The organism is Enterobacter cloacae complex sp. P2B, assembly GCF_014895985.1.
Taxonomy (GTDB): Bacteria; Pseudomonadota; Gammaproteobacteria; order Enterobacterales; family Enterobacteriaceae; genus Enterobacter; species Enterobacter bugandensis.
Map to the genome: position 1 here is coordinate 2,319 of NZ_JADBQQ010000012.1, position 51,866 is coordinate 54,184.

The following is a 51,866-nucleotide window of genomic DNA, read 5'->3' on the forward strand; positions in this document are numbered from 1 at the left end:
CTCCAATGTCATAATTCTTGATAATTTTAGAAGTATATGTCCGATTAAGTTCAGATCGAAAAGGTCCCAGGTAACTTAAATTAAAGTTATAATTTTTTATTTTATCAAGGAGTTCAAATGTGTTTAGATGTTTCACTGGTAGGTTATGACCAGAAGGGATTAGCCCATCAAAATCTAATAACGTAAATTCGTCTTCAACAAAATATCTAAGGTTATTATTTGATTCCAGTTCCTCCAAGTCCATTTCAGCATTAAAACAAACCTCATCATAAGAGCATGAAAATTTTGATACCACTAACTGACTTAATTCCGTTGAATATCTTAATTCGGTTATGAAATTTATAATTATCCCTTCACAATCAAATGTCGCACCAAGTTCAAGTTTAGTATATTCTTTATGTCCGTGAACTAAATCTTGATATGTTGCAGCGATATCTATGTCTAAAGGAGAAAAATCTAATACATTGCCATTAGTTAAATTCAATGATTTCAAAATCATTGGAATTAAGCGCGTAAGAGCACTTTTGCCAGCACTATTTTTTCCGATAAAGATATTCATTTTGCTGATATCTAAATCTATTTTTTTATAAGCCTTATAATTTTTTGCATGTATAGCTATTGGTCTAATCATAATTTTATTCATTTCCCTCTAAATTTATATTAGCCATCTTCTAACCGTCTGAAACTTTACTCAGTTTATCTTAACTTATTAAAAAATAATAATAAATCTCTACTTATTAAAATGTACCTTTGAAAAGTAGACACTCTGCGGTACGCTTTTCGGTATCACTTACCTCGGTATTTCACGCAGCGCGCCGGAGGACTTCCGCCCCGGACGGGGCCCTGAATGCCCCTGATATCTGATGCTCCGGAGCTTAACCTGTCGCCAGCTGTCATTCTGCCCAATGAGAATTTCATGCCGATGCTGCCCGGAGGTAAAGGCCCGGTTAATCCTGCTCGGGCCTACCTGCTTTCCCTCAACTCCGCCCGTAGTTGGCAGACCATGGCCTCGTTCCTTAGCATTCTCGCCGACATGCTAGGGGCCGCTTCCCTGGAGTCCAACCGCAGGGGTAGCCTGCGGCGCCATTACGTAATGGCCGTCACGGAACTCCTGCGCGAGATCGGCCGTGCCACTGCCGCCATCTGCGGCAGCCTAGGGCATTCCGCAATCTCAGTAAGCCGGGCAAGCGCAGAAGTTGTTGACATCGGAAAGGTATAATTAATTAAATATTTGAGGGCGTAGGTTGCATGCTCTCACTCTGTCAAAGCAAAAAAGGCCGCATCCTGCAGCCTTTTCACCCTTTCGGGAACACCCAAACATGCTTCTCCGGCAGCGAAAGATGGCAGTGCTGCGGATCCCGAACCTCATGCCCATATGCGCGAATGACAAAATCATCTCCCGGCGTGCGGAACAGGTACTCCCAGCGGTCGCCAAGATACATGCTGGTGAGCAGCGGCAGCTCAAGCTGATTTTCCCCTGGCCCCTCAACCACCGCCACGCGCTCGACCCGGATCACCGCCGTAGCGTCATTACCGCTCTGTACCCCTTCGCCCGCCAGGCCCCACAGCACCCAGCCTTTCCCTTCGATACGCGCTCTGCCGTCGCGCACTTCGGTGACCTTGCCGTGCAGGCGGTTGTTGCTGCCCATAAACTCTGCGGTAAACAGCGTTTTCGGCGAGCCGTACATCTCCTGCGGCGTGCCCTGTTGCTCAATTTTGCCGTTGTTAAGCAGCAGGATGCGGTCGGATATGGACATCGCTTCGTTCTGGTCGTGCGTCACCATCAGCGCGGATAGCCCGAGTTTGATAATCAGCTCGCGCAGGAACACGCGGGCCTCTTCGCGCAGCTTGGCGTCGAGGTTGGAAAGTGGCTCGTCCAGCAAAATCACCGGTGGGTTGTACACCAGCGCCCGGCCAATCGCCACGCGCTGCTGTTGCCCGCCGGAGAGCTGGTGCGGGTGACGTTTGCCAAGATGGCCCAGACCCAGCTGGTCCAGTACGTCCTGTACGCGCTGCTGGATCTCTTTGGCCGGAACTTTACGCAGCTTGAGCGGATAGGCCACGTTCTCAAACACGGTTTTGTGCGGCCACAGGGCATAGGACTGGAACACCAGCCCCAGGTTACGCTCTTCTGCCGGGATCTCACTGCGCGGCGTGCCGTCGTAAACTTTATTGTTGCCAATGACAATCGACCCCTGCGTCGGTTTTTCCAGACCCGCGACGGCACGCAGCAGGGTGGTTTTACCACTGCCGGAGGGGCCTAACAAGGAGACCACTTCGCCGCGCTTCAGGTTCATGGAGACACCTTTTAAAACAGGATTGTCGCCGTAGGTTAAGTGCAGATCGTCAACCGCTAATTCAATCATGTATTTTCACTCCGAAACGAAGGGCAATGCCCAGACCTACCACGACCAGCAGGATGTTAATGAAAGAGAGCGCCGCCACGATATCAATGGCACCCGCGGCCCAGAGGGAAACCAGCATTGAACCGATGGTCTCCGTGCCGGGGGAAAGCAGATACACACCCGTTGAGTATTCGCGCTCAAAGATCAGAAACATCAGCAGCCACGAACCAATAAGACCGTAGCGGGAGAGGGGAATGGTCACATGGCGGGTGATCTGCCCGCGCGTCGCCCCGGTGCTGCGCGCGGCTTCTTCAAGCTCTGGCCCCACCTGCAGCAGCGTGGAAGAGATAAGCCTCAGCCCGTAAGCCATCCACACCACGGTATAGGCCAGCCAGACGCTGAAAATGGTGCTGCGCAGCGAACGCAGCCAGACGATGACGTTCTCGCGCATCCAGTCGGTCCAGGCGAACCCGGAAAGCCAGCCGGATTTCAGCGAGTTGTCCAGCCACATCGGCAGGAACAGGAACACCCACAGGAACGCCAGACCGGCAAGCAGGCCAGGCACGGCGCGCGGCACCAGCACGCTGTAGTCCAGGAAGCGCGTGGTGTTATCCGGTTTACGGTGCATCGCAATCCCGACGAACAGGTAGCACGCCACGGCCAGCGCGCCGCCAATCACCCCAATTGCCATGGAGTTGACGATGGCGCGCAGCAGGTTGGGCTGTGCCCAGATGGTGCGGAAAGTGCTCAGCGAAAGCTCATCCCACAGCGAAACGCCCACACCCCAGTTGGAGATAAACGCGCGCAGCACCACGCCGAGCAGCGGCACGCCGATGGTGACGGTGAGCCAGAAGGCAACCACCGCCCCGGCAACCCAGCGCCATTTGCCCAGCGGTAACGCGCGAGCCTGGGAGGCTTTCCCTTTCATAGTGACGAAGCGGTTGGCGGTGCGCATCAGACGACGCTGGAGCATCACCAGCGGGATGGTGATGCAGATCAGCACTACGGCAACCGCCGCCATCAGGTGATATGACGGTGTGCCGAGCTTGTTCGTCAGCTGGTACAGGTAGGTTGCCAGCACCATATTGCCTTCCGGATCGCCGAGCACCAGCATCAGGCCAAATACTTCCAGCCCGAGGAAGAACAGCAGCACGATGGCGTACAGGATCGACGGGCGCACCATCGGCAGGCTGACGGAGGTCATCACCTGCAGCGGAGAGGCACCCGCAATGCGCGCGGCTTCTTCCACATCAGAGCCGACGCTGCGCAGCGCGGATGAAATATAGAGATAGGCATGCGGCACGTGCGTCAGGCCAGCAATGACCACGATGCTCGACATATCGTAGATGTTCCACGGCACAAAGCCGATCAGCGCCTGCGCCCACAGGGACAGAAAGCCCACGGGACCGGCAGCCACCACATAGCCAAAGCCGAGCACCATCGGCGATACGAAAATGGGGACCAGGATCAGCGGTTCAATCAGGCGGCGGCCGGGCAGGTCGGTGCGAACCATCAGAAACGCCAGCACGCCACCCAGCGGAATGGCGATGATGACCAGCCCGAAGGCGAGAATAAAGCCGCTTCTCAGGGCCTTATAGAAATCAGGGTCGGTGAAGATAAAGCCAAATGATTCAAGGCTCCACTCTTTTGCCGGAGAAAAGAACGGAGCGGACAGGAAGCTCTGTATCACGATAAATGACAGCGGCGTGTAGATAACCAGAGCGGTTATCAGCACGACGATGCCGCGCGGCAGGCTTTGCCACTTTCTGCGTAATGTATTCATGGGGTATCCCTGGTGTTGCAGCCCAATAAAACGAACTCAGTCGACAGGGAGCGCGACGGCGTGCGCCGCGCCCGAACGCTTATTTGGCGGCGGCTGCACGCCACTCTTTGATGTACTCCAGGCGTTTTTTCGGCTGCAGGTACTCCAGCAGCGTTTCATCAACCGGGATCGGCTTCAGCGCGTTACCGAGGATTTTGGTCAGGCCGTCAATATCATTTTTGCCTTCGATATCGTTACGGATGGAGGGAATATCCGCCTGACTGGCCAGAATGCTTTGCCCTTTTTCAGACAGCACATAGTCAAGCCACAGTTTTGCCGCATTGCTGTTTTGCGCCTGCTGGCTGATGAACGACACGCGCGAGAGCACCAGCGTGTAATCTTTCGGGTACGAAATGCCGAGAGAAGGATCGTTCTTCGCACGGGCTTCAGCATAGGATCCGAGGATGTTAAAGCCGATCAGGTTTTCACCGGAGGAAACCCTCTCCATCATGGTGCCCGTTGATGACTGCACTGCTAAGCCGCCTTTGGCGACGTCGGCCAGGGTTTTAAAGTAGTTTGGATCGGCCTTGTGATCCTGCACGGAAAGCATAAAGCCAAGACCCGATTTTTCGATGTCGTAGGTGGTGACTTTGCTCTTGAATTTGTCCGTCTGGCTGGCAATCAGCTTCGCCAGCGCAGCGTGAGAATCCGGCACGTCGCCAGCCGGGATCAGGCGCTTGTTGTAGATAAAGACCACTGGCTCATAGGTGGTGCCGTATGCCTTATCTTTCCAGACTGCCCATTTCGGCAGCTGACTTTGCTCCGGCGATTTGTACTCCATGGCGTAGTCGGTGGCGAGTTTCAGCCCGGTGTCCATTGAGGAGCTCCAGACCACGTCGCCGCTACCGCCACCGGAGGCCTGTTCGCTGATAAAACGGTTGTACAGCTCGGTGCTGTTCATGTCGTTGTATTCAACTTTGATGCCCGGGTAGGTTTTTTCGAAGCCCGCAATCAGCGGCCCGGCGGCTTTGGTGTCGGTGGTGGAGTAAATCACCACCTTGCCCTCTTTGGTGGCGGCATCGACAACTTTTTGATACTCAGCAGGATAGCCCTGCGGCAGGGCAGAGAGTGCAGAAGCAGAGAACAGTACGGTAGCGGTAAGCAGAGAAATTCGGAACGTGTTCGACATTATAGTTAACCTTTTAGTTACATTTGAGGAACTAATTGTCAACATAGCGTAAAGCGCGCCTCCGACAATAGGGAGGCGCGGGCAATGATTCCGAAGTGTGACTGTCACCATCGTTTCAGCAATTAACACCATAAAATCCGCGAACGTTTGCCTGCGAACGGTTTCGGATTACGGTTTATCGTCGGCTTTGCGGTATAGCCGCCGTGGATGACCAATATTGCCATACAGCATTTCGACGATGATTAACCCGCTCTCCACGCAGTATTCCAGGTAGCGACGCCCCGTGGTTTTGCTGATCCCCACGTTTTCCACCACCTCTTCAACCGACATCGCGCTGTCGGGATGTTCGGCGAACAGGCGTTTAATCCTTTCCAGCGTTTGGGGTTCAATGCCCTTCGTCGACGGCGTAATGGAGGCTTCCGCGGCAGGCAGATTAAACAGACGATCCAGCGCGTGCTGGTCGACCACTTTCACCTGCTGCACGGTGTGGACGAAGCGCATAAACCGCTCCAGCGAGGCGTGCAGGCGCTGGAAAAAGACGGGCTTGATCAGGTAGTCAAACGCGCCGCTGCGCATGGCATGGCTGCAGGTCTGCATATCGCTGGCGGCGGTGATGAAGATCACCGAGCATTCATAGCTTTTCAGCAGCGGGTTATCGATGAGCTCCACGCCTTTACCGTCCGGGAGGTAGTTGTCCAGCAGGATAAGCCGCGGCTGATGCTGACGAATCAGGCTGCATGCCTGCTCAATCGACGCGGCGATGCCCACCACGCGCAAGTGAAAATTCTGCTCGATATACTCGCGATGCAGTTCCGCCAGGTGCGGTTCATCTTCAACGATCACAACGTCAAGTGGTTGGGTCATGCTGTTGTCCATTGGGAATAAACACAGAAAAAATGGTGCCCTGCGGCGTGTTGTCGGCGATTTCTATGCTGCCGCCCGCTTTCCTGATATAGCCTGCCACCAGAAACAGGCCAATACCGTGCTCGGTACCCACAATGTCGTTTTCACTTTCCGGTTTGCTGCTGAACCCCTGGCGGAAAATGTGTGGCTTCACCGCCTCATCCACACCGCAGCCTTTGTCTGCCACCTCTATCAACAACTCCTGGTTGCGGTCAGAAATGTAGAGTTCCACCGGCGCGGGGACCGGTGCCTTAAGGGTCGCGTCCACCGCGTTATCCAGCAGGTTACCAATAATGGACATCAGCTCCGTTTCGTTGAGCGTGCCGGGCATGCGGGTGAGCTGGCAGGCCGGGTCAAACTGCAGTTCAACGCCTTTTTCGCGTGCGCTGACGTATTTTCCTAACAGCAGCCCGCACAGGGCCGGAGAGGAAAAATGGGCCGAAACGAAGTCCAGCACGCGCTGCGCGCCTTCTGACTGCATCTGGATGTAACGGATCGCCTCGTCATAGTGTTTCATCTGCAGCAGCCCCACCAGCGTCGCGGTCCAGTTCAGCTGCTCGTGGCGCATAATGCGCAGGTTGTCCGCATAGCGCTTGATCTGGCTCAGTTGGCTGCTGAGGGTGTTAATGTCGTTTTTGTCGCGAAAGCTGTATACCCAGCCGCTTTCAACGCCGGGGTCGACCTCAATCGCCACGCGGTTAACGATCACCTCTCGCTGGTTAAGGACTGCGATCTGGTCGTGGCGACCAGCGCTTACCGAGGCGTAGCGCTGGGATAAAAAGCCCGGCGACATCTGCAGAACGACTTCCAGCGGTTTGCCGATAAGTTCTTTCTCACTTTGATGAATATCCAGCATCTCCCTGGCTGCCCGGTTTATTAGAATCAGCTGCTTCTCTTCATTGATGGCAAATACCCCCTCGTACATCGCTTCTAATAGCGCACGTTGCTGCAAAACCAGCTGGGCGATATCTTTCGGCTCAAGGCGGAACATCTGCTTTTTAAGATTGCGGGTAAACAGCCAGGAGAAAATAAACAGCAACAGCAGAAGGGCAATACCGTACAGTCCAGCCTGCCAGAGAATGCGGGCGTTAATATTGGCGATATACGAGGTCAGATAGCCGACCGAGACGATGCCAATTACCTGATGCTGCGCATTAAAGATTGGCGCTTTGCTGCGCAGCGACACCCCAATCCCGCCCTGACGCACGGAAATAATGGTTTTGCCTTTTAACACCTCCGCATTATCCCCTCCAATCATCGGTAAATTAATGCGCTCCGGTGATTCCGAATGATAAAGGTGCTGTTCCCGGGTATCGCCAATCACAATATAGCTGGCATCGCTTTCGGCACGCAGCGGCTGTATTAAGCGGGCGATACCGGGGATATCTCTGGCTGCCACCATTTCCGCCAGACCCGGTATCAGGGCGATTTCACTGGCCTGAACCCGGGCGCGCTGGCCCAAATCGTGGTGTAGCTGTCGGTCAATAAAATGAAACAGGATCGTTCCCAGCAGAACTAACAGCAGGCAGGAGAAGCACACCAGCGCTAAAAACAGCTTTACCTGAAAAGAGAGTCTGCGTTTCATTCAACCTGTGCTAGCCCTATGAAAGTGAGAGATTTGCGGAGCCTGACATGTGCCAATAGCGGACGCAATCTGGCGAGAAAAGAGTTGTGACCTGGCTTTTCGTTTTCGGCGTTATAGCCATCAGGATCCCGTAAGGCTATGCTTCATTCAGCACGATAATAATTACAGAGGCAATGTCATGGATAAAGAACTACTGGATGAGGGGTACCGGGCCTATACCGGCGAGAAAATTGACGTTTACTTTAATACCGGGATCTGCAAACACTCAGGTAACTGCGTGCGTGGGAGCGCAAAGCTGTTTAATCTGAAACGTAAGCCGTGGATCATTCCCGATGAAGTGGACGTTGAAACGGTTGTACGCGTGATTGATACCTGCCCGAGCGGTGCGCTGAAGTATCGCCAAAAATAAGCGAGGAACCATGGATATTCTGGAAGGCCATAACAAGTTTTACGTGAATGATGAGAACGGCAACCAGGTCGCAGAGATTGTCTTCGTGCCGACCGGCGAGCACCTGAGCATTATCGAGCATACTGATGTGGATGAGAGCCTGAAAGGGCAGGGCGTCGGTAAACAGCTGGTGGCGAAAGTGGTGGAGAAGATGCGCGGTGAGAACCGCAAAATTATTCCGCTGTGCCCGTTTGCGAAGCATGAGTTTGATAAGACGCGGGAATATGACGATATTCGGGCCTAAATAACGCGCCCGGCAGCACGCCGGGCACGAGTACGTCTAGCCAACAAACATCACCGACACGCACAGCACGCCGACGACCAGCGTCAGCAGGCTGCCAATTGAGCGGTACGGTTTCAGGGAAGGGATCAGATACGTCGACAGCGTCGGCATGATAAACAGGATCATGGCGATAAGCGGGCCGCTGATAGCGTAAATCATCGAGATGGCGTTCGGGTTAATGCAGCAGACCGCAAAGGTGATTAACGACACTCCCATAATGGAAATCGCGCGGTTAAAGGCGCGGCTCTTTTTAATCCCCACTTGATTTAGCGACGACTTCACGATCTCCGTCGCCCCTTCAATCACCCCAAAATAGGTGCCGAGGAACGATTTCGACATCGCTACGATCGCCACGATAATCCCGGAAATGCCGAGCCAGGCTGGGGAAGACGGCATCATCGACAGCGCTGACAGAATCGTCACCCCCTGCTCTTTGGCGGCCATAATATAGGACGGTGGGATAGAGAGCAGGCAACTGAAGACAAAGAACAGCACGCTCAGGCAGATAATCAGGTACGCCACCTTCATGATCTTCTTGCATTTATCCATGGCACCGTCGGCAAACTTCTCGCGACGGTCAACGGCAAACGTTGAGATAATCGGGGTATGGCTAAAGGCAAACACCATCACCGGAATTGAAATCCATACCTGATGCAGCGTTTGGCGATCGAAGGCCATCTGGCTGGTGAGCAACGAGGGCTGCCAGCCTCCGGTGAGATAGATCGAGACAAACAGGAAATAGGCAATCAGCGGAAACACAAGGAAACCCATCACTTTTATCGTGATATGCCGTCCCATCAGGAAAATCAGATTCAATACCAGCACCACCCCCAGGCTGACCAGCACGCGAACGGTGGTGTCCACCGTCAGGTGTTTTGCCAGCTGCTCGGTTAACGAGTTGGTAATGGCCACCGCATAAATCTGCACCACCACAAAAAAGGCGATGAAATAGAGCGTGGTGATCAGATTGCCAATCTTCTTACCATAGTAGTGGGAGACGGCGCCGGTGATCCCTTCATTACCTTTTGTGTTTGACGAGAGAATAAATTGCGCCAGCGCCCGGTGCGGCCAGTAGGTTAACGGATAGGCCACGAGGGCGGTGATAAACAGGACAATAGCGCCTGCGGAGCCCAGCTGAATGGGCAAGAACAGCGTTCCTGCGCCCACGGCCGTGCCATAGAGAGCGAAACTCCAGAGAGTCTCATCTTTTGACCAAATTTTCGACATTAGAGCAACGTTTCAACTAACAAACCATCAGAATGGCGTGCAATTTACCATAGTTATGCCTGAAGAGCGCAGTTGCTTCGACGGAGTTTGGCCGGAACAGGCGTCCGGCCAGCGGGGGTTTAGCCTGCCAGAGCGCGTCGTTGCTGGCGACGCTTAAGGAATTTCTCACGCAGGTTATCGTATGCCCAGTTATAGAACATGGTGTATGGCAGGAAGAACAGGAAGAAACCAATTTCTAACGTGAATGCCTCAAGCAGGGTCACGCCCAGCACGGCGGCGACAATCGACACGCCGATTACAATAAACCCGCATTCGAACCCCAGGGCGTGCAGCGCGCGCACTTTTGCCGTACGTTTTACGCGCTGGACAGGCCAGAAACGGTCGAAACCGAAGTTATAGATAATGTTCCAGAGCATGGCGGTGGTAGCCAGGATAATGGTTAACCCACCCATCTCCACCACCGAGCGCTGCATCAGCCATGCCGCCGTGGGGGCGAGAATTGCCGTGGCAATCCCTTCGAAACAGACAGCATGAAAGATCCGCTCCGGCAGCTTACGTTGGAGTGCATCCTGATGTTGCATAGTGTAGACCTCATTTATTCACCGGTATGGGCGTTGATGTAGCCTATTTTTATCGCTAAAGCTGATATATTAAAGATGGTATCCATCGATAAAGTAGATAGTTTATGCGCTATTCACCTGAAGCTCTTACCGCGTTTGTTGAGACCGTTGCGGCAGGCTCTTTCTCTGCTGCCGCGCGCAGGCTGCGTAAAAGCCAGTCGACGATCAGCACCTCCATTGCCAATCTTGAAGCCGATCTGGGTTTCGAACTGTTTGACCGCTCGGCGCGCCAGCCGGTGTTAACGGTCCAGGGGGAACAGGTGCTGGGCTATGTGCAGGCCATCCTCGCCGCCAGCACGCGGCTGGATGAACTGGCGGTGTCGTTAACGGCACAAACGGAGGCGCGTCTGACGTTTGTCCTCTCCGATACCCTCAACCCCGACGTGCTTGAAGATCTGATGAAGCAGTTTGACGCTCGCTTTCCCCACACGGAGTTCGAATGCCTGATTGGCGAGGAAGAGGACGTGATCGATCTGCTGCAAAAGGAGCGCGCGCAGGTGGGGCTGACGGAAGCGCGAGACGGTTATCCTACGGATATTGGCGCTACCAGGCTGCCGATGCAGACCCGAATGGCGATATATGCCGCGACCACGCATCCGCTCGCCGGACAACACGAGGTGCAGAGCGACGAGCTGCACGGCTGGCGGGAACTGAGGCTCAGCACCTTCCTTGAGCGCGAGGCTGAGATCGCGCGCGGGCCCGTCTGGTCAGCGCCGAACTACCTGTTACTGCTGAGTATGGCCGTCCAGGGGTTCGGCTGGTGCGTGCTGCCGTGCGCGCTGGTGGCTGAATTCGCCGCCGCGAAGTCGCTGGTACAGCTCAATGTTCCCGGCTGGCCACGGGCGATCGGCATCGATCTGCTGTGGAATAAACGATCCCCTCCCGGCGTGGCCGGAAGCTGGCTGCGGCAGTATCTGCAGGATGCACGCTAATCCTTGTGATTAAACTCACTATTTTTAAACAATTAAGATAATTGCCAGTAACAATCCTCTACTATCGTCATGTCATTTAACACAGAGGTCGTGATGAAAGATGTCGTAATAGTGGGTGCGTTGCGTACGGCTATCGGCTGTTTTCAGGGAGCGCTTGCGCGTCACTCGGCGGTTGATCTGGGCAGCGTGGTCGTTAAAGCGCTGGTGGAACGTAGCGGGATCGCAGCCCATGAAGTTGATGAGGTGATCCTGGGGCAGGTTCTCACGGCCGGTGCCGGGCAAAACCCTGCGCGTCAGGCGGCGCTGAAGGGTGGGCTGCCCAACACCGTCTCCGCCATTACCATCAACGACGTCTGTGGTTCAGGGTTAAAAGCGCTGCATCTCGCCACCCAGGCCATTCAGTGCGGTGAAGCGGATGTGGTTATAGCTGGCGGACAAGAGAACATGAGCCGCGCGCCGCACGTTCTCACCGATAGCCGAACCGGCGCGCAGCTGGGTAACAGCCAGCTGCTCGACAGCCTTGTGCATGACGGGCTGTGGGATGCGTTCAACGACTATCATATGGGCGTGACGGCAGAAAACCTGGCGCGCGAGTACGGCATTAGCCGCGAATTGCAGGACGCCTATGCGCTCAGTTCGCAGCAAAAAGCGCGTGCCGCGATTGATTCCGGTCGCTTTCGCGACGAGATTGTCCCGGTCAGCACGCAGCGTCAGAACGGCGAGGCGATCGTCGTCGATACCGATGAACAGCCGCGCACGGATGCCAGCGCGGAAGGCCTGGCGAGACTGAATCCCGCGTTTGAAACGCAGGGCTCGGTCACCGCAGGCAATGCCTCGTCCATTAACGACGGTGCCGCCGCCGTGATGATGATGAGCGAAAGTAAAGCCCTTGAGCTCGATCTCCCCGTGCTGGCCCGCATTAAGGCGTTTGCCAGCGTGGGCGTGGATCCTGCGTTGATGGGGATTGCGCCGGTCTACGCTACCCGTCGCTGCCTGGAGCGCGCAGGGTGGCAGCTTTCGGATGTCGATCTGATTGAAGTGAACGAAGCCTTTGCCGCGCAGGCGATCTCGGTCGGCAAAATGCTGGAGTGGGATCCGCTGCGGGTCAACGTGAACGGCGGTGCAATTGCGCTGGGTCATCCCATCGGCGCGTCCGGCTGCCGAATCCTGGTTTCGCTGGTCCACGAAATGAAAAAGCGAAACGCGCGCAAAGGGATCGCTACCCTCTGTATAGGCGGCGGACAGGGTGTGGCGCTCGCCATCGAACGCTAATTTCTCCTCCCTTAAAAAACCTCCTTCGGGAGGTTTTTTTTATCGTGTTCTTCTCTTCATGGGAAGTAATCGTGATCCGCGCGTCATTTCTGTTATAAACAAAAACAAAAAATGAAACGTTGTTTTAATTACAATTGAAAACCCTATTTTATGCCGCTAGTATGTGCTCATCATAAAACGAAACGTCGTTTCGTTTAATTTCTGCCTTCGGGCATGACCACATCTGGAGGTTACCGTGGACGTCAGACAAAGCATCCACAGCGCGCACGCCAAAACGCTGGATACTCAGGGACTGCGCAGCGAGTTTTTAATTGAGCAGGTGTTCGAAGCCGATAAATACACCATGGTCTATAGCCACATCGACCGCATTATCGTGGGTGGCATTATGCCGGTGGCTAAAACCGTCTCCGTGGGCGGTGAAGTAGGCAAGCAGCTGGGCGTAAGCTACTTCCTGGAGCGTCGTGAACTGGGCGTGATTAATATTGGCGGGCCGGGCACGATTACCGTGGACGGCCAGTGCTACGAGATTGGCCACCGCGACGGGCTGTACGTCGGCAAAGGGGCGAAAGAGGTGGTCTTTGCCAGCATCGACGGCGGTAAACCCGCAAAGTTTTACTACAACTGCGCCCCGGCGCACACCGCTTATCCAACCCAAAAAGTAACGCCCGCGGACGTTGCGCCCGTGACGCTGGGCGACAACCTCACCAGCAACCGCCGCACCATCAATAAATACTTCGTGCCGGATGTGCTGGAAACCTGCCAGCTCAGCATGGGTCTGACCGAACTGGCCCCGGGCAACCTGTGGAACACCATGCCGTGCCATACCCACGAACGCCGCATGGAAGTCTACTTCTACTTCAACATGGATGAAGACGCCTGCGTGTTCCACATGATGGGACAGCCTCAGGAAACTCGCCATATCGTCATGCATAACGAGCAGGCGGTGATTTCACCCAGCTGGTCTATTCACTCCGGCGTGGGGACGAAAGCCTATACCTTCATCTGGGGGATGGTTGGAGAAAACCAGGTCTTCGATGACATGGACCACGTCGCGGTTAAGGATCTGCGCTAGTCGCGGGCAGTTAAGCATACATCTGCCTGTTGATGACAGGCGCTGAAAGAGTAAGGAACAAACATGATTCTGGATGCATTTTCTCTGCAGGGTAAAGTGGCCGTGGTTTCCGGGTGTGACACCGGACTGGGCCAGGGGATGGCGTTAGGCCTGGCGGAAGCGGGCTGTGATATCGTCGGGATTAACATCGTTGAGCCCACGGAAACCATCGAACGCGTAACCTCTCTGGGCCGCCGTTTTCTCAGCCTGACCGCCGACCTGCGTAAAATCGACGCTATTCCGGAGCTGCTGGATCGCGCGGTGGCGGAATTTGGCCATATCGACATTCTGGTCAACAACGCGGGGCTGATCCGCCGTGAAGACGCGATTAACTTCAGCGAGACCGACTGGGACGATGTCATGAACCTGAACATCAAGAGCGTATTCTTTATGTCCCAGGCGGCGGCGAAGCACTTCATCGCGCAGGGCAAGGGCGGCAAGATCATTAACATCGCGTCGATGCTCTCCTTCCAGGGCGGCATCCGCGTGCCGTCTTACACCGCGTCGAAAAGCGCGGTGATGGGCGTGACCCGCCTGCTGGCGAACGAATGGGCGCAGCACAACATCAACGTCAACGCGATTGCGCCGGGCTACATGGCCACCAACAACACCCAGCAGCTTCGCGCGGACGAAGAACGCAGTGCGGCGATCCTGGAGCGTATTCCGGCGGGCCGCTGGGGGCTGCCGAGCGATCTGATGGGGCCGGTAGTGTTCCTGGCTTCCCCGGCATCGGACTATATCAATGGTTATACCGTCGCGGTTGATGGCGGCTGGCTGGCGCGATAACCTAACTTATGACAAATACCTCTGCTCTTCGGCGGAGGTTTTTTTGCTTAAAATTTGTCAAAGTCCATATTGATAAACACGAAAAATCCATACTTAAAAATCATAGATGACTGCCATCACACTTTTATTATTTAAAAATTAAGGAGTTAGTAATATCAGGTGATTATCCAGCATTAGTTGAAATTGTAATGTCCATCACATATCGCTATGCCATAGCGAAATAATCCATATCTTCACGAATTCCGCCCTGACACTTTTTCCCGCTATCTCGTAATTTCATTTAACGAATTTTGCTGTTGAGGCAGGAAAAATATGACATCTATAAATGACTCTACCCTGATGCCCGCCGCGCTGCGCGATACCCGCCGCATGAACCAGTTTGTCTCCATTGCGGCAGCCGTGGCCGGTTTGTTGTTCGGCCTGGATATCGGCGTGATCGCCGGGGCGCTGCCGTTTATTACCGATCACTTTACGCTGAGTAACCGCCTGCAGGAGTGGGTGGTGAGCAGCATGATGCTCGGCGCGGCCATCGGTGCGCTGTTTAACGGCTGGCTTTCGTTCCGCCTTGGGCGTAAATACAGCCTGATGGTCGGGGCGGTCCTGTTTGTTGCCGGGTCCATTGGTTCGGCGTTTGCCACTAACGTTGAAGTGCTGCTGCTCTCCCGCGTGCTGCTGGGCGTGGCGGTGGGGATTGCCTCCTACACCGCGCCGCTGTATCTCTCCGAAATGGCGAGCGAGAACGTGCGCGGCAAGATGATTAGCATGTACCAGCTGATGGTGACGCTGGGCATCGTGCTGGCGTTCCTGTCCGATACGTACTTCAGCTACAGCGGTAACTGGCGGGCGATGCTCGGCGTGCTGGCGCTGCCTGCGGTAGTGCTGATTGTTTTAGTGATCTTCCTGCCCAATAGTCCGCGCTGGCTGGCGCAAAAAGGGCGTCACGTGGAAGCGGAAGAGGTGCTGCGCATGCTGCGCGACACGTCTGAGAAAGCGCGTGAAGAGCTGAACGAGATCCGCGAAAGCCTGAAGCTGAAGCAGGGCGGCTGGTCGCTGTTTAAGGCTAACCGCAACGTGCGCCGCGCGGTGTTCCTCGGGATGTTGCTGCAGGCGATGCAGCAGTTCACGGGGATGAACATCATCATGTATTACGCCCCGCGCATCTTCAAAATGGCCGGTTTTACCACCACGGAACAGCAGATGATCGCCACGCTGGTGGTGGGGCTGACCTTTATGTTCGCCACCTTTATTGCGGTGTTCACCGTCGATAAGGCCGGTCGTAAGCCTGCGCTGAAAATTGGCTTTAGCGTGATGGCGCTCGGCACCCTGATCCTCGGCTACTGCCTGATGCAGTTTGATAACGGCACGGCGTCCAGCGGCCTCTCCTGGCTCTCCGTGGGCATGACCATGATGTGTATTGCTGGCTACGCGATGAGCGCCGCGCCGGTGGTGTGGATCCTGTGCTCTGAAATTCAGCCGCTGAAATGTCGCGATTTTGGTATCACCTGTTCCACCACCACCAACTGGGTGTCGAACATGATCATCGGTGCGACCTTCCTGACGCTGCTGGATGCGATTGGCGCGGCGGGAACCTTCTGGCTCTATACGGTGCTGAACGTGGCGTTTATTGGCGTGACATTCTGGCTAATTCCAGAAACCAAAGGCGTGACGCTGGAACATATTGAACGCAAGCTGATGAGCGGGGAGAAACTGCGAAATATCGGCGTGTAAGGGTTAATGCCGGGTAAGCGCAGCGCCACCCGGCGTTTTGTTAGCGTGATGCTGAATAACTACCAACTTTGATAGCAATTCCTCAGATAGTCCATTCTCGCGTTCAGATTATTCTTATTTTCTTGTATTATCGGGCAACTGAACTCACCCGGCAGGAATTTACTGCACCCGAAACAGAAGAACGGCTATGTCAGCAATGGATTTCAAAAAAAATACGGACCTCGATTTTTCCTCATATGCTCCTCCAGCAGTCAGTTCAAAAGAGATCGATCTTCTGGGCCTGTTAGATATTCTGATTACCGCGAAAAAACGCATTGCCACCATTATCTTTGTTTTCGCGCTGGCAGGTCTGGCAATTGCGCTTCTACTGCCGCAAAAATGGACCAGTAAAGCGGTGATCACTCCGGCGGAACAGACACAGTGGAACCCGCTGAGCCAGATGATGGTTGCGCTGCAGGTTCTTGATGTGAAGGTGCCGGTTACCCGTCAGGAAGTCTTTGACCTGTTTATTAAAAAATTCCAGTCGCAGTCATTGCTTGAAGAGTATATGACCTCTTCCCCTTACGTGATGGCGCAGCTCAAGAATGCGCAAGTGGACCCGCTTGAACTGCACCGTGCGGTTGTCAATATTGCAGACAAAATGAAAGCGGTGAATGATGTTCAGGGAAAAGATGCGGATAAAGCGCCTTTCGTCTCCTGGACATTGAGCTTCACCGCGCCGACCGCAGCCGATGCCCAATCCGTTCTGGAGGGGTATATCAACTATATCTCGGCAATTGTTGAGAAAGAAACGGTGCAGAATATCCGCAACCAAATCGCCCTCAAAACGAACGAGGTAGAGCAGCAGCTGACGCTCGACCGCGTTCGTCTGACCAATGTGCATAACACCAACCTGCAGCGGCTGAACTATTCGCTGGAAGTGGCGAATGCGGCGGGCATTAAGAAGCCTGTTTATAGCAACGGACAAGGGATAAAAGACGATCCGGATTACTCCGTTGCGCTCGGGGCTGACGGTATCGCGGAAAAGCTAAGGATTGAAAAAAATCTGAAGGATGTGACGGAGCTGAACGCGGACTTCCAGAACCGGGAATATTACCTGGCGCAGCTGAAAAAACTCTCCTTCGCAGACGTTAAGCTTGAGCCATTCAGGTATCAGCTTTCGCCATCGATGCCGGTGAAAAAAGACGGCCCGGGCAAAGGCATGATTGTCATTCTGGCGGCGATCCTTGGCGCTCTGTTTGCCTGCGGCAGCGTATTACTCCGTGAGGCCATGCTCAGCCGAAACCCATTGCCAGAGCCGGTAACGGAATAAATTCTGCACACATGAAGGCGCTGCTACAGCGCCTTTTTTATTTCAGGAAATCCTCGCGCACAGGCGTAAAGGTGTCCAGCAGCGTGCCGGCCCTGAGGCAGACGCAGCCGTGCATCACATGTGGTTGTTTGTAGAGGGTATCTCCCGCCGTTACGACATGCTTCTCTTCACCAATGGTAAACTCAAATTCACCAGAGAGAACATAGGTTAACTGTTCGTGCGGGTGGTTATGCAGTGGGCCAATCGCGCCCTGCTCAAACTGTACTTCAACCGCCATCATCCTGCCGCCGTGGGCCAGCACGCGACGCGTAACGCCGTTCCCCAGATCTTCAGACGCGGTCTCTTTGTGGAACATAAACATGGCTTTGCCCTTCATAATAAAACAGTGTTTTATTTAATTTACATTGGCCAGCTTAAAAAGAAAACGACGTAATAAAGAACTGGAAACAGGATCACAAGTTTGCTTCACTGGCTTAAACAGATAAGGAGCGATGATGAAAACGATTGGCCTGATAGGTGGGATGAGCTGGGAATCGACAATCCCTTATTACCGCCTGATTAACGAAGGCGTAAAGCAGCGTCTGGGCGGCCTGCACTCCGCGAGCCTGCTGCTGCACAGCGTTGATTTTCATGAAATCGAAGCCTGCCAGTCGAGCGGCGAATGGGATAAAGCCGGAGAAATCCTGGCTGATGCCGCGCTGGGGCTGGAGCGTGCGGGGGCGCAGGGCATTCTGCTGTGTACCAACACGATGCACAAAGTGGCCTCGCACATTGAAGCGCGCTGTTCGCTGCCGTTCCTGCACATCGCGGACGCCACCGGACGCGCCATTCGCGCTTCGGGAATGTCGCGCGTGGCCTTGCTGGGCACACGTTACACCATGGAGCAGGATTTCTATCGCGGGCGCTTGCACAGCGAGTTTGGGATTGAAAGCCTGATCCCGGATGAGGGGAACCGGGCGCGCATCAATCAGATTATCTTCGACGAGCTCTGCCTCGGAACCTTCAGCGAAACCTCCCGCGCATATTACGTCAGCGTAATAGATAAACTGGCGCAGCAGGGGGCTGAAGGGGTGATTTTCGGCTGCACGGAGATCGGTTTGCTGGTGCCGGCCGAACGAAGCCCCATCCCGGTGTTTGATACCGCGGCCATTCACGCGGCAGATGCCGTGGAATTTATGCTGTCATAACGGGTTTTGCAGGTCAGGTAAGCGAAGCGCCACCTGACGCGCATGCTCAACTAAGTGTTCGGTGAATGCGTCCACCAGCGCGGAAGCCGGACGGTGCAGCGGGCGGATAAGGCTTACGGTGAACGGGACGGAAACGCTAAAACGGCGGATGACGATCCCGCTTCCTGCATAGTCCAGCGCCGTAAGCGGATTGACGACCGCAACGCCAACGCCCGCGCGCACCATCGCGCATATTGACGCCGCGCTGTGGGTTTCAACGACCATCCGCCGCTTCACCTGATGCTCAGAAAAAAGCGTATCCAGCAGCTGCCGGTAGCTGTCCGTTTGCGACAGGCTAATGTAGTTTTCACCATGAAAATCCGCGGGTGTCAGCACTGCTTTGTGGGCAAGCCGATGCCCGGCGGGCAGAACGCACACTTCATCCAGCGCGAGCAGTTCCGTGCGCGCCGTTCCTGCGGGTGTCGAAAGGGTTTCGGTTAACCCGAGATCGTGCCGCTGTGCCGACAGCCACTCTTCAAGCAGAGGCGACTCCTGCGGGACGATGGTGAGATTGACCTCAGGATAGCGGGCCAGAAAAGGCTGGAGCAGCGTCGGTAAGAAGGACTGAGAGAAGACGGGCAGGCAGACAATCGACAGCTCGCCCTGACGAAACTCGCGCAGGCTTTCCGCCGCGCTGACGATTCTGTCCAGCCCGTACCATGAGCGCTGCACTTCCTCAAACAGGCGCAACCCCTGCACCGTCGGGTGAAGCCTGCCCCGGGCGCGTTCGAACAGCTTCAGCCCCAGCACTTTCTCGAAGCGCGCCAGCTCGCGGCTGACCGTCGGCTGCGAGGTATGCAGCATCTGCGCGGCTTCGGTGAGATTGCCGGTGGTCATCACGGCGTGAAAAATCTCGATGTGGCGTAAATTGACGGCGGGCATAGGGCACCTGAAGGCAAGGAACTGTCCATATCATTTTTGCATAGACTCGCGATAAAACGATATTTTTTATTCTGCTTCCGCTGTGGCGTAATCATTAAAAATGAATTGAACCGGAGAAGACCATGCCACGCCCGCTCAACCAGACGGATACCGATTTGAACGCTGAAAACCTGCTGCGCCTGCCCGCCGAGTTTGGCTGCCCGGTATGGGTCTACGACGCGCATATCGTTCGCGAGAAGATCGCCGCCCTGCATCAGTTTGACGTGGTGCGTTTTGCCCAGAAGGCCTGCTCCAATATTCATATTCTGAGCCTGATGCGCGAGCAGGGCGTGAAGGTTGACTCCGTGTCGCTGGGTGAAATCGAGCGTGCGCTGACGGCAGGCTTTGATCCGAAAACCGATCCTGACGCGATCGTCTTTACCGCGGATGTGATCGACGACGCCACGCTTGCGCGCGTGCATGAACTGCAGGTGCCGGTGAACGCCGGTTCTGTGGATATGCTGGAGCAGCTTGGGCAGGTTTCGCCCGGCCATCGCGTCTGGCTGCGCGTCAACCCGGGCTTTGGACATGGCCATAGCCAAAAAACCAACACCGGGGGCGAAAACAGCAAGCACGGGATCTGGTATGCCGATATGCCTGCCGCGCTTGAGGTACTGCAGCGCTACAGCCTGAAGCTGGTCGGTATTCATATGCACATTGGCTCCGGCGTCGATTACGGGCACCTGGAGCAGGTGTGCGGGGCGATGGTGCGCCAGGTTGTCGACTTCGGTCAGGATCTGGAGGCGATCTCCGCCGGTGGCGGTCTTTCCATTCCTTATCGTGAAGGGGAAGAAGCGATCGACACCGATCACTATTACGGCCTGTGGAGCGCCGCGCGCGATCAAATTGCCGCGCATCTGGGCCATGCCGTGAAGCTGGAAATTGAGCCGGGTCGTTTCCTGGTAGCCGAAGCCGGCGTGCTGGTGGCGCAGGTACGCAGCGTCAAAGAGATGGGCTCCCGCCACTTCGTGCTGATTGATGCGGGCTTTAACGACCTGATGCGTCCGTCCATGTACGGCAGCTACCATCACATTACCGCCCTGGCTGCCGATGGCCGCGATTTAACGCACGCGCCGCGCCGCGAGACGGTTGTCGCAGGCCCGCTGTGTGAATCCGGTGATGTGTTTACCCAGCAGGAAGGTGGCAAAGTTGAAACCCGTGCGCTGCCCGAGGTGAAGCCGGGCGATTACCTGGTGCTGCACGACACCGGGGCGTACGGGGCGTCTATGTCCTCGAACTACAACAGCCGTCCGCTGCTGCCGGAAGTGCTGTTTGATAACGGCAAGGCGCGGTTGATCCGTCGTCGCCAGACCATTCAGGAACTGCTGGCGCTGGAACTCGTTTGATTAAAGTACGGCCCCGTTGTGACCGAATCGCGTAATACCAGCGTGCCGGTAAACGGCGGGATCGCATCGACCGGCTGGTTCTTCGCCAGCCGGATCGCCTGATCGATAGCCGTGACGATCATGTTATCTATCGGCAGATAAACCGATGACAGCGCAGGCTCCAGCCACTTTGCGCTTGGGGCATCGTCAAAGCCGAACAGGGAGATATCCTGCGGGATCTTAAGCCCTGCCTGATGCAGCGCTTTGGACGCGCCCAGCGCCATATCATCGTTACAGGCAAACAGCGCGCTGAACGAGACCCCTTCAGCAATCAGCTCCTTACACAGCTCATAGCCCCGCGTCATTCCCGCATCACCGTACTTTATTCGACGCTCGTCCAGACGAATGCCGTGCTTTTCCAGCGCCTTACGGTAGCCCATCAGCCGCGCTTTACCCGTGGGGGTGTGAATCGGAACGGTAATGCAGGCGATCTCCCGGTGGCCCTGATTGATCAGGTAATCCACCGCCTTAAACGCGGCATCCTGTTGTTCGAAGAACACGCAGCGCTCCGGTGCCTGGCTGACTTCACGGTTGATGACCACCAGCGGCGTTTGCACGGTATTAATCAGCTTGATGATCGCTTTTTCGCTCATATAGCGCGTGTAAAGCACGATGGCATCGCACTGGCGGTCGGCCAGCATTTGCACCGCCTGCTCTTCCTGCTCTGGCGCGTCGTGACCGTCGGTGACGATCAGCTGTTTCCCGTGGGTTTCGGTCTGCCGCGACGCCTGCTGCAAAAGACGACCAAAGTAAAAGCCGTCGAAGGTAGAGACGACCAGACCAATGCTGTTGCTGGTCTGGTTAGCCAGCGAACGCGCGAGAAAGTTTGGGCGGTAGCCCAGCTCTTCCATCGCAGCAAAGACCTGCTGACGCGTGCTCTCTTTAACCTGACCTGTGCCGTTCAGCACGCGCGAGACGGTAGCCTTCGACACGCCCGCGCGCAGTGAGACATCCAGCATTGTTGCCATTCTACATTCCTGCTTCCACGTAATGGTTTGCAGTTTAACACAGACCTGACAGCGTATAAGCGATGCGGGAAGCGCAAAACTTCTGCCACGATCACGCTTTTTGGTCACGATTCGCCTGGCCTGCCGGAAGTAAAACTAAATAGTCTGACTCTGGTAAAATAATCGCCAAACCGGGCTGGAGGCGTCAGGCCAGCATATTCATTAAAAACGCAGGTGAAACGTGAAAAAGACCGTCATTCTCCCGCTTTACGAGGCACCGCGCTATGCGGAGCAGGTCACCGACTGGCTCTGGCAGGCCTTTGGCGAGGGGCTTGCGCGGGATTTTTTCCATAGCATCGTGGAGCACAGCCAGACGCCGGGTGCCCTGCCGCTGACCTTTATCGCCGTAGAGGATGAACGGCTTCTCGGGACGGTGGGACTCTGGCGCTGTGATTTGATTACCCGTCAGGATCTCTTTCCGTGGCTGGCGGCGCTCTACGTTGACGACGCGGCGCGCGGCAAGGGGCTGGCAGGAAAGTTACAGCAGCATGTTATTCGCTTCGCCGCACGGGCCGGGTACGAGGAACTTCATCTCTGGTCTGCCTGCCGCGACTTCTATGAACGTTACGGCTGGCAGTATATTGGCGATGGGCTGGAGTATCCGGATAAAACGGTACACCTGTATCGCTATTCGCTCTGTGCGTCAGCGGGCGCAGCAACGGAGTGACGGCGCACTAACGTTGGGCTGAAGAGATGGGTAATCTCCGGCGGCTGGCGTTGTTCGGCCAGCGCCAGCGCCAGCTCTGCGGCCTGGGTGGCCATCGTGATGATGGGGTAGCGTACGGTGGTCAGGCGCGGGCGGACGTACCGGGAGACCAAAACATCGTCGAAGCCAATTAGCGAGATTTCCGCCGGCACCTCGATCCCGTTGTCATTCATGACGCCCATTGCCCCGGCGGCCATCGAATCGTTATAGCTGGCGACCGCGGTGAAATTCCGTCCGCGACCCAGCAGCTCCGTCATGGCCTGTTCGCCGCCGCTCTCATCTGGTTCACCGTAGGCCACCAGACGGTCATTGCACGGCAGACCGTTTTCGCGCAGGGCGTCGTAGTAGCCCTGCAGGCGGTCTTCCGCATCAGAAATGGGGTGATTGGAGCAGAGATAGCCAATCCGGGTATGACCCTGTTGAATCAGATGACGGGTCGCAAGCCAGGCGCCGTAGCGGTCGTCGAGGGCTACACAGCGTTTTTCAAAGCCGGGGATAATACGGTTGATAATCACCATGCCGGGCATTTGCTTCATCAGGTGAATTAGCTCGGCATCCGGGAGCATTTTGGCGTGTACCACCAGTGCAGCGCAGCGGTGGCGGATGAGCTGCTCGATGGCCTGGCGTTCTTTTTGTTCATTATGATAGCCATTGCCGATCAGCAAAAAATTACCCGTCTGATAAGAGACCTGTTCAACCGCTTTTACCATGGCACCGAAAAAGGGGTCGGAAACGTCTCCCACCACCAGCCCAATAGTCTCTGTTGACTGCTGGGCGAGCGCGCGGGCGTTGGCATTCGGATGGTAGTTCAGGGTTTCCATGGCGCTTTGTACCGCCTGGCGTGATGCGTCACTGGCTTTGGGTGAATCATTAATCACGCGGGAGACGGTGGCTACCGACACACCTGCCAGACGAGCCACATCCTTTATTGTCGCCATTTATAACCTTCTTATTTGGGGTAAGCGTTTACACACTGAATAGTGTTGCGGAAAAGTGACGTCCATTCAAGGGAAGCCGGTTTCCGCGCGCCACAAACGTGACGCAGACCAACCCTGGTAGTGTAATCGTTACACGCCTGGTCATGTCAGAAGAATGTCATTCTGAACCTTTAGTTACACTTTGCCTCAGGCTGTTGCGATTGTCCGGTGGCGATGACGTTAAAGAGGTTGGTAGAGTCGAGATCCCAGAGGTATTGATAGGTGGAATCAACTCCGGTTGATTAACACGACTTACACCAGCCTGCGTTCTTACGCAGGTTTTTTTTTGCCTGATAGTTCAACCTGTAACAGCAAAAGAGAATATTCACACCTGGTTGCATTTCGGCTCATTCCCTTGCGTTTTCCTGCTGGCGAAGCGCAGGGTCAACAGCCACAATCAAGATCCCAGAGGTATTGATTGGTGAGAATTCTTAGTACGGTTTCGTACTCATCTCTTGCACCAACCTGCGCGGATGCGCAGGTTTTTTTTCGCCTCCACTTTTGCTGTCGCTCCCGTATCACTTCTCGTGTAATCTGCCACCATTTACTGTCAACCCACCACACTGTCTGGCAAAGGGAGTTGAGATGCTATTTGGGTTTTTCCGTACACTGTTCCGTATTCTTTTTCGCATCCGCGTCACTGGCGACGCCCAGGCGCTTCGTGGCGAGCGCGTTCTCATCACACCCAATCATGTTTCCTTTATAGACGGCATCCTGCTTGCGCTGTTTCTGCCCGTGCGTCCGGTGTTTGCGGTCTATACCTCCATCAGCCAGCAGTGGTATATGCGCTGGCTCACCCCACTTATCGATTTCGTACCGCTTGACCCGACAAAGCCGATGATGATTAAACACCTGGTACGTCTGGTAGAGCAGGGGCGTCCGGTGGTCATTTTCCCGGAAGGGCGCATTTCAGTGACCGGTTCGCTGATGAAAATCTACGACGGCGCGGGGTTTGTCGCGGCGAAATCAAACGCGACCGTAGTGCCGCTGCGCATTGAAGGCGCAGAGTTGACCCATTTCAGCCGCCTTAAGGGGCTGGTAAAGCAGCGTCTGTTCCCCAAAATCACGCTGCATATCCTGCCGCCAACGTCGTTACCGATGCCGGAAGCGCCGCGTGCCCGCGATCGCCGTAAAATCGCCGGGGAAATGCTGCACCAGATTATGATGGAAGCGCGCATGGCCGTTCGTCCGCGCGAAACGCTGTATGAATCCCTGCTTTCGGCGCAGTACCGCTACGGCGCGAAGAAAAACTGCATTGAAGACATCAACTTTACCCCTGATACCTATCGTAAACTGCTGACCAAGACGCTGTTCGTGGGCCGCATTCTTGAGAAGTACAGCAAAAAGGGCGAAAAGATCGGCCTGATGCTGCCAAACGCGGGCATCAGCGCGGCGGTGATTTTTGGTGCGGTTTCCCGTGGCCGTATACCGGCGATGATGAACTACACGGCGGGCGTGAAAGGGCTGACCAGCGCCATTACCGCCGCCCAAATCAATACCATCTTTACCTCCCGACAGTTTCTGGACAAAGGCAAGCTGTGGCATCTGCCGGAACAGCTGACCCAGGTACGCTGGGTCTTCCTGGAAGATCTAAAAGCGGACGTGACCACCGGCGACAAGCTGTGGATTTTTGCGCATCTGCTGGTGCCGCATCTGGCTCAGGTCAAACAGCAGCCGGAAGATGACGCGATTATCCTTTTCACGTCGGGTTCGGAGGGTAACCCGAAAGGCGTCGTCCACAGCCACAAGAGTATTCTGGCGAACGTTGAGCAGATCAAAAGCATTGCCGACTTTACCGCGAATGACCGTTTTATGTCGGCGCTGCCTCTGTTCCACTCCTTTGGCCTGACGGTGGGGCTGTTCACGCCGCTGCTGACCGGTGCCGAGGTGTTCCTCTATCCCAGCCCGCTGCACTACCGCATTGTGCCGGAGCTGGTGTATGACCGTAACTGCACCGTCCTGTTCGGGACCTCAACCTTCCTGGGTAACTATGCCCGTTTCGCCAATCCGTATGATTTCTTCCGCGTTCGGTACGTGGTGGCCGGTGCGGAAAAGCTGCAGGAGAGCACGCGTCAGATCTGGCAGGACAAGTTTGGCCTGCGCATCCTCGAAGGCTATGGCGTTACCGAGTGTGCGCCCGTGGTCTCGATCAACGTACCGATGGCGGCGAAACCGGGAACGGTGGGCCGAATTCTGCCGGGGATGGATGCGCGCTTGCTGGCGGTGCCGGGCATTGAGGACGGTGGCCGCCTGCAGCTGAAAGGGCCGAACGTGATGAACGGTTACCTGCGCGTGGAAAACCCAGGCGTGCTGGAAGCGCCAACGGCGGAAAACGTCAACGGCGAGATTGAAACCGGCTGGTACGACACCGGTGACATCGTTCGTTTCGATGAGCAAGGCTTTGTACAGATTCAGGGGCGCGCAAAACGCTTCGCCAAAATCGCCGGTGAGATGGTCTCTCTGGAAATGGTTGAACAACTGGCGACGGCCGTGTCCGCCGAGAAGATGCACGCCACGGTCGTGAAGAGCGATGCCAGCAAAGGCGAGGCGCTGGTGCTGTTTACCACTGATGCTGAGCTTAAGCGCGACAGGTTACTGAGCTATGCGCGTGAACACGGTATTCCTGAACTGGCCGTGCCGCGCGATCTTCGCTACCTGAAGCAGCTTCCGGTGCTGGGTAGCGGCAAGCCCGATTTCGTGACCCTGAAAGGTATGGTTGAAGAGGCGGAACAGCAAAATGCGTGAGTCAGTACACACTAACACCTCCCTCAGGTCGAAAGGTATGATGGCCGTCATCGCCGCGCAGTTTCTCTCTGCGTTCGGTGATAACGCGCTGCTTTTTGCCACGCTGGCGCTGCTGAAAGCCGAGTTTTACCCTGACTGGAGTCAGCCGATCCTGCAGATGGTGTTTGTGGGCGCTTACATTATCTTTGCCCCGTTTGTGGGGCAGGTGGCGGACAGCTTCCCGAAAGGCCGGGTGATGATGTTTGCCAACGGTCTCAAGCTGCTGGGCGCTGCCAGTATCTGCTTCGGCTTCAATCCGTTTATTGGCTATACACTGGTGGGCATCGGCGCTGCCGCCTACTCCCCAGCGAAGTATGGCATTCTCGGAGAACTGACTACGGGCGATAAGCTGGTGAAAGCCAACGGCCTGATGGAGTCTTCAACGATTGCCGCTATCCTCCTCGGCTCCGTCGCGGGTGGCGTGCTGGCCGACTGGCATGTTCTGGCGGCCCTGGGCGTGTGTGCAGTGGTGTATGGGGGGGCGGTCGTGGCTAACCTGTTTATTCCCAAACTACCGGTGGCTCGTCCAGGGCAATCCTGGCGCTTTAAACCAATGACCGGCAGTTTCTTTAACGCGTGCCGCGTGCTGTGGCGTAACGGGGAAACGCGTTTCTCCCTGATGGGAACCAGTATGTTCTGGGGGGCGGGCGTCACGCTGCGCTTCCTGCTGGTTCTGTGGGTACCGGTGGCGCTGGGGATTACGGACAATGCGACGCCGACCTATCTTAATGCGATGGTGGCGATCGGCATTGTGGCTGGCGCGGGCGCGGCGGCGAAGCTGGTGACGCTTGAAACGGTCGCACGCTGCATGCCAGCGGGGATCCTGATTGGCCTCGTGGTGCTTATCTTCTCGCTACAACATGCGTTATTGCCCGCTTATGCTCTGCTGATCCTGATTGGTATTCTGGGGGGCTTCTTTGTGGTACCGCTGAATGCGTTACTCCAGGAGCGTGGCAAGCAGACCGTCGGGGCGGGGAATGCCATTGCGGTTCAAAATCTCGGTGAAAACCTGGCCATGCTGTTAATGCTGGGGCTCTACTCGCTGGCGGTAAAAGTGGGTGTCCCGGTGGTGGCGATTGGCGTTGGATTTGGTGGGCTGTTCGCGGCGGCAATTGCGGGATTGTGGATCTGGCAGCGTCGCCGTTAATAAGTAGCCGGGTGGCGGCTTCGCCTTACCCGGCAAAAGCATCAGCTACGGCGCAGGATAAGTATAAACCTGATGCACCGCTTCAATCTCCGCTAACACCTCTTCACTCAGGTTCAGATGGAAACTCTCAATGTTAGTTTTCAGCTGTTCCATGGTCGTCGCGCCAAGCAGGGTACTGGCAACAAACGGCTGACGGCGCACGAAGGCCAGCGCCATCTGCGCCGGATCCAGGCCGTGGCGCTTCGCGATATCCACATAGGCTGCAACGGCTTTCTGCGTCTGCTCGCCGCTGTAGCGGGTAAAGCGGCTAAAGAGGGTATTACGCGCCCCGGCTGGTTTCGCACCGTTCAGGTATTTCCCCGTCAGGGTGCCGAAACCGAGGCATGAATAGGCGAGCAGTTCCACTTCCTCATATTGCGTCACTTCGGCCAGCCCCACCTCGTAGCTGCGGTTAAGCAGGCTGTACGGGTTCTGGATGGTGACGATGCGCGGCAGATCGTGTTTATCCGCCAGGTGCAGATAGCGCATTACGCCAAAGGCCGTTTCGTTGGACACTCCAATGTAGCGGATTTTTCCCGCGCGCTGGCATTCGGTCAGCGCCTCCAGCGTTTCCAGCAGCGTAACGGCGGGGGCGCTCTCATTCCAGCTGTAGCCGAGCTTGCCAAAACAGTTGGTTGGACGCTGCGGCCAGTGGACCTGGTAAAGGTCGAGATAGTCGGTTTGCAGGCGCTTCAGGCTCGCGTCCAGCGCGGCGCGGATATTTTTGCGATCGAGGATTTGGTTTGGGCGGATCCCGGCATCGTTGTTTCGCGCGGGGCCACTCACTTTCGAGGCGATAACCAGCTTTTCTCGGTTACCGCGTTTTGCCAGCCAGTTACCGACATAGGTTTCGGTAAGTCCCTGCGTTTCAGGGCGTGGAGGCACAGGGTACATCTCTGCAACATCAATCAGGTTAATCCCCTGGCTGACGGCATAATCGAGTTGTGCATGGGCATCGGCTTCGCTGTTTTGTTCACCAAATGTCATCGTGCCCAACCCCAGTTGACTTATCTCCAGAGCGCTGTGGGGGATACGGTGATAATGCATAGCCGGCTTCCTTCAATAGACATGTAGACCGCGTCAGGAACCTCCCGACAAAGGAATATAAACATGGCAGAGGGGAAGCAAAAGGGGAAGAAAAAAATCAAAAAGGCCAGTAGGCTACTGACCTCCGACTGTTATCGCTCAATAATTTGCGAGACTTCGTCGCGATTGATCTGCATTTTATTGCCTGCCTGGTCGTGGTAGCTGACCAGACCGGTATCATCATCGACTTCAGGTTTACCGTCAGTCAGGATCATCCGGCCGTCTTTTGTCGCCATGACGTAATCGCTGCTGCAGCCCGAAACGGCAAACGCCAACCCGACTGCTGAAATTAACACCGCCCATTTTTTCATCGTTATCGTCCTCATCTGGCTCGTATCAAATCATAGTGTAGTATTAACCCGTTATAGCAACAGGGTGAAGCGGTAAAATCTTAAAAACCAGGCGATTATGTTTGTGAGCTCGCAAAATAAGTAAAAAACTATGTTTTAAGTAAGAAATGACGAGCAAGCAGCGCGCCGGTGAAATTTTTTTTGAGATAAAAACCGCGCGGCAGCGTCAGTATGGGTTCGCCCATCGCGCCGATCGCCTCGGTAAGCGCTTTGCTGTTTGCCGCTTTCGGGCGCAGCTGTAACACTTCTCCGTGCCGGGCGGTAATTCGCTCGACCTGACCGAGCACAATCATGTCCATCAGTTCTTCCCAGTCCAGGCGCAACTGATGCTCCTCTTCTTCATCCGGGCTCCAGAGCAGCGGCGCGCCAACGCGGCGTTCAGCTAACGGGATCTGCCGATCGCCTTCAACCGGAACCCAAAGCACGCGATTCAGCTTATGGCGCACGTGGCTGGTTTCCCACGTTACGCCGGTATTGCCGGTTAAGGGCGCAACGCAGACAAAGGTAGTCTCCAGGGGCCGACCCTGGCGGTCGATAGGAATAGTTTTTAACTCTACGCCAAGGGCAGCGAAATCTTGCTCTGGCTTGCTCCCGGCGCTTGCACCCAGCCACAGCTCCAGAAGCATGCCGATCCAGCCCTTATCTCGTTTCAGATCCTTCGGGATCTGTAGCCCTGCCATCGCCGCCAGTTCGCCCAGCGAGAAGCCTGCAAGGCGCTGAGCCTGCTGTAGCAACTGGCTTTCGCTCGAAGGCGGTGAGAGCAAGGGTGAAAGCGGATGCATGACGATAACCTTTTGATTAAAAAATAAACGAAGAAATAGTCCCCTGTGGATAGAGTTTAACTTTTTCTGTACCAATATTCCATGTGCATGATTTATAGGTTTTTTTATGAATTTTTCACGGTTTTATCAGAGACGCAAAACGGGTTGTTCAAATCTGGTCACTGACAATAAACAGGATCTTACACCATGTTATCCACAGAAAAATGGGATAACTGGGCATAACCCTGACTACTGTTTCAATTTACAGCCTTGACGTGCGACGAAAATCCAAATTTCAGACAAATTGTGCCTAACTTATTGGCACAATCTGTGGATAAAACCGACGCTGTTCGATCTTTCATCAGCACGACGATCCCTGCTGTGACGATCGTCACGCTATTCTGCATTTTGTTTGTCGATATGAATATAACATAATGAAAAATATGGCTTTATGTTGAAGGCGAGAAACGGGAGGGCAGAGGCCATTTCAGGTTGTTCATCGGTAATCAGACACTTCTTCACAACTATATCCACAGAAAAGGTGAATAAAATTGCCCTTGAGACCGCACATCTGTTTATAACTCTGCGCTTATTTGTGAGTTATTCAAATGTTATTAGGTTGCAGGCCTGTAAGAGAGTGGTTTACCGCCTCACTGTAGTGTGAAACAATCATTCATATATAAGGTTTAGTTTGGGGTAGTCCGGTGATTGATGACGATGGCTACCGCCCGAACGTAGGAATAGTAATTTGTAATCGTCAGGGCCAGGTCATGTGGGCCCGTCGATATGGTCAGCACTCCTGGCAGTTCCCGCAAGGCGGGATCAATCCGGGAGAGTCCCCAGAACAAGCGATGTACCGGGAGCTTTTTGAAGAGGTCGGTTTAAGCCGAAAAGATGTTCGCATCCTTGCCTCGACCCGCAACTGGTTGCGTTACAAGTTACCGAAACGTTTGGTGCGTTGGGACACAAAGCCGGTTTGTATCGGCCAGAAACAGAAGTGGTTTCTTCTGCAGTTGGTGGGCAACGATTCGGACATCAATATGCAAACCAGCAGTACGCCGGAGTTCGATGGCTGGCGCTGGGTGAGCTATTGGTATCCTGTTCGTCAGGTCGTGTCATTTAAGCGCGATGTTTACCGTAGGGTGATGAAAGAGTTTGCAAGTGTGGTGATGCAGCTTCAGGAGATCCCGCCTAAGCCGCAGAGCGCACCTGCCTGGCGACGTAAAAGAGGTTAAGCTACGCAAATCATGCTCACCCGCTTGCGAGAAATAGTCGAGAAGGTGGCCAGCGCTCCGCGCCTCAACGAGGCGCTGAATATTCTGGTCACTGACATCTGTCTTGCGATGGAGACCGAGGTCTGTTCGGTGTATCTGGCCGACCACGATCGGCGCTGCTATTACCTGATGGCGACCCGCGGTTTGAAAAAGCCGCGGGGGCGCACCGTAACGCTCGCATTTGATGAAGGTATCGTCGGGCTGGTTGGGCGGCTGGCTGAACCTATCAACCTTGCCGACGCGCAAAAACACCCCAGCTTTAAATACATCCCTTCCGTAAAAGAAGAACGCTTCCGCGCGTTTCTGGGTGTGCCGATTATTCAGCGCCGTCAGCTACTCGGTGTGCTGGTCGTCCAGCAGCGCGAGCTGCGTCAGTATGATGAAAGCGAAGAGTCCTTCCTCGTCACGCTGGCGACACAGATGGCGGCGATCCTCTCCCAGTCTCAGCTTGCCGCGCTCTTTGGTCAGTATCGCCATACGCGCATTCGCGCCCTTCCGGCATCGCCAGGGGTGGCGATTGCGGAAGGCTGGATGGACGCCACGCTGCCGTTGATGGAGCAGGTCTACGAAGCCTCTACGCTTGATGAAGCGCTGGAGCGCGAGCGTCTTACCGCCGCGCTGGAAGAGGCGGCCAATGAGTTCCGTCGCTACAGCAAGCGCTTTGCCGCGGGTGCGCAAAAAGAGACGGCGGCCATCTTCGACCTCTACTCGCACCTGCTTTCCGACGCGCGTCTGCGCCGTGAGCTTTTTGCTGAGGTTGATAAAGGCGCAGTCGCGGAGTGGGCGGTTAAAAAGGTCATCGAAAAATTTGCCGAGCAGTTCGCTGCACTGACCGACGGTTATCTGAAAGAGCGGGCGGGAGATCTCCGCGCGCTGGGACAGCGCCTGCTGTTCCACCTCGATGATACCATTCAGGGGCCGAATGCCTGGCCAAAACGGTTTGTGCTGGTGGCCGATGAACTTTCGGCAACAACGCTGGCCGAGCTGCCGCAGGACAGACTCGCCGGGGTTGTCGTACGTGATGGTGCAGCGAACTCCCATGCCGCCATTATGGTGCGCGCGCTCGGTATCCCCACCGTCATGGGGGCGGATATTCAGCCCTCGGTGCTGCACCGCCGCACGCTGGTGGTTGATGGTTACCGCGGTGAACTGCTGGTCGATCCTGAGCCGGTTCTGCTCCAGGAATATCAGCGTCTCATCAGCGAAGAGAATGAATTAAGCAAGCTGGCGGAAGATGACGTTAACCTGCCCGCGCAGCTGAAAAGCGGAGAGCGGATCAAAGTCATGCTCAACGCCGGCTTAAGCCCCGAGCACGAAGAGAAGCTTGGCAGCCGCATCGACGGGATCGGTTTATACCGCACTGAAATCCCCTTCATGCTGCAGAGCGGTTTCCCCTCCGAAGAGGAGCAGGTGGCGCAGTATCAGGGGATGTTGCAGATGTTCAACGACAAGCCTGTCACCCTGCGAACCCTGGATGTCGGGGCGGATAAACAGCTGCCGTATATGCCCATCAGCGAAGAGAACCCGTGTCTGGGCTGGCGCGGGATCCGTATTACGCTCGATCAGCCGGAGATCTTCCTGATCCAGGTGCGCGCAATGCTGCGCGCCAACGCCGCGACGGGCAATCTCAGTATCCTGCTGCCGATGGTCACCAGCATAGATGAAATCGACGAAGCGCGGCGCCTGATCGAACGTGCTGGTCGTGAAGTGGAAGAGATGATTGGCTATGCGATCCCGAAACCACGGATCGGCGTCATGCTCGAAGTGCCATCTATGGTCTTTATGCTGCCGCAGCTGGCAAATCGCGTTGATTTTATCTCTGTCGGTACCAACGACCTGACGCAATATATTCTGGCCGTCGACCGGAACAACACCCGCGTCGCCAGTATCTACGATAGCCTGCACCCGGCGATCATTCGCGCGCTGGCGATGATTGCCCGTGAGGCTGAACAGTACGGTATTGATCTCCGCCTGTGCGGTGAAATGGCCGGAGACTCGATGTGCGTCGCGATCCTGATTGGTCTGGGGTATCGCCATCTGTCAATGAACGGCCGCGCAGTAGCGCGCGTGAAGTATTTGTTGCGGCATATCGACATCAATGATGCCCGCGAGCTGGCTGAGCGCAGCCTTGAGGCGCAGCTGGCCGCAGAGGTTCGTCACCAGGTGGCGGCATTTATGGAACGGCGCGGTATGGGCGGCCTGATCCGCGGTGGTCGCTAATCGTCTTTCGTCCTCTCCTTGTGGAGAGGGCGCCAGTGCGCACAAAACCCTATACACATCTTTTACATCTCTGGCGCATCCTCCGCGCCCACCTTATGCTATGATTCGCAACTTTGGAGCCTCTGCTTAAGGCAGAATCGCATGTCTACCGCTGTCCACTTTCAGCGGAATAACAACATCTTGTGGTGACAGATGAACAGTGGTTATCTGCATTTTCCGGAGTTTGATCCGGTCATTTTCTCAGTAGGACCTGTTTCGCTTCACTGGTACGGTCTGATGTACCTGGTGGGCTTTATTTTTGCCATGTGGCTCGCGGGCCGTCGCGCCAGCCGTCCTGGCAGCGGCTGGACCAAAAACGAAGTTGAAAACCTGCTGTACGCGGGCTTCCTCGGCGTGTTCCTCGGTGGCCGTATTGGGTATGTACTGTTCTATAACTTCCCGGTGTTCCTGAACGATCCCCTCTACCTGTTCCGCGTCTGGGACGGCGGCATGTCCTTCCACGGCGGCCTGATTGGGGTGATCCTGGTGATGGTGATTTTTGCCAAACGCACCAAACGTAACTTCTTCCAGGTGTCTGATTTTATCGCACCGCTGATCCCGTTTGGTCTGGGGGCGGGTCGTCTGGGCAACTTTATTAACGGTGAGCTGTGGGGCCGCGTTGACCCAAGCGTACCGTACACGATGCTCTTCCCGGGCTCCCGTGCGGAAGATATCGCGCTGCTGCCGTCGCACCCGGAGTGGCAGTCCATTTTCGATACCTACGGCGTGCTGCCGCGTCATATGTCCCAGCTGTATGAGCTGGCGCTGGAAGGCGTGGTGCTGTTTATCATCCTCAACCTGTTTATTCGCAAGCCGCGCCCGATGGGAGCTGTTTCCGGACTGTTCCTGATTGGCTATGGCGCGTTCCGCATCATCGTTGAATTCTTCCGCCAGCCGGATGCGCAGTTTACCGGCGAATGGGTACAGTACATCAGCATGGGGCAGATCCTCTCCATTCCGATGATTGTCGCGGGTGCCATTATGATGATTTGGGCGTATCGTCGTCGTCCACAGCAACAACTTTCCTGAGGAACCATGAAACAGTATCTTGAATTGATGAAAAAAGTGCTCGATGAGGGCACGCCGAAAAACGACCGTACCGGTACCGGTACGCTCTCCATTTTTGGCCACCAGATGCGCTTCAATCTGCAAGAAGGCTTCCCTCTGGTGACGACGAAGCGCTGCCACCTGCGCTCGATCATTCATGAACTGCTCTGGTTCCTGCAAGGTGACACCAACGTTGCGTATCTGCACGAAAATAACGTCTCCATCTGGGACGAATGGGCAGATGAAAACGGCAACCTGGGCCCGGTTTACGGCAAGCAGTGGCGCGCATGGCCAACGCCTGATGGCCGCCATATTGACCAGATCACCACCGTGATGAACCAGCTGAAAAACGATCCGGACTCGCGCCGAATCATCGTTTCCGCCTGGAACGTGGGCGAGCTGGATAAAATGGCGCTGGCTCCGTGCCACGCGTTCTTCCAGTTCTATGTCGCAGACGGCAAGCTCTCCTGCCAGCTCTACCAGCGCTCCTGTGACGTGTTCCTCGGCCTGCCGTTTAACATTGCCAGCTATGCGCTGTTAGTCCACATGATGGCGCAGCAGTGCGACCTGGAAGTGGGTGATTTCGTCTGGACAGGTGGAGACACCCATCTTTACAGCAATCATATGGAACAGACGCATCTTCAGCTCACTCGTGAACCGCGCGCGCTGCCGAAGCTGATTATCAAACGCAAACCGGAATCGATCTTTGATTACCGCTTTGATGATTTTGAGATTGAGGGCTACGACCCGTACCCTGGCATCAAAGCGCCTGTCGCTATCTGATGCGGTAAAGCGTGACATAACCGGTGCTGTTTAGCGCCGGTTTTTTTTCATCTATTTCCCCTTTTCCGAGGCGTTATCCAGAAAACGTGCAACGCGCTGCAACTCTCCTGATACTTCGGATAACGCCTCGTAAAACCATTATTCACCGCTCGCCACGCCCACGGCGAATCGCCACACTTCCCGCATGAAAAAAGAGAACGGTTTTACGCTTATCGAAACGCTGGTGGCAGTCTCGCTGGTTGTCATACTCAGCGCCTCAGGTCTGTACGGCTGGGACAGCTGGCAGCGGCAGCAGCGGCTGTGGCAAACCGCCAGCCAGGTGCGCGACTATCTGGTATTTCTGCGAAATGATGCCAACAGGTACAACCGCGATCATCACATAACCCAGCTGCGGGTTGGGGGACAGGAGTGTCTCGTGAGCGCTGCCGTACAAGGCTGTGAGAAGGGCAGCCCCTTTGTTCTGATTCCACTCTGGCCAGAGGTCGCGGTGAGCGAGGTCACACCGTCATTAGGGTTCTATGGGTTAAGGGATACGGCATGGGCAGGGCGGATACGCCTGCAAAGCCGTGCCGGAGAATGGCTTATCCTGGTCTCAGACGGAGGGCGCATCAGAATGTGTAAGGTCTCACAAGGAGGTTCATGTCGATGAGACAACGCGGTTTCTCGCTGACAGAAGTTCTGATTGCTACGGCCATCAGTAGCCTGTTGTTGATTGGCGCATCGCGCTTTCTACCCGGATTGCAGCAGGCGGTATTACTGCAATCCGGCCAGAGAGAGCTGGAAGAAGAGGTCTGGCAGCGCCTGTTTGCTCTCGGCAAACAGCTTCAGCGTGCGGGTTACTGTGCGGGGAACTGCCAGGGGCAAGGGCTGGCGATCGCAAGGCAGGGCAGTTGCGTCATTGTTCGGTGGGATGCCAACAGTAATGGTCGCTGGGATCGCAGTGCATCAGAAAACGACAGCACCGGTTTTCGTCTGGAATCGGGCGCGCTGGAAACGCTTCGTGGGGCAACCTCGTGTGAAGGTCAGGGATGGGAAAAGCTCACGGACCCGGACAGGCTCGCCATCGCGCATTTTGTGGTGAGGAAAGTAACACACACCGGGTTTGCGCCGGAGCTGAATATCGAACTGTCCGCCCTGCGCAACGGCGATCAAGGAGAGCCTTATCAGGCTTTGTATACGGTCACGGGGTACAACCTGTGAACCGTCAACGCGGTATGTCTTCGCTGGCGCTGGTTCTACTTTTACTGGTGCTTGGTACGCTGATCCTCACCGGCCTTAACCAGCAACTGACAACATTCAGCGCGCTCGTTGGCGGTGAGAGCCGTTCGCTGCAGCAGCAGGCTTCTGTACAGTCAGCGCTTGAGTGGGGACGCGTTCAGAGCTGGTCACCCGATCCTGAAGTCCAGTGCAAAAAGGCACCCGCCTGGCAAGTGTGTTTGCGGCGGCTGAGTGAGACCACTGTATTACTGATTGCCGGAGTCAACGACCTGCTGCTCTGGCGTTCAGGAGAGATTATTGACGGTAATATTCGCTTTTCGCCTCACGGCTGGAGTGATTTTTGCCCGCTAAAGGAACGTTCGCTATGCCAGCTGCCGTAAGCAAAGAAAAAGGATTTAGCATGGTTGAGGTTCTGCTGGCGATGATGCTGCTGGTCATCATCGTCACGGCACTGGCCGGCTATCATCGGGCGCTGGCGGCGCGGTTTACGCTGTTTAACCAGTATCGTCAGCTCTGGCACCACGCCTGGAATCAGGCTCAGCTCTCAACAAATGTTCTGCCCGCAGGCTGGCAGGCCAGTCGGGTGCAGACAACGCACGCAGGATGTGTCAGCATCACGGTTACACTTATTTCTCCTCTGGGGCGACGCGGTGAAATCACGCGTCTGCATTGCCCGGTTAGCCAGTAGTCGGGAGCGTCTATGTTAAGGGTCTACCACTCAAATCGTCTGGATGTGCTGGAAGCACTGATGGAATTTATCGTTGAGCGCGAGCGGCTCGACGATTCTTTTGAGCCTGAAATGGTGCTGGTGCAGAGCACCGGTATGGCACAGTGGCTGCAAATGTCGCTTTCCCGTAAGTTTGGCATTGCCGCGAATATTGATTTCCCGCTGCCCGCGAGCTTTATCTGGGAGATGTTTGTTCGCGTGTTACCGGACATCCCCGAGCAGAGCGCCTTCAACAAGCAGGGCATGAGCTGGAAGCTGATGGCGCTGCTGCCGGAAATGCTCCAGCACGATGAATTCGCCATGCTGCGCCACTACCTTAATGACGATACCGATAAGCGCAAGCTGTTCCAGCTGGCGTCGCGCACCGCCGATCTCTACGACCAATACCTTGTTTACCGTTCTGACTGGTTAATTCGCTGGGAAGCGGGCGAACTGGTTGAAGGGTTACCGGAGGCGCAAATATGGCAGGCACCGCTTTGGAAAGCGCTGGTCGAGCATACGGAGAAACTTGGGCAACCTAAGTGGCACCGTGCCAACCTGTACGATCGGTTTATCTCAATACTCGAGAATGCGTCGGCGCGTCCAGCCCGACTGCCGTCACGCGTTTTTATCTGTGGGATATCCGCATTACCGCCTGTTTATCTGAAAGCGTTGAATGCGCTGGGTAAACATATCGATATTCATATTTTGTTCACCAACCCTTGCCGACAGTATTGGGGGGATATCCTCGACGAACGTTGGCTTGCGCGGCTGGTGACTCGCCAGCGAAAGCGCCTTTTTGAAGAACGATCCGTCCCGCTGTTTAAAGACGGCTCGACTGCCGGGCAGCTTTTTGATGAAGACGGCATCCAGAACCTGCCAAATCCACTGCTTGCCTCATGGGGGAAGCTGGGGCGTGATTACATTCACATGCTCTCCGATATTACGTCATCAGGCGAAGGTGACGTTGACGCCTTTGTCGAGATCGCCCCGGATAGTCTGCTGCATAATATTCAGTTAGATATTCTGGATCTGGAGAACCGCGCCGTCATGGGCGTGACGGCGAAAGAGTTTGAGCGCAGCGACAGCAAGCGGAAGCTGGACGCTGAGGATCGCAGTATCACGATCCATGTTTGTCATAGCCCGCAGCGTGAGGTCGAAGTGCTTCACGATCGGCTGCTGGCGATGCTGCAGGACGACCCTGAACTGACGCCGCGCGATATCGTGGTGATGGTGGCGGACATCGACAGCTACAGTCCCTTTATTCAGGCCGTCTTCGGCAGTGCGACGGGTGAGCGATATCTGCCTTACGCCATCTCTGACCGTCGTGCCCGTCAGTCGCACCCGGCATTGCAGGCATTTATCACCCTGCTTTCACTGCCGGATAGCCGGTTTATCTCCGAAGATGTTCTGGCGTTACTGGATGTTCCCGTGCTGGCAGCCCGCTTCAACATCAATGAAGAAGGGCTGCGCTACCTTCGCCAGTGGGTAAACGAATCAGGCGTTCGCTGGGGCATCGATGACGATAACGTTCAGGAGTTCGAGCTTCCCCCAACCGGCCAGCATACCTGGCGGTTTGGCCTGACGCGTATGCTGCTGGGCTACGCCATGGAGAGCAGCCAGGGCGAGTGGAACGAAGTGCTGCCTTACGATGAGTCCAGCGGTTTGATTGCTGATCTGGTAGGGCATTTAGCTTCTCTGCTGATGCAGCTTAACCGCTGGCGCCGTGAGCTAATGCAGCCGCGTCCGCTTGAAGAGTGGCTCCCGGTGTGCAGGGCGTTACTTAATGATTTCTTCCTGCCAGACAACGACACCGAAGCGGCGATGGCGCTCATTGAAACGCAGTGGCAGGCTATCGTTGACGAGGGCGTGAATTCCCACTATCGCGAAGCGATTCCTTTGTCGCTGCTGAGAGATGAGTTGACGCAGCGCCTTGACCAGGAGCGAATCAGCCAGCGTTTCCTGGCAGGCCCCATCAATATCTGTACCCTGATGCCAATGCGCTCAATTCCCTTTAAGGTGGTCTGCCTGCTCGGCATGAACGACGGTATTTATCCTCGGGCCCTGGCACCGCTGGGGTTCGATTTGATGAACGCAGATCCAAAGCGGGGTGACCGTAGCCGTCGTGATGATGACCGCTATCTCTTCCTTGAAGCGCTCATCTCCGCTCAAAGTAAGCTCTATATCAGCTATATCGGTCGTTCCATTCAGGACAACAGCGAGCGCTTCCCCTCCGTTCTGGTGCAGGAACTGGTGGACTATATCGGCCAGAGCCACTATCTGGCTGGGGATGAGGCGCTTAACTGCGATGAAAGCGAGCAGCGGGTGAAGGCGCACATTACCTGTATCCACAGCCGCATGCCGTTTGACCCGGTAAACTATATTGTCAGCGAACAGCAGAGCTATGCCCGCGAATGGCTGCCAGCAGCGAAAAAAGAGGGGAGAGCCCATACGGATTTTATTCAGCCGCTTGATCCGCTGCCCATTAACACTCTGACTTTCGAACAGCTTCAGCGGTTTTGGGCGCATCCGGTGCGCGCCTTCTTCCAGCAGCGATTACAGGTCAACTTCCGCTCAGAAGAGAGCGAAATTCCTGATGCAGAACCCTTTACTCTGGAAGGGCTGGAGCGCTATCAGCTAAACCTCCAGCTGCTTAATGCGCTGGTTGAAGAGGAAGATGCAGACAAACTTTACCGCCGCTACCGTGCCGCAGGGCAACTACCTTACGGTGCGTTTGGGGAAATCGTCTGGGAGGCGCAGTGCCAGGAGATGACCGCTCTGGCGGAGCGCGTCAGGGAGCACCGCCAGCCCGGACACAGCATCGAAATCGATCTCAGCTGCAAGGGCATACAACTCACGGGCTGGCTAACCCAGGTTCAGCCGGATGGGCTACTGCGCTGGCGGCCTTCTCTGCTCAGCGTTTCACAAGGATTGCAACTCTGGCTGGAACATCTTGTCTACAGTGCGGGTGGGAATAAAGGTGAAAGCCGGATCTTCGTGCGCAAAGAGGGCGAATGGCGCTTCCCACCCATGGAGGCAGAACAGGCGTTACGCTATCTGTCCTTGTATATTGAGGGCTATCTTCAGGGAATGAACAAACCCCTCCTGTTACTGCCCGAAAGTGGCGGTGCGTGGATAAAAGCCTGTTATGACGCGCAGAATGATGCGATGTTAACGGATGAGGCTTCGCTGCAGAAAGCGCGCAGTAAATTTATGCAGGCCTATGAAGGAAACATGATGGTGCGCGGTGAAGGTGAGGATGTCTGGTATCAACGTTTATGGCGAACGCTTGAACCAGAATACTTCGAGGCTATTACGGAAGAGGCACAGCGCTACCTGTTACCGTTGTTTAAGTTTAATCAGTCCTGAGTGCTGTATAAAAATTGCGCAGTATGGGGTGTTCATTTATGATGCACTTCTTATCACGGACTGATGTACCTAAATAAAGAGATGTTGGCGTGTCCAGCACGCAGTTTGTTAATGATGTAGCCGTGATAAAGAGGTCGTAATGCCAGGCAGCACCTTGTTTAAAGCGTTTGTTTTGTTTTTCGCCCTCTGGGCACCCGTCACTCACGCAGACTCCGGTTGGCAACCCGTTCAGGAAACTATCCGTAAGAGCGAAAAAGATACCCGTCAGTATCAGGCTATCCGCCTTGATAACGGTATGACCGTGCTGCTGGTTTCCGATCCGCAGGCGGTGAAATCCCTCTCGGCGTTAGTGGTGCCGGTTGGATCGCTGGAAGATCCTGAGGCGCATCCGGGGCTGGCGCATTACCTCGAACACATGACGCTGATGGGCTCTAAAAAATATCCGCAGCCGGATAGCCTTTCTGAATTCCTGAAAATGCACGGCGGCAGCCACAACGCCAGCACGGCACCGTACCGCACGGCCTTTTATCTCGAAGTCGAAAACGACGCGCTGACAGGGGCGGTTGATCGTCTTGCCGATGCTATCGCCGCGCCGCTGCTGGATAAAAAATACGCCGACCGCGAGCGCAATGCCGTCAATGCGGAGCTGACCATGGCCCGTACCCGGGACGGTATGCGTATGGCGCAGGTCAGCGCCGAGACCATCAACCCGGCGCATCCGGGCTCACGTTTCTCGGGCGGTAACCTGGAGACGCTGAGCGATAAACCGGGAAGCCCGGTCATTGACGCCCTGCATGCGTTTCGTGACAAATACTACTCCGCCAACCTGATGAAGGCGGTTATTTACAGCAACAAACCGTTACCGGAGCTTGCCGGACTGGCGGCACAAACGTTTGGCCGGGTGCCGAATAAAAATATTGACCTGCCGAAGATAGACGTACCGGTTGTCACGGACGCGCAAAAAGGGATCGTCATCCACTACGTCCCTGCCATGCCCCGCAAAGTGCTGCGCGTTGAGTTCCGCATTGATAACAACACAGCCCAGTTTCGCAGTAAAACCGACGAGCTGGTGACCTACCTGATTGGTAACCGCAGCCCGGGAACCTTATCTGACTGGCTGCAAAAACAGGGGCTGGTGGAAGGGATCCGCGCCGATTCCGATCCCGTGGTAAACGGCAACAGCGGCGTGCTGGCGATCTCCGCCACCCTGACCGACAAAGGTCAGGCCAACCGTGATGAAGTGGTGGCGGCTATCTTTAGCTACCTCTCTTTACTGCGCGAGAAAGGCGTCGATAAGCGCTATTTTGATGAACTGGCGCACGTGCTGGATCTCGATTTCCGTTACCCGTCCATTACCCGCGATATGGATTACGTGGAGTGGCTGGCGGATACCATGATCCGCGTGCCGGTGGCGCACACGCTCGACGCGGTCAATATTGCCGATCGTTATGATGCCGAGGCGGTTAAAGCGCGCCTGGCGATGATGACGCCGCAAAATGCCCGCATCTGGTACATCAGCCCGAACGAACCGCATAACAAGACGGCATACTTTGTTGATGCCCCTTATCAGGTAGACAAAATCAGCGACCAGACCTTCGCCGACTGGCAGAAGAAGGCCGGTGAGATTGCGTTGAAGCTGCCGGAGCTGAATCCCTATATCCCGGATGATTTCTCGCTGATCAAAACGACTAAGGATTATCCGCACCCGGAGCTCATTATTGATGAACCGACGCTGCGCGTGGTGTATACCCCAAGCCGTTATTTTGCGAGCGAGCCAAAGGCCGATGTCAGCGTGGTCCTGCGTAACCCGAAAGCGATGAACAGCGCCAAAAATCAGGTGATGTTCGCGCTCAATGACTATCTGGCCGGTATCGCGCTCGATCAGCTCAGCAACCAGGCGGCCGTGGGCGGGATCAGTTTCTCCACCAATGCCAACAACGGTTTGATGCTTAATGCAAATGGCTATACTCAACGTCTGCCTCAGCTTTTCAAGGCACTGCTCGAGGGTTACTTCAGCTACACGCCAACGGAAGAGCAGCTTGAGCAGGCTAAATCCTGGTATGCGCAGATGATGGATTCTGCAGAAAAGGGCAAAGCTTACGATCAGGCGCTTATGCCGGCGCAAATGCTGTCGCAAATACCTTATTTCCAGCGTGAAGAACGCCGTGCCTTGCTGCCATCAATCTCATTAAAAGAGGTGCTGGCTTACCGTGACTTGCTAAAAACCAACACGCGCCCGGAGTTTCTTATCGTCGGCAACATGAGCGAAGATCAGGCCAAAACGCTGGCAGAAAATGTTCGCACGCAGCTCGGTTCGAAAGGGGACGAGTGGTGCCGTAACCAGGACGTGCTGGTTGAGAAAAAACAGAATGTGATCTTTGAAAAAGCGGGGAGCAGCACCGATTCCGCGCTGGCCGCGGTGTTTGTGCCAACGGGCTATGATGAATTCGCAAGCTCTGCGCAGAGCGCCGTTCTGGGTCAGATTATTCAGCCGTGGTTCTATAACCAGCTGCGCACAGAAGAGCAGCTTGGCTATGCGGTATTTGCTTTCTCAATGAACGTGGGGCGTCAATGGGGGCTGGGCTTCCTGCTGCAAAGCAGCGACAAACAGCCAGCCTATCTCTGGCGCCGCTATCAGGCGTTCTTCCCGCAGGTGGAAGCAAAACTGCGGGCCATGAAGCCGGAAGAGTTTGCTCAGATCCAGCAGGCCGTCATCGCGCAGGTGATGCAGCCGCCGCAGACGCTGGGCGAAGAGGCGTCGCAGCTGAGCAAAGATTTCGATCGCGGTAATCTGAAATTTGATTCGCGTGATAAAGTAGTGGCTGAGATAAAACAGCTGACGCCGCAGAAGGCTGCCGATTTCTTCCATCAGGCCGTGATTAAGCCGCAGGGCATCACTATCCTGTCTCAGGTATCCGGTAGCCAGAACGGGAAAACGGACTACGTGAACCCGAAAGGCTGGAAAGTCTGGAAGAGCGTCAGCGCGTTGCAGCAATCTATGCCCTGGAGTAAGAAAGAATGACCGATACCGCTGAGTCCCTTGATCCCTTACGTTTACCTTTGCAGGGTGAACGATTGATTGAAGCCTCAGCGGGAACGGGAAAAACCTTCACCATCGCCGCGCTCTATCTGCGCCTGCTGTTAGGGCTTGGCGGTAACGCCGCTTTTCCTCGTCCTTTGAGCGTTGAAGAGCTGCTGGTTGTTACCTTTACCGAGGCCGCCACCGCTGAGCTGCGCGGCCGTATTCGGACCAATATCCACGAACTGCGCATCGCCTGTCTGCGCCAGAGCACGGATAACCCTCTTTACGCGAGCCTTCTGAAAGAGATTGCCGATAAGCAACAGGCAGCCCAGTGGCTGCTCCTCGCAGAAAGGCAGATGGACGAAGCGTCCGTCTTCACCATTCACGGTTTTTGCCAGCGCATGCTTAGCCTGAATGCGTTTGAATCCGGCATGCTGTTTGAGCAGCAGCTTATTGAAGATGAATCCGTGCTTCGCTATCAGGCCTGCGCGGATTTCTGGCGTCGCCACTGCTATCCGTTACAGCGGGATATTGCGGAAGCGGTACATGCGTTGTGGAAGGGGCCCGAAGCACTGTTGCGCGCCATCGATCGTTATCTTCAGGGGGAAGCGCCGGTCATCAAATCTCCGCCCCCGGCGGATGAAACCCTGGCCTCACGCCATGAAAAAATCATCGCTAAAATTGCCGACATCAAACAAAAATGGATTGAGTCAGTCGGTGAGATTGACGCGATCATCGAGAATTCTGGGATCGATCGACGTAAGTTCAATCGCGGCAACCAGGGCAAATGGATCGAGAAGATCAGCGCGTGGGCGCAGGAAGAGACGCGCGGTTACCAGCTCCCGGATGCGCTGGAGAAATTCTCCCGGCGTTTCCTGGTTGAGCGGACCAAAGCCGACGGTATCGTACCTGAACATCCCCTGTTTCTGGCGATTGAAACCCTGCTGGCGGAGCCCCTGACGCTCAACGATCTGATGATCGTCCGCGCCATGACGGAGATCCGCGACGCCGTCGCGCGTGAAAAGCGTCGCCGGGGCGAACTGGGGTTCGACGATATGCTGAGCCGACTTGATGCGGCGCTGTGCAGTGAAAATGGCGAAGCGCTTGCCGCTGCGATTCGCACCCGCTTCCCGGTGGCAATGATTGACGAATTTCAGGATACCGACCCTCAGCAGTACCGCATTTTCCGCCGTATCTGGCGCCAGCAGCCCGGCACCGCGCTGTTGTTAATCGGCGATCCTAAGCAGGCCATTTACGCCTTCCGCGGTGCGGATATTTTCACCTACATGAAAGCCCGCAGCGAGGTTGACGCGCACTACACGCTCGACACCAACTGGCGCTCTTCTCCCGGCATGGTGGAAAGCGTCAATGCGCTCTTCAGCCGCATGGATACGGCGTTTATGTTCCGGGAGATCCCTTTCCAGCCGGTCAAGTTCGCCCCTAAAAATACCGCGTTGCGCTTCGAGGTTAATGGCGAAACTCAGCCAGCCATGAACTTCTGGCTACTTGACGGGGAAGGCTGGGGCGTCGCGGACTATCAAAATGCTATGGCCCAGCACTGTGCGGCGCAAATTAGGGACTGGCTCAGCGCAGGCGCGCGCGGCGATGCGCTGCTGTGGAAGGAGGATAAACCAGCCCCGGTAAAGGCATCTGATATCACGGTGCTGGTGCGCAGCCGTCAGGAGGCCGCGCTTATCCGCGACGCCCTGACGCTACTGAATATACCGTCCGTCTACCTCTCCAACCGCGACAGCGTTTTTGAAACGCTGGAAGCCCTCGAGATGCTATGGCTGCTGCAGGCTGTGCTGGCCCCGGAGCGTGAAAGCACGCTCCGCAGCGCCTTAGCGAGCGCGATGCTCGGGCTGAACGCGCGTGACATTGATGCGCTTAATACTGACGAAGCCGCGTGGGATGCCGTGGTAGAAGAGTTTGTGCGCTACCGTGAAAAATGGCAGAAGCGCGGCGTGATGGCGATGGTGCGCGAGCTCATGGCACATCGTCACATTGCGGAAAACATGCTGGCGACAGCGGGCGGCGAGCGCCGTCTGACCGATATTTTGCACATCAGCGAGCTGCTCCAGGAAGCGGGTACGCAGCTGGAGAGCGAGCATGCTCTGGTGCGCTGGCTGGCCCAGCAGATTGCCGACCCTAACAGCAATTCCTCCAGCCAGCAGATGCGCCTCGAGAGCGATAAACATCTGGTGCAGATCGTCACCATTCACAAGTCGAAAGGCCTGGAGTATCCGCTGGTCTGGCTGCCGTTTATCGCTAATTATCGCGTGCAGGAACAGGCTTTTTACCACGATCGCGAGTCGTTCGAAGCGGTACTTGACCTCAGCAATGCGGAGTCCAGCGTCGAGCTGGCCGAAGCCGAGCGTCTCGCGGAAGACCTGCGCCTGCTATACGTGGCGCTGACCCGTTCGGTCTGGCACTGTTCCCTGGGCGTCGCGCCGCTGTTCCGGCGCCGTGGCGAAAAGAGCGGCGAGAGTGATTTTCATCTGAGCGCGCTGGGGCGGCTTATTCAGCGCGGCGAGCCTAAAGATGCCGCAGGGCTGCGCCAGTGCATCGAATCACTTTGCTCAGAGCATGTTGCCCTGCATATTCCCTCCCAGCCCGACAGCAGCCGCTGGCAGACGCCGGAGCAGGGAGAGTCAGCGCTGCATGCCCGCGAGGTGGCTCGCACAATCGCTGACGACTGGCGCGTTACCAGTTACTCCGCTTTACAGCAGCACGGACAGAGTATTGCGCAGGATCTGATGCCAAAACTGGACGTGGATGCCGCTGGGGCCGGGAGCGTGCCCGTCGAGCCGGCGCTCACGCCGCATCAGTTTCCGCGCGGCGCCTCGCCGGGCACGTTTTTGCACAGCCTGTTTGAAGAGCTGGATTTTACCCAGCCGGTATCAGAAGAGTGGGTGCTGAAGATGTTACAGAGCGGCGGCTACGACGCACAGTGGCAGCCGGTTCTCACTGAATGGATCCGCGCTGTTCTGCACGCGCCGCTCACGGCGCAGGGGATCTCGCTGAGCCAGTTGACCGCCAAAGATAAGCAGGTGGAGATGGAGTTTTACCTCCCCATCGCCAGCCCGCTCAGGGCCGAGGCGCTTGATGCGCTGATCCGCGAGTACGATCCGTTATCCGCCGGGTGTCCGCCGCTGAATTTCCGCCAGGTGCAGGGGATGCTGAAAGGCTTTATCGACCTGGTTTTCCGCCACGAAGGGCGCTACTACCTGCTGGATTACAAATCGAACTGGCTGGGGGCAAACAGCGAAGCTTATACCCAGCAGGCGATGGCCTCAGCGATGCAAATGCATCGCTACGATCTGCAGTATCAGCTTTACACCCTGGCGCTGCACCGTTACCTGCGCCATCGCATGGCCGATTATCGCTATGAAGATCATTTTGGCGGCGTCATTTACCTGTTTCTGCGCGGCGTGGATGCTAACGACCCGCGTTCGGGTATCTTCAGCACCCGCCCGGCTGTGGAGTTGATTGAAAAGATGGATAACCTGTTTGCTGCAAGCACGGAGGAGGTAGCATGACGATGCAGGCGCTACTGCTGGACGCAATTGAACAACGTGCACTTCGCCACCTGGACGTACAATTTGCCATGATGGTGGCGGGTGAAGAGCCTGCCGTTATGCTTGCCGCGGCGATCCTGAGTAAAGATGCGGGAGAAGGGCATGTCTGTCTGCCGCTTTCACGTCTGGTGGTGGATGAGAAAATGCCGCCGGCTTTACAGGCGTGTTTCGCGCTTCTGGGTGAGGCAGTGGACTGGCAAGAAATATTACTCCGCTCGCCCGCCGTCAGCAGCGCCGATACCGGTACGCCAATGATTTTGACGGGCGAACGTTTGTATCTGAACCGGCTGTGGCGTAACGAACTGACGGTGGCGCGCTTCTTCAGCGAGACCAATACTCCGCTCCCGTGCGATGAAGCACTGCTCCGGCAAACGCTGGATACGCTGTTTACCTCTGACGACGAGACAGACTGGCAGAAAGTGGCGGCAGCAGTGGCGTTAACGCGGCGGATATCGGTGATTTCGGGCGGGCCGGGCACCGGTAAAACGACCACCGTGGCTAAGCTGCTTGCCGCGCTGATTGAGTTATCGGGTGAGCAAAAGTGTCGTATCCGCCTGGCGGCACCCACCGGTAAAGCGGCTGCACGTCTGACGGAGTCGTTAGGCGGCGCACTGCAAAAACTGCCGCTTACCGGGGAGCGGCTTGCGCTTTTCCCTAACGAAGCCAGCACGCTGCACCGCTTGCTCGGCGCGCAGCCGGGTAGCCAGCGTCTGCGCTACCATGCCGGTAACCCACTGCATCTGGACGTGCTGGTGGTGGATGAAGCATCGATGATTGACCTGACGATGATGTCGCGTTTGATTGATGCGTTGCCGCCGCACGCGCGCGTCATTTTCCTCGGCGACCGCGATCAGCTTGCCTCCGTTGAGGCCGGGGCCGTGCTGGGCGATATCTGCACCTATGCCAGCCTGGGGTATACCGCTGAACGCGCTGAGGAGCTGGCGCGCCTGACCGGATGTTCGCTCGCGGCTGAAAACCATTTACTTGCGGGGGCGCTGCGCGACAGCCTGTGTCTGCTGCAAAAAAGCTACCGTTTTGGCAGCGACTCCGGCATTGGTCAGCTTGCGGCGGCGGTGAACCGGGGCGACCGGCACGCTACCTGTGCGGTATTTGACGGTACCTTTACCGATATTGAGAAAAAATCGCTGCAAACCGGGGAAGAGTATCAGGCGATGCTGGATGACGCCCTGCTGGGGTACCAACATTTTCTGACGGGCGTACAGCAGCAAAACACGCCGGAGCAGGTCATTGCCGCGTTTGGCGAATACCAGCTGCTCTGCGCGTTGAGGGAAGGGCCCTTTGGCGTCAGCGGCCTGAACGACAGGCTGGAACAGTTGCTGGCGCAAAAGCGTAAAATCAACCGTACTCCGCACTCGCGCTGGTATGAAGGCCGGCCGGTGATGATCTCCCGCAACGACAGCGCGCTGGGGTTGTTTAACGGGGATATCGGGATTGCGCTCGATCGCGGGCAGGGGCTCCGCGTCTGGTTCCAGATGCCGGACGGTAGCGTGAAGTCCTTCCAGCCGAGCCGTTTGCCCGAGCATGAAACTGCCTGGGCGATGACGGTGCATAAATCCCAGGGTTCTGAGTTTAACCATGCGGCACTTATCCTGCCCACACAGCTTTCCCCCGTCGTTACCCGCGAGCTGATCTATACCGCCATTACGCGCGCGCGTCAGCGCCTGTCGCTGTATACCGATGAACGGGTGCTGGTACAGGCGATTGCCACCCGCACGGAGCGCCGAAGCGGGCTGAGCGCGATATTTGACTCCCTCTGAACGACGCCGGCAAAGAAAGGATTACCCCAGGTCGGCCATCAGCACTTTCGAACGGCGCTGATAGTTGTACATCTCTTTCTTCGTTTCCGGCAGAGAATCAATATCCACCGGCGTGAACCCGCGTTCCTGGAACCAGTGAATGCTGCGCGTCGTCAGGACGAACAGCTTGCTCAGCCCCATCTGACGCGCCTGTGCCGCCACGCGCTCAAGCAGCATTTCGCCGCGTGAAGAGCTGCGGTAATCCGGGTGCACCGCCACGCAGGCCATTTCTCCGATTTTCTCTTCCGGGAACGGATAGAGGGCGGCGCAGGCAATGGTCAGGTTATCGCGCTGGATAATGGTGAATTTGTCGATCTCCATCTCCAGCTGCTCGCGGGAGCGACGAACCAGAATACCCTGCTGTTCCAGCGGACGGATCAGCTCCAGAATGCCGCCGATATCGTTGATGGTCGCGCGGCGAATCTGCTCTGCACTTTCCATCACAATCTGGGTGCCAATACCGTCGCGGGAGAACAGCTCCTGCAGCAGAGCTCCGTCTTCCTGATAGCTGATCAGGTGACTACGGCGCACGCCGCTGCGGCAGGCCTTCACGGCGCCACGCAGGAAGCGGACGGTGCCGGAGTGGTAATCCCCTTCGGCTTCCAGCGCTTCAACGCGGGCCTGCGCTTCATTCGGGAAGAGTTCCGGCACAATCACCCCTTCATCGTTTACGACGCCCTGGGAGGAGCAAAACCCAATCATTTTTTCCGCCTTCAGCTTGATCGCCAGCTGGGTGGCAATCTCTTCGGACGTCAGGTTAAAGCTTTCACCGGTTACGGAAACCGCCACCGGCCCCATCAGCACAATGGCACCGCTGTCGAGCTGACGGTGAATGGCCTCTTCATCAATACGACGAATGCGGCCGCTGTGGCAGTAATCCACGCCATCGTCCACGCCGAGCGGCTGGGCAATGATAAAGTTGCCGCTCACGACGTTGATATGCGCGCCCTGTAGCGGCGTGTTGTTCAGGCTCATCGACAGGCGAGCGGTGATATCCAGCTGCAGCAGACCCGCCGCCTGCTTCACCAGTTCCAGGGTTTTGGCATCCGTGACGCGGGTATGTTTGTGGTAAATCGGCTCGTGGTGGTGAGCGGCCAGGTTGGCGTCGATCTGCGGGCGCGCGCCATAGACCACCACCAGGCGGATCCCGAGGCTGTGCAGCAGGCCAATGTCATTGACGATGCTGGAAAAATTTTCATGCTCAATGGCTTCGCCGCCCAGCATGATGACAAACGTTTTTCCCCGGTGGGCGTTGATATAGGGAACAGAATGGCGGAATCCCTGGACCAGTTCGGTTCTACGTTCCTTCACCATGGCACAACCCTTAATGAATGTTTATTCGTAATTTATGTATTTTTATTCGATTGTGGGCGCGTGTGCAAGTGCAAATTTTCTGCGACCTACAGAAATTAATAAGTAATCCGTGCGTTAACGTATGATTGTTTACCCTTTTATAGATGACAGTTTATGCGTCATTCGTTAAAGTTTTCGGTCAATCTGCACTTTTGTATATCAGTTTGTTTTCTTGCTCGGGAGAAGCATGTCGGGATCCAATTCAGCAATAAGCCGCCGCCGTTTGTTAAAAGGGGCCGGGGCAATGTGGTTGCTTAGCGTCAGCCAGGTCGGTCTTGCCGCCACGAGTCAGGTGGTGGCGGTGCGCGTCTGGCCGTCGTCGACCTATACGCGCGTGACGGTTGAATCCAATCGCGTGCTGAAATATAAGCAATTTGCCCTCAGCAACCCTGAACGCGTGGTGGTGGATCTCGAAGGGGTGAACCTCAACTCCGTGCTGAAAGGCATGGCGGCGCAGATCCGCGGTGACGATCCGTTTATTAAATCGGCGCGCGTCGGTCAGTTTGATCCGCAAACCGTGCGCATGGTGTTTGAGCTTAAGCAGAACGTTAAGCCGCAACTGTTCGCCCTGGCGCCCGTCGCGACGTTTAAAGAGCGTCTGGTGATGGATCTTTACCCGGCCAATGCGACGGATATTCAGGATCCGCTTCTCGCCCTGCTGGAGGATTACAACAAAGGCGATCTTCAGCGTCAGGTGCCGCCTGCGCAAAGCGGCCCGCAACCGGGGAAAGCAGGGCGCGATCGTCCGATTGTGATCATGCTCGATCCCGGCCACGGCGGCGAAGACTCCGGTGCGGTGGGGAAATACCATACGCGCGAAAAAGACGTGGTGCTGCAAATTGCCCGTCGTCTGAAGGCGTTAATTGATAAAGAGGGCAATATGCGCGCCTACATGACGCGCAATGAGGATGTCTTTATCCCGCTGAAGGTGAGGGTGGCGAAAGCGCAGAAGCAGCGTGCCGATCTGTTCGTCTCGATCCATGCGGATGCCTTTACCAGTCGCCAGCCGAGCGGCTCGTCGGTGTTTGCGCTCTCAACCAAGGGCGCGACCAGTACCGCGGCGCGATACCTTGCGGACACCCAGAACGCCTCGGACCTGATCGGTGGCGTGAGCAAAAGCGGCGACCGCTACGTCGACCACACCATGTTCGACATGGTGCAGTCCCTGACCATTAACGACAGCCTGAAGTTTGGTAAAGCGGTGCTGGGCAAGCTGGGGAACATCAATAAGCTGCACAAAAACAGCGTTGAGCAGGCCGGGTTTGCGGTGCTGAAGGCACCGGATATCCCGTCCATTCTGGTAGAAACCGCGTTTATCAGTAACGTTGAAGAAGAGCGTAAGCTCAAGACGGCAAAGTTCCAGCAGGAGGTGGCGGAGTCGATTCTGGCGGGGATACGGGCGTATTTCTCAGACGGGGCGACGCTGGCGCGGCGCGGGTAGGTTTTTAGCCGGGTGAAATGCCCGGCAAATTCACAAACGGCAGATACAAAAAAACACCCTTAAGGGTGTTTATTGTTTTTAGAAGTGTTGGTTGCGGGGGCCGGATT

General features: G+C 55.9%; 43 protein-coding genes. 27 read left to right on the plus strand and 16 right to left on the minus strand.

All coding sequences use genetic code 11. The features are described from left to right. The coding region (locus IM313_RS12170) for an AAA family ATPase (RefSeq protein WP_193056098.1) at window positions 1-643 on the minus strand (643 nt) is incomplete at its 3' end. 204 nt (window positions 644-847) lie between these two features. Here IM313_RS12170 and IM313_RS12175 point away from each other — a divergent pair. Then, the gene (locus IM313_RS12175) at window positions 848-1,219 is read left to right on the plus strand and encodes a hypothetical protein (RefSeq protein WP_370528544.1); all 372 of its coding nucleotides are present in this window, start codon (window positions 848-850) and stop codon (window positions 1,217-1,219) included. 76 nt (window positions 1,220-1,295) lie between these two features. Here IM313_RS12175 and IM313_RS12180 read toward each other — a convergent pair whose 3' ends face one another. The 5 genes from IM313_RS12180 to IM313_RS12200 all read right to left on the minus strand — a co-directional run bounded on the left by IM313_RS12180 (window position 1,296) and on the right by IM313_RS12200 (window position 7,784). Continuing rightward, a complete protein-coding gene (locus IM313_RS12180) occupies window positions 1,296-2,366 on the minus strand; it encodes an ABC transporter ATP-binding protein (protein WP_192971658.1) in 1,071 nt (356 codons plus the stop codon). Further along, window positions 2,359-4,128, minus strand: coding sequence for an iron ABC transporter permease (locus IM313_RS12185; protein WP_045260923.1), 1,770 nt, complete (start codon window positions 4,126-4,128; stop codon window positions 2,359-2,361). The genes IM313_RS12180 and IM313_RS12185 overlap by 8 nt, the downstream gene beginning before the upstream one ends. A 79-nt stretch (window positions 4,129-4,207) precedes the next feature. After that, a complete protein-coding gene (locus tag IM313_RS12190) occupies window positions 4,208-5,296 on the minus strand; it encodes an ABC transporter substrate-binding protein (protein WP_028014307.1) in 1,089 nt (362 codons plus the stop codon). A 168-nt stretch (window positions 5,297-5,464) separates the two neighbouring features. Then, complete coding sequence (locus tag IM313_RS12195) at window positions 5,465-6,160, minus strand: response regulator (protein ID WP_075206212.1); 696 nt, start codon at window positions 6,158-6,160, stop codon at window positions 5,465-5,467. After that, on the minus strand, window positions 6,144-7,784 hold the full coding sequence (locus IM313_RS12200) for a sensor histidine kinase (protein ID WP_192971659.1): 1,641 nt from the start codon (window positions 7,782-7,784) through the stop codon (window positions 6,144-6,146). Before IM313_RS12200 ends, IM313_RS12195 begins: the two co-directional genes overlap by 17 nt. Window positions 7,785-7,962: 178 nt before the next feature. Here IM313_RS12200 and yjdI point away from each other — a divergent pair, with 178 nt between their 5' ends. Beyond that, a complete protein-coding gene (gene yjdI / locus IM313_RS12205) occupies window positions 7,963-8,193 on the plus strand; it encodes a 4Fe-4S mono-cluster protein YjdI (RefSeq protein WP_041908367.1) in 231 nt (76 codons plus the stop codon). A gap of 10 nt (window positions 8,194-8,203) precedes the next feature. After that, on the plus strand, window positions 8,204-8,476 hold the full coding sequence (locus IM313_RS12210) for a GNAT family N-acetyltransferase (protein ID WP_028014304.1): 273 nt from the start codon (window positions 8,204-8,206) through the stop codon (window positions 8,474-8,476). A gap of 36 nt (window positions 8,477-8,512) precedes the next feature. Here the strand turns inward: IM313_RS12210 and IM313_RS12215 are convergent, their stop codons facing one another. Next, complete coding sequence (locus IM313_RS12215) at window positions 8,513-9,742, minus strand: amino acid permease (protein ID WP_045260918.1); 1,230 nt, start codon at window positions 9,740-9,742, stop codon at window positions 8,513-8,515. A gap of 119 nt (window positions 9,743-9,861) precedes the next feature. Continuing rightward, window positions 9,862-10,323, minus strand: coding sequence for a multidrug/biocide efflux PACE transporter (locus tag IM313_RS12220; protein ID WP_041908370.1), 462 nt, complete (start codon window positions 10,321-10,323; stop codon window positions 9,862-9,864). Window positions 10,324-10,427: 104 nt separating this feature from the next. On the opposite strand from IM313_RS12220, the gene IM313_RS12225 reads away from it, so the two are divergent. The 6 genes from IM313_RS12225 (at window position 10,428) to wzz(fepE) (ending at window position 17,503) form a co-directional block, all read left to right on the plus strand. Next, complete coding sequence (locus IM313_RS12225; RefSeq protein WP_192971660.1) at window positions 10,428-11,294, plus strand: LysR family transcriptional regulator; 867 nt, start codon at window positions 10,428-10,430, stop codon at window positions 11,292-11,294. Between the two features lie 93 nt (window positions 11,295-11,387). Then, window positions 11,388-12,566 (plus strand): acetyl-CoA C-acetyltransferase, encoded by a 1,179-nt coding sequence (locus IM313_RS12230; RefSeq protein ID WP_028014300.1) that lies wholly within the window; start codon window positions 11,388-11,390, stop codon window positions 12,564-12,566. A gap of 235 nt (window positions 12,567-12,801) precedes the next feature. After that, window positions 12,802-13,638, plus strand: a complete 837-nt coding sequence (kduI, locus tag IM313_RS12235; protein WP_059358101.1) for a 5-dehydro-4-deoxy-D-glucuronate isomerase — start codon at window positions 12,802-12,804, stop codon at window positions 13,636-13,638. Window positions 13,639-13,701: 63 nt separating this feature from the next. Next, the gene (gene kduD / locus IM313_RS12240; protein ID WP_048999238.1) at window positions 13,702-14,463 is read left to right on the plus strand and encodes a 2-dehydro-3-deoxy-D-gluconate 5-dehydrogenase KduD; all 762 of its coding nucleotides are present in this window, start codon (window positions 13,702-13,704) and stop codon (window positions 14,461-14,463) included. 312 nt (window positions 14,464-14,775) lie between these two features. After that, window positions 14,776-16,191 (plus strand): sugar porter family MFS transporter, encoded by a 1,416-nt coding sequence (locus tag IM313_RS12245; RefSeq protein WP_028014298.1) that lies wholly within the window; start codon window positions 14,776-14,778, stop codon window positions 16,189-16,191. 187 nt (window positions 16,192-16,378) lie between these two features. After that, the gene (gene wzz(fepE), locus IM313_RS12250; RefSeq protein ID WP_048999239.1) at window positions 16,379-17,503 is read left to right on the plus strand and encodes an LPS O-antigen length regulator Wzz(fepE); all 1,125 of its coding nucleotides are present in this window, start codon (window positions 16,379-16,381) and stop codon (window positions 17,501-17,503) included. A 37-nt stretch (window positions 17,504-17,540) separates the two neighbouring features. Here the strand turns inward: wzz(fepE) and IM313_RS12255 are convergent, their stop codons facing one another. Continuing rightward, entirely contained in the window at window positions 17,541-17,864 is a 324-nt protein-coding gene (locus IM313_RS12255) for a cupin domain-containing protein (RefSeq protein WP_028014296.1), read from the minus strand. 133 nt (window positions 17,865-17,997) lie between these two features. Here IM313_RS12255 and IM313_RS12260 point away from each other — a divergent pair, with 133 nt between their 5' ends. Next, window positions 17,998-18,690: an aspartate/glutamate racemase gene (locus IM313_RS12260; protein WP_063437492.1), complete on the plus strand. Its 693-nt coding sequence runs from the start codon at window positions 17,998-18,000 to the stop codon at window positions 18,688-18,690. On the opposite strand, the gene IM313_RS12265 is transcribed toward IM313_RS12260, so the two are convergent. Next, a complete protein-coding gene (locus IM313_RS12265) occupies window positions 18,685-19,611 on the minus strand; it encodes a LysR family transcriptional regulator (protein ID WP_048999241.1) in 927 nt (308 codons plus the stop codon). The genes IM313_RS12260 and IM313_RS12265 overlap by 6 nt on opposite strands. 122 nt (window positions 19,612-19,733) lie before the next feature. On the opposite strand from IM313_RS12265, the gene lysA reads away from it, so the two are divergent. Continuing rightward, window positions 19,734-20,996, plus strand: a complete 1,263-nt coding sequence (lysA, locus tag IM313_RS12270) for a diaminopimelate decarboxylase (protein WP_192971661.1) — start codon at window positions 19,734-19,736, stop codon at window positions 20,994-20,996. On the opposite strand, the gene IM313_RS12275 is transcribed toward lysA, so the two are convergent. Next, entirely contained in the window at window positions 20,966-22,003 is a 1,038-nt protein-coding gene (locus IM313_RS12275) for a LacI family DNA-binding transcriptional regulator (protein WP_028014292.1), read from the minus strand. The two genes, lysA and IM313_RS12275, sit on opposite strands and share 31 nt — an antisense overlap. A gap of 220 nt (window positions 22,004-22,223) precedes the next feature. Here IM313_RS12275 and IM313_RS12280 point away from each other — a divergent pair, with 220 nt between their 5' ends. Further along, a complete protein-coding gene (locus tag IM313_RS12280; RefSeq protein ID WP_192971662.1) occupies window positions 22,224-22,709 on the plus strand; it encodes a GNAT family N-acetyltransferase in 486 nt (161 codons plus the stop codon). On the opposite strand, the gene galR is transcribed toward IM313_RS12280, so the two are convergent. Further along, entirely contained in the window at window positions 22,670-23,686 is a 1,017-nt protein-coding gene (galR, locus tag IM313_RS12285) for an HTH-type transcriptional regulator GalR (RefSeq protein ID WP_048999243.1), read from the minus strand. The two genes, IM313_RS12280 and galR, sit on opposite strands and share 40 nt — an antisense overlap. 624 nt (window positions 23,687-24,310) lie before the next feature. On the opposite strand from galR, the gene aas reads away from it, so the two are divergent. After that, window positions 24,311-26,470, plus strand: coding sequence for a bifunctional acyl-ACP--phospholipid O-acyltransferase/long-chain-fatty-acid--ACP ligase (aas, locus tag IM313_RS12290; RefSeq protein ID WP_150145006.1), 2,160 nt, complete (start codon window positions 24,311-24,313; stop codon window positions 26,468-26,470). Beyond that, window positions 26,463-27,656, plus strand: coding sequence for a lysophospholipid transporter LplT (gene lplT / locus IM313_RS12295; RefSeq protein ID WP_028014288.1), 1,194 nt, complete (start codon window positions 26,463-26,465; stop codon window positions 27,654-27,656). The genes aas and lplT overlap by 8 nt, the downstream gene beginning before the upstream one ends. 45 nt (window positions 27,657-27,701) lie before the next feature. On the opposite strand, the gene IM313_RS12300 is transcribed toward lplT, so the two are convergent. From IM313_RS12300 to mutH, 3 genes are all read right to left on the minus strand, one after another. After that, on the minus strand, window positions 27,702-28,742 hold the full coding sequence (locus IM313_RS12300; RefSeq protein WP_028014287.1) for an NADP(H)-dependent aldo-keto reductase: 1,041 nt from the start codon (window positions 28,740-28,742) through the stop codon (window positions 27,702-27,704). 131 nt (window positions 28,743-28,873) lie between these two features. Continuing rightward, the gene (locus IM313_RS12305; RefSeq protein WP_014885085.1) at window positions 28,874-29,092 is read right to left on the minus strand and encodes a YgdI/YgdR family lipoprotein; all 219 of its coding nucleotides are present in this window, start codon (window positions 29,090-29,092) and stop codon (window positions 28,874-28,876) included. A gap of 128 nt (window positions 29,093-29,220) precedes the next feature. Next, the gene (mutH, locus tag IM313_RS12310) at window positions 29,221-29,913 is read right to left on the minus strand and encodes a DNA mismatch repair endonuclease MutH (protein ID WP_192971663.1); all 693 of its coding nucleotides are present in this window, start codon (window positions 29,911-29,913) and stop codon (window positions 29,221-29,223) included. A gap of 683 nt (window positions 29,914-30,596) precedes the next feature. On the opposite strand from mutH, the gene rppH reads away from it, so the two are divergent. From rppH to recD, 12 genes are all read left to right on the plus strand, one after another. Further along, a complete protein-coding gene (rppH, locus tag IM313_RS12315; protein WP_013098553.1) occupies window positions 30,597-31,127 on the plus strand; it encodes an RNA pyrophosphohydrolase in 531 nt (176 codons plus the stop codon). Window positions 31,128-31,139: 12 nt separating this feature from the next. After that, window positions 31,140-33,386 (plus strand): phosphoenolpyruvate--protein phosphotransferase, encoded by a 2,247-nt coding sequence (gene ptsP / locus IM313_RS12320; protein ID WP_028014285.1) that lies wholly within the window; start codon window positions 31,140-31,142, stop codon window positions 33,384-33,386. 192 nt (window positions 33,387-33,578) lie between these two features. After that, window positions 33,579-34,454 carry a prolipoprotein diacylglyceryl transferase gene (gene lgt, locus IM313_RS12325; protein WP_028014284.1) on the plus strand — a complete coding sequence of 292 codons (876 nt, stop codon included), beginning with the start codon at window positions 33,579-33,581 and terminating at the stop codon, window positions 34,452-34,454. A gap of 6 nt (window positions 34,455-34,460) precedes the next feature. Next, window positions 34,461-35,255, plus strand: coding sequence for a thymidylate synthase (thyA, locus tag IM313_RS12330; RefSeq protein ID WP_047367463.1), 795 nt, complete (start codon window positions 34,461-34,463; stop codon window positions 35,253-35,255). A 184-nt stretch (window positions 35,256-35,439) separates the two neighbouring features. After that, complete coding sequence (locus IM313_RS12335; protein ID WP_192971664.1) at window positions 35,440-35,904, plus strand: prepilin peptidase-dependent protein; 465 nt, start codon at window positions 35,440-35,442, stop codon at window positions 35,902-35,904. Beyond that, complete coding sequence (locus tag IM313_RS12340; RefSeq protein WP_192971665.1) at window positions 35,895-36,455, plus strand: prepilin peptidase-dependent protein; 561 nt, start codon at window positions 35,895-35,897, stop codon at window positions 36,453-36,455. The genes IM313_RS12335 and IM313_RS12340 overlap by 10 nt, the downstream gene beginning before the upstream one ends. After that, window positions 36,452-36,853, plus strand: a complete 402-nt coding sequence (locus IM313_RS12345; protein WP_047367465.1) for a DUF2509 family protein — start codon at window positions 36,452-36,454, stop codon at window positions 36,851-36,853. The genes IM313_RS12340 and IM313_RS12345 overlap by 4 nt, the downstream gene beginning before the upstream one ends. After that, entirely contained in the window at window positions 36,838-37,161 is a 324-nt protein-coding gene (locus IM313_RS12350; RefSeq protein WP_048960720.1) for a prepilin-type N-terminal cleavage/methylation domain-containing protein, read from the plus strand. Before IM313_RS12345 ends, IM313_RS12350 begins: the two co-directional genes overlap by 16 nt. Window positions 37,162-37,173: 12 nt before the next feature. Continuing rightward, complete coding sequence (gene recC, locus IM313_RS12355; RefSeq protein WP_192971666.1) at window positions 37,174-40,548, plus strand: exodeoxyribonuclease V subunit gamma; 3,375 nt, start codon at window positions 37,174-37,176, stop codon at window positions 40,546-40,548. A 139-nt stretch (window positions 40,549-40,687) separates the two neighbouring features. Beyond that, window positions 40,688-43,570, plus strand: coding sequence for a pitrilysin (gene ptrA, locus IM313_RS12360; protein ID WP_192971667.1), 2,883 nt, complete (start codon window positions 40,688-40,690; stop codon window positions 43,568-43,570). Then, window positions 43,567-47,109: an exodeoxyribonuclease V subunit beta gene (recB, locus tag IM313_RS12365; RefSeq protein ID WP_192971668.1), complete on the plus strand. Its 3,543-nt coding sequence runs from the start codon at window positions 43,567-43,569 to the stop codon at window positions 47,107-47,109. The genes ptrA and recB overlap by 4 nt, the downstream gene beginning before the upstream one ends. Beyond that, window positions 47,106-48,926 carry an exodeoxyribonuclease V subunit alpha gene (gene recD / locus IM313_RS12370; protein WP_192971669.1) on the plus strand — a complete coding sequence of 607 codons (1,821 nt, stop codon included), beginning with the start codon at window positions 47,106-47,108 and terminating at the stop codon, window positions 48,924-48,926. Before recB ends, recD begins: the two co-directional genes overlap by 4 nt. A 21-nt stretch (window positions 48,927-48,947) precedes the next feature. On the opposite strand, the gene argA is transcribed toward recD, so the two are convergent. Further along, window positions 48,948-50,279: an amino-acid N-acetyltransferase gene (argA, locus tag IM313_RS12375; protein WP_014885072.1), complete on the minus strand. Its 1,332-nt coding sequence runs from the start codon at window positions 50,277-50,279 to the stop codon at window positions 48,948-48,950. Window positions 50,280-50,505: 226 nt separating this feature from the next. On the opposite strand from argA, the gene amiC reads away from it, so the two are divergent. Further along, the gene (gene amiC / locus IM313_RS12380; protein ID WP_014885071.1) at window positions 50,506-51,759 is read left to right on the plus strand and encodes an N-acetylmuramoyl-L-alanine amidase AmiC; all 1,254 of its coding nucleotides are present in this window, start codon (window positions 50,506-50,508) and stop codon (window positions 51,757-51,759) included. Window positions 51,760-51,866: the final 107 nt, after the last annotated feature.

What these genes read in the sequence shown, in the direction of transcription:
- mutH (WP_192971663.1), bottom strand. Translation starts at nt 29,913, where the DNA reads ATGCATCCGCTTTCACCCTTGCTCTCACCGCCTTCGAGCGAAAGCCAG.
- recD (WP_192971669.1), top strand. Translation starts at nt 47,106, where the DNA reads ATGACGATGCAGGCGCTACTGCTGGACGCAATTGAACAACGTGCACTT.
- ptsP (WP_028014285.1), top strand. Translation starts at nt 31,140, where the DNA reads ATGCTCACCCGCTTGCGAGAAATAGTCGAGAAGGTGGCCAGCGCTCCG.
- IM313_RS12225 (WP_192971660.1), top strand. Translation starts at nt 10,428, where the DNA reads ATGCGCTATTCACCTGAAGCTCTTACCGCGTTTGTTGAGACCGTTGCG.
- IM313_RS12255 (WP_028014296.1), bottom strand. Translation starts at nt 17,864, where the DNA reads ATGTTTATGTTCCACAAAGAGACCGCGTCTGAAGATCTGGGGAACGGC.
- IM313_RS12265 (WP_048999241.1), bottom strand. Translation starts at nt 19,611, where the DNA reads ATGCCCGCCGTCAATTTACGCCACATCGAGATTTTTCACGCCGTGATG.
- thyA (WP_047367463.1), top strand. Translation starts at nt 34,461, where the DNA reads ATGAAACAGTATCTTGAATTGATGAAAAAAGTGCTCGATGAGGGCACG.
- recB (WP_192971668.1), top strand. Translation starts at nt 43,567, where the DNA reads ATGACCGATACCGCTGAGTCCCTTGATCCCTTACGTTTACCTTTGCAG.
- IM313_RS12260 (WP_063437492.1), top strand. Translation starts at nt 17,998, where the DNA reads ATGAAAACGATTGGCCTGATAGGTGGGATGAGCTGGGAATCGACAATC.
- yjdI (WP_041908367.1), top strand. Translation starts at nt 7,963, where the DNA reads ATGGATAAAGAACTACTGGATGAGGGGTACCGGGCCTATACCGGCGAG.
- IM313_RS12340 (WP_192971665.1), top strand. Translation starts at nt 35,895, where the DNA reads ATGTCGATGAGACAACGCGGTTTCTCGCTGACAGAAGTTCTGATTGCT.
- IM313_RS12200 (WP_192971659.1), bottom strand. Translation starts at nt 7,784, where the DNA reads ATGAAACGCAGACTCTCTTTTCAGGTAAAGCTGTTTTTAGCGCTGGTG.
- IM313_RS12185 (WP_045260923.1), bottom strand. Translation starts at nt 4,128, where the DNA reads ATGAATACATTACGCAGAAAGTGGCAAAGCCTGCCGCGCGGCATCGTC.
- IM313_RS12180 (WP_192971658.1), bottom strand. Translation starts at nt 2,366, where the DNA reads ATGATTGAATTAGCGGTTGACGATCTGCACTTAACCTACGGCGACAAT.
- IM313_RS12215 (WP_045260918.1), bottom strand. Translation starts at nt 9,742, where the DNA reads ATGTCGAAAATTTGGTCAAAAGATGAGACTCTCTGGAGTTTCGCTCTC.
- lgt (WP_028014284.1), top strand. Translation starts at nt 33,579, where the DNA reads ATGAACAGTGGTTATCTGCATTTTCCGGAGTTTGATCCGGTCATTTTC.
- IM313_RS12305 (WP_014885085.1), bottom strand. Translation starts at nt 29,092, where the DNA reads ATGAAAAAATGGGCGGTGTTAATTTCAGCAGTCGGGTTGGCGTTTGCC.
- lplT (WP_028014288.1), top strand. Translation starts at nt 26,463, where the DNA reads ATGCGTGAGTCAGTACACACTAACACCTCCCTCAGGTCGAAAGGTATG.
- amiC (WP_014885071.1), top strand. Translation starts at nt 50,506, where the DNA reads ATGTCGGGATCCAATTCAGCAATAAGCCGCCGCCGTTTGTTAAAAGGG.
- IM313_RS12195 (WP_075206212.1), bottom strand. Translation starts at nt 6,160, where the DNA reads ATGACCCAACCACTTGACGTTGTGATCGTTGAAGATGAACCGCACCTG.
- IM313_RS12275 (WP_028014292.1), bottom strand. Translation starts at nt 22,003, where the DNA reads ATGGCAACAATGCTGGATGTCTCACTGCGCGCGGGCGTGTCGAAGGCT.
- IM313_RS12300 (WP_028014287.1), bottom strand. Translation starts at nt 28,742, where the DNA reads ATGCATTATCACCGTATCCCCCACAGCGCTCTGGAGATAAGTCAACTG.
- IM313_RS12230 (WP_028014300.1), top strand. Translation starts at nt 11,388, where the DNA reads ATGAAAGATGTCGTAATAGTGGGTGCGTTGCGTACGGCTATCGGCTGT.
- kduD (WP_048999238.1), top strand. Translation starts at nt 13,702, where the DNA reads ATGATTCTGGATGCATTTTCTCTGCAGGGTAAAGTGGCCGTGGTTTCC.
- IM313_RS12175 (WP_370528544.1), top strand. Translation starts at nt 848, where the DNA reads ATGCCCCTGATATCTGATGCTCCGGAGCTTAACCTGTCGCCAGCTGTC.
- IM313_RS12220 (WP_041908370.1), bottom strand. Translation starts at nt 10,323, where the DNA reads ATGCAACATCAGGATGCACTCCAACGTAAGCTGCCGGAGCGGATCTTT.
- lysA (WP_192971661.1), top strand. Translation starts at nt 19,734, where the DNA reads ATGCCACGCCCGCTCAACCAGACGGATACCGATTTGAACGCTGAAAAC.
- argA (WP_014885072.1), bottom strand. Translation starts at nt 50,279, where the DNA reads ATGGTGAAGGAACGTAGAACCGAACTGGTCCAGGGATTCCGCCATTCT.
- galR (WP_048999243.1), bottom strand. Translation starts at nt 23,686, where the DNA reads ATGGCGACAATAAAGGATGTGGCTCGTCTGGCAGGTGTGTCGGTAGCC.
- ptrA (WP_192971667.1), top strand. Translation starts at nt 40,688, where the DNA reads ATGCCAGGCAGCACCTTGTTTAAAGCGTTTGTTTTGTTTTTCGCCCTC.
- IM313_RS12190 (WP_028014307.1), bottom strand. Translation starts at nt 5,296, where the DNA reads ATGTCGAACACGTTCCGAATTTCTCTGCTTACCGCTACCGTACTGTTC.
- aas (WP_150145006.1), top strand. Translation starts at nt 24,311, where the DNA reads ATGCTATTTGGGTTTTTCCGTACACTGTTCCGTATTCTTTTTCGCATC.
- IM313_RS12335 (WP_192971664.1), top strand. Translation starts at nt 35,440, where the DNA reads ATGAAAAAAGAGAACGGTTTTACGCTTATCGAAACGCTGGTGGCAGTC.
- IM313_RS12350 (WP_048960720.1), top strand. Translation starts at nt 36,838, where the DNA reads ATGCCAGCTGCCGTAAGCAAAGAAAAAGGATTTAGCATGGTTGAGGTT.
- IM313_RS12245 (WP_028014298.1), top strand. Translation starts at nt 14,776, where the DNA reads ATGACATCTATAAATGACTCTACCCTGATGCCCGCCGCGCTGCGCGAT.
- IM313_RS12210 (WP_028014304.1), top strand. Translation starts at nt 8,204, where the DNA reads ATGGATATTCTGGAAGGCCATAACAAGTTTTACGTGAATGATGAGAAC.
- recC (WP_192971666.1), top strand. Translation starts at nt 37,174, where the DNA reads ATGTTAAGGGTCTACCACTCAAATCGTCTGGATGTGCTGGAAGCACTG.